General features: G+C 71.7%; 53 protein-coding genes, 1 pseudogene and 1 riboswitch (1 of these 55 cut by a window edge). Of the genes and pseudogenes, 33 read left to right on the forward strand and 21 right to left on the reverse strand.

Annotation, left to right across the window (positions count from 1 at the left end):
* The 3 genes from OG361_RS39165 to OG361_RS39175 form a co-directional block, all read left to right on the forward strand.
* Positions 1 to 479: the end of a tetratricopeptide repeat protein gene (locus OG361_RS39165; RefSeq protein ID WP_405861390.1), read on the forward strand. It extends 862 nt beyond the left edge of the window; only the last 479 of its 1341 coding nucleotides appear in the window; its start codon lies beyond the left edge, outside the window; it ends in the stop codon at positions 477 to 479.
* A 1199-nt stretch (positions 480 to 1678) separates the two neighbouring features.
* The gene (locus OG361_RS39170; protein WP_405861392.1) at positions 1679 to 1888 is read left to right on the forward strand and encodes a TIGR02391 family protein; all 210 of its coding nucleotides are present in this window, start codon (positions 1679 to 1681) and stop codon (positions 1886 to 1888) included.
* The gene (locus OG361_RS39175) at positions 1885 to 2772 is read left to right on the forward strand and encodes a PhzF family phenazine biosynthesis protein (RefSeq protein WP_405861394.1); all 888 of its coding nucleotides are present in this window, start codon (positions 1885 to 1887) and stop codon (positions 2770 to 2772) included. The genes OG361_RS39170 and OG361_RS39175 overlap by 4 nt, the downstream gene beginning before the upstream one ends.
* Before the next feature lie 147 nt (positions 2773 to 2919).
* On the opposite strand, the gene OG361_RS39180 is transcribed toward OG361_RS39175, so the two are convergent.
* Complete coding sequence (locus tag OG361_RS39180) at positions 2920 to 3132, reverse strand: hypothetical protein (RefSeq protein ID WP_405861396.1); 213 nt, start codon at positions 3130 to 3132, stop codon at positions 2920 to 2922.
* Between OG361_RS39180 and OG361_RS39185 the strand changes: the two genes are divergently transcribed.
* Positions 3122 to 3490, forward strand: a complete 369-nt coding sequence (locus OG361_RS39185) for a VOC family protein (RefSeq protein ID WP_356676951.1) — start codon at positions 3122 to 3124, stop codon at positions 3488 to 3490. The two genes, OG361_RS39180 and OG361_RS39185, sit on opposite strands and share 11 nt — an antisense overlap.
* 47 nt (positions 3491 to 3537) lie before the next feature.
* On the opposite strand, the gene OG361_RS39190 is transcribed toward OG361_RS39185, so the two are convergent.
* Positions 3538 to 3897, reverse strand: coding sequence for a transposase family protein (locus tag OG361_RS39190; protein ID WP_405862676.1), 360 nt, complete (start codon positions 3895 to 3897; stop codon positions 3538 to 3540).
* A 161-nt stretch (positions 3898 to 4058) separates the two neighbouring features.
* Here OG361_RS39190 and OG361_RS39195 point away from each other — a divergent pair, with 161 nt between their 5' ends.
* The 5 genes and pseudogenes from OG361_RS39195 (at position 4059) to OG361_RS39215 (ending at position 12581) form a co-directional block, all read left to right on the forward strand.
* Entirely contained in the window at positions 4059 to 4415 is a 357-nt protein-coding gene (locus OG361_RS39195; protein ID WP_405861399.1) for a hypothetical protein, read from the forward strand.
* Positions 4416 to 4884: 469 nt separating this feature from the next.
* The gene (locus OG361_RS39200; protein ID WP_405861401.1) at positions 4885 to 7581 is read left to right on the forward strand and encodes a LuxR C-terminal-related transcriptional regulator; all 2697 of its coding nucleotides are present in this window, start codon (positions 4885 to 4887) and stop codon (positions 7579 to 7581) included.
* Positions 7582 to 7813: 232 nt separating this feature from the next.
* Positions 7814 to 9640, forward strand: coding sequence for a S8 family peptidase (locus OG361_RS39205; protein ID WP_405861403.1), 1827 nt, complete (start codon positions 7814 to 7816; stop codon positions 9638 to 9640).
* Positions 9641 to 10060: 420 nt separating this feature from the next.
* Positions 10061 to 11413, forward strand: coding sequence for a collagenase (locus OG361_RS39210; protein WP_405861405.1), 1353 nt, complete (start codon positions 10061 to 10063; stop codon positions 11411 to 11413).
* 654 nt (positions 11414 to 12067) lie between these two features.
* A pseudogene (locus OG361_RS39215) lies at positions 12068 to 12581 on the forward strand (hypothetical protein).
* On the opposite strand, the gene OG361_RS39220 reads toward OG361_RS39215, so the two are convergent.
* The 4 genes from OG361_RS39220 to OG361_RS39235 form a co-directional block, all read right to left on the reverse strand.
* Complete coding sequence (locus OG361_RS39220) at positions 12529 to 13323, reverse strand: IS5 family transposase (RefSeq protein WP_405861407.1); 795 nt, start codon at positions 13321 to 13323, stop codon at positions 12529 to 12531. The pseudogene OG361_RS39215 and the gene OG361_RS39220 sit on opposite strands and share 53 nt — an antisense overlap.
* A 399-nt stretch (positions 13324 to 13722) precedes the next feature.
* The gene (locus OG361_RS39225; protein WP_405861409.1) at positions 13723 to 14121 is read right to left on the reverse strand and encodes a RidA family protein; all 399 of its coding nucleotides are present in this window, start codon (positions 14119 to 14121) and stop codon (positions 13723 to 13725) included.
* Positions 14122 to 14226: 105 nt separating this feature from the next.
* Positions 14227 to 15114, reverse strand: coding sequence for a 2-dehydropantoate 2-reductase (locus OG361_RS39230; RefSeq protein ID WP_356676945.1), 888 nt, complete (start codon positions 15112 to 15114; stop codon positions 14227 to 14229).
* A gap of 133 nt (positions 15115 to 15247) precedes the next feature.
* Positions 15248 to 16423 (reverse strand): MFS transporter, encoded by a 1176-nt coding sequence (locus OG361_RS39235; RefSeq protein ID WP_405862678.1) that lies wholly within the window; start codon positions 16421 to 16423, stop codon positions 15248 to 15250.
* 55 nt (positions 16424 to 16478) lie between these two features.
* On the opposite strand from OG361_RS39235, the gene OG361_RS39240 reads away from it, so the two are divergent.
* From OG361_RS39240 to OG361_RS39250, 3 genes are read left to right on the forward strand one after another with little or no spacing between them, the layout of a single operon-like run.
* A complete protein-coding gene (locus OG361_RS39240; RefSeq protein ID WP_405861411.1) occupies positions 16479 to 17957 on the forward strand; it encodes a PLP-dependent aminotransferase family protein in 1479 nt (492 codons plus the stop codon).
* The gene (locus OG361_RS39245; RefSeq protein WP_405861413.1) at positions 17945 to 18352 is read left to right on the forward strand and encodes a maleylpyruvate isomerase family mycothiol-dependent enzyme; all 408 of its coding nucleotides are present in this window, start codon (positions 17945 to 17947) and stop codon (positions 18350 to 18352) included. The genes OG361_RS39240 and OG361_RS39245 overlap by 13 nt, the downstream gene beginning before the upstream one ends.
* Positions 18234 to 19574, forward strand: coding sequence for a tyrosine-type recombinase/integrase (locus tag OG361_RS39250; RefSeq protein WP_405861415.1), 1341 nt, complete (start codon positions 18234 to 18236; stop codon positions 19572 to 19574). Before OG361_RS39245 ends, OG361_RS39250 begins: the two co-directional genes overlap by 119 nt.
* A gap of 172 nt (positions 19575 to 19746) precedes the next feature.
* Here the strand turns inward: OG361_RS39250 and OG361_RS39255 are convergent, their stop codons facing one another.
* Both OG361_RS39255 and OG361_RS39260 read right to left on the reverse strand, forming a co-directional pair.
* The gene (locus OG361_RS39255) at positions 19747 to 21270 is read right to left on the reverse strand and encodes an aldehyde dehydrogenase family protein (protein WP_405861417.1); all 1524 of its coding nucleotides are present in this window, start codon (positions 21268 to 21270) and stop codon (positions 19747 to 19749) included.
* Positions 21271 to 21314: 44 nt separating this feature from the next.
* Entirely contained in the window at positions 21315 to 22568 is a 1254-nt protein-coding gene (locus OG361_RS39260; protein WP_405862680.1) for a GAF domain-containing protein, read from the reverse strand.
* A gap of 134 nt (positions 22569 to 22702) precedes the next feature.
* Positions 22703 to 22811: riboswitch (ZMP/ZTP riboswitch) on the forward strand.
* A 28-nt stretch (positions 22812 to 22839) separates the two neighbouring features.
* Here OG361_RS39260 and OG361_RS39265 point away from each other — a divergent pair.
* Together OG361_RS39265 and OG361_RS39270 are read left to right on the forward strand one after the other, a co-directional pair.
* Positions 22840 to 23694 carry a bifunctional 5,10-methylenetetrahydrofolate dehydrogenase/5,10-methenyltetrahydrofolate cyclohydrolase gene (locus OG361_RS39265; RefSeq protein WP_405861419.1) on the forward strand — a complete coding sequence of 285 codons (855 nt, stop codon included), beginning with the start codon at positions 22840 to 22842 and terminating at the stop codon, positions 23692 to 23694.
* A 223-nt stretch (positions 23695 to 23917) separates the two neighbouring features.
* Complete coding sequence (locus OG361_RS39270) at positions 23918 to 24892, forward strand: hypothetical protein (RefSeq protein ID WP_405861421.1); 975 nt, start codon at positions 23918 to 23920, stop codon at positions 24890 to 24892.
* A 73-nt stretch (positions 24893 to 24965) separates the two neighbouring features.
* Here the strand turns inward: OG361_RS39270 and OG361_RS39275 are convergent, their stop codons facing one another.
* A complete protein-coding gene (locus OG361_RS39275) occupies positions 24966 to 26312 on the reverse strand; it encodes an SWF or SNF family helicase (protein WP_405861423.1) in 1347 nt (448 codons plus the stop codon).
* On the reverse strand, positions 26309 to 29494 hold the full coding sequence (locus OG361_RS39280; RefSeq protein ID WP_405861425.1) for a DEAD/DEAH box helicase: 3186 nt from the start codon (positions 29492 to 29494) through the stop codon (positions 26309 to 26311). The genes OG361_RS39275 and OG361_RS39280 overlap by 4 nt, the downstream gene beginning before the upstream one ends.
* Positions 29495 to 29774: 280 nt before the next feature.
* Here OG361_RS39280 and OG361_RS39285 point away from each other — a divergent pair, with 280 nt between their 5' ends.
* A complete protein-coding gene (locus OG361_RS39285) occupies positions 29775 to 30881 on the forward strand; it encodes an acyl-CoA desaturase (RefSeq protein ID WP_405861427.1) in 1107 nt (368 codons plus the stop codon).
* A gap of 108 nt (positions 30882 to 30989) precedes the next feature.
* The gene (locus tag OG361_RS39290) at positions 30990 to 31535 is read left to right on the forward strand and encodes an MOSC domain-containing protein (RefSeq protein WP_405861429.1); all 546 of its coding nucleotides are present in this window, start codon (positions 30990 to 30992) and stop codon (positions 31533 to 31535) included.
* Positions 31536 to 31548: 13 nt separating this feature from the next.
* On the opposite strand, the gene OG361_RS39295 is transcribed toward OG361_RS39290, so the two are convergent.
* The 4 genes from OG361_RS39295 to OG361_RS39310 form a co-directional block, all read right to left on the reverse strand.
* Positions 31549 to 32925: a tannase/feruloyl esterase family alpha/beta hydrolase gene (locus tag OG361_RS39295; RefSeq protein ID WP_405861431.1), complete on the reverse strand. Its 1377-nt coding sequence runs from the start codon at positions 32923 to 32925 to the stop codon at positions 31549 to 31551.
* A gap of 166 nt (positions 32926 to 33091) precedes the next feature.
* The gene (locus OG361_RS39300; protein ID WP_405861433.1) at positions 33092 to 33952 is read right to left on the reverse strand and encodes a hypothetical protein; all 861 of its coding nucleotides are present in this window, start codon (positions 33950 to 33952) and stop codon (positions 33092 to 33094) included.
* Between the two features lie 203 nt (positions 33953 to 34155).
* Positions 34156 to 34464 carry a hypothetical protein gene (locus OG361_RS39305; protein ID WP_405861435.1) on the reverse strand — a complete coding sequence of 103 codons (309 nt, stop codon included), beginning with the start codon at positions 34462 to 34464 and terminating at the stop codon, positions 34156 to 34158.
* Between the two features lie 366 nt (positions 34465 to 34830).
* On the reverse strand, positions 34831 to 35496 hold the full coding sequence (locus tag OG361_RS39310; RefSeq protein ID WP_405861437.1) for a class I SAM-dependent methyltransferase: 666 nt from the start codon (positions 35494 to 35496) through the stop codon (positions 34831 to 34833).
* Positions 35497 to 35647: 151 nt separating this feature from the next.
* Between OG361_RS39310 and OG361_RS39315 the strand changes: the two genes are divergently transcribed.
* From OG361_RS39315 to OG361_RS39335, 5 genes are all read left to right on the forward strand, one after another.
* Positions 35648 to 36481 (forward strand): MHYT domain-containing protein, encoded by an 834-nt coding sequence (locus tag OG361_RS39315; protein ID WP_405861439.1) that lies wholly within the window; start codon positions 35648 to 35650, stop codon positions 36479 to 36481.
* A gap of 106 nt (positions 36482 to 36587) precedes the next feature.
* Positions 36588 to 39764 (forward strand): nitrate- and nitrite sensing domain-containing protein, encoded by a 3177-nt coding sequence (locus OG361_RS39320; protein WP_405861441.1) that lies wholly within the window; start codon positions 36588 to 36590, stop codon positions 39762 to 39764.
* Positions 39761 to 40195: a roadblock/LC7 domain-containing protein gene (locus OG361_RS39325; protein ID WP_384575706.1), complete on the forward strand. Its 435-nt coding sequence runs from the start codon at positions 39761 to 39763 to the stop codon at positions 40193 to 40195. Before OG361_RS39320 ends, OG361_RS39325 begins: the two co-directional genes overlap by 4 nt.
* A 13-nt stretch (positions 40196 to 40208) precedes the next feature.
* Positions 40209 to 40625, forward strand: coding sequence for a DUF742 domain-containing protein (locus tag OG361_RS39330; RefSeq protein WP_405861443.1), 417 nt, complete (start codon positions 40209 to 40211; stop codon positions 40623 to 40625).
* Positions 40606 to 41229 (forward strand): GTP-binding protein, encoded by a 624-nt coding sequence (locus OG361_RS39335; protein ID WP_405861444.1) that lies wholly within the window; start codon positions 40606 to 40608, stop codon positions 41227 to 41229. The genes OG361_RS39330 and OG361_RS39335 overlap by 20 nt, the downstream gene beginning before the upstream one ends.
* 22 nt (positions 41230 to 41251) lie before the next feature.
* Here the strand turns inward: OG361_RS39335 and OG361_RS39340 are convergent, their stop codons facing one another.
* Positions 41252 to 41677 carry a PPOX class F420-dependent oxidoreductase gene (locus OG361_RS39340; RefSeq protein ID WP_405861446.1) on the reverse strand — a complete coding sequence of 142 codons (426 nt, stop codon included), beginning with the start codon at positions 41675 to 41677 and terminating at the stop codon, positions 41252 to 41254.
* Between the two features lie 155 nt (positions 41678 to 41832).
* Here OG361_RS39340 and OG361_RS39345 point away from each other — a divergent pair, with 155 nt between their 5' ends.
* The 7 genes from OG361_RS39345 (at position 41833) to OG361_RS39375 (ending at position 47971) form a co-directional block, all read left to right on the forward strand.
* On the forward strand, positions 41833 to 42246 hold the full coding sequence (locus OG361_RS39345) for a roadblock/LC7 domain-containing protein (RefSeq protein WP_405861448.1): 414 nt from the start codon (positions 41833 to 41835) through the stop codon (positions 42244 to 42246).
* 111 nt (positions 42247 to 42357) lie between these two features.
* Entirely contained in the window at positions 42358 to 43422 is a 1065-nt protein-coding gene (locus tag OG361_RS39350; RefSeq protein ID WP_405861450.1) for a DUF6397 family protein, read from the forward strand.
* A 57-nt stretch (positions 43423 to 43479) separates the two neighbouring features.
* Positions 43480 to 45027 (forward strand): ATP-dependent DNA ligase, encoded by a 1548-nt coding sequence (locus OG361_RS39355; RefSeq protein ID WP_405861452.1) that lies wholly within the window; start codon positions 43480 to 43482, stop codon positions 45025 to 45027.
* Positions 45028 to 45151: 124 nt separating this feature from the next.
* On the forward strand, positions 45152 to 45532 hold the full coding sequence (locus OG361_RS39360; protein WP_384575687.1) for a hypothetical protein: 381 nt from the start codon (positions 45152 to 45154) through the stop codon (positions 45530 to 45532).
* A gap of 195 nt (positions 45533 to 45727) precedes the next feature.
* Complete coding sequence (locus OG361_RS39365; protein WP_405861455.1) at positions 45728 to 46513, forward strand: polysaccharide deacetylase family protein; 786 nt, start codon at positions 45728 to 45730, stop codon at positions 46511 to 46513.
* Between the two features lie 376 nt (positions 46514 to 46889).
* A complete protein-coding gene (locus OG361_RS39370) occupies positions 46890 to 47603 on the forward strand; it encodes a hypothetical protein (RefSeq protein WP_405861457.1) in 714 nt (237 codons plus the stop codon).
* Entirely contained in the window at positions 47600 to 47971 is a 372-nt protein-coding gene (locus tag OG361_RS39375) for a peptidase inhibitor family I36 protein (RefSeq protein ID WP_384575679.1), read from the forward strand. Before OG361_RS39370 ends, OG361_RS39375 begins: the two co-directional genes overlap by 4 nt.
* A 52-nt stretch (positions 47972 to 48023) precedes the next feature.
* Here OG361_RS39375 and OG361_RS39380 read toward each other — a convergent pair whose 3' ends face one another.
* From OG361_RS39380 to OG361_RS39395, 4 genes are all read right to left on the reverse strand, one after another.
* The gene (locus OG361_RS39380) at positions 48024 to 48794 is read right to left on the reverse strand and encodes a rod shape-determining protein MreC (RefSeq protein WP_405861459.1); all 771 of its coding nucleotides are present in this window, start codon (positions 48792 to 48794) and stop codon (positions 48024 to 48026) included.
* 112 nt (positions 48795 to 48906) lie between these two features.
* Complete coding sequence (locus OG361_RS39385) at positions 48907 to 50097, reverse strand: globin domain-containing protein (protein WP_405861461.1); 1191 nt, start codon at positions 50095 to 50097, stop codon at positions 48907 to 48909.
* A 73-nt stretch (positions 50098 to 50170) separates the two neighbouring features.
* Positions 50171 to 50614 carry an RrF2 family transcriptional regulator gene (locus OG361_RS39390; protein WP_384575669.1) on the reverse strand — a complete coding sequence of 148 codons (444 nt, stop codon included), beginning with the start codon at positions 50612 to 50614 and terminating at the stop codon, positions 50171 to 50173.
* A gap of 111 nt (positions 50615 to 50725) precedes the next feature.
* Positions 50726 to 51124 (reverse strand): SHOCT domain-containing protein, encoded by a 399-nt coding sequence (locus tag OG361_RS39395; RefSeq protein WP_405861464.1) that lies wholly within the window; start codon positions 51122 to 51124, stop codon positions 50726 to 50728.
* Between the two features lie 156 nt (positions 51125 to 51280).
* On the opposite strand from OG361_RS39395, the gene OG361_RS39400 reads away from it, so the two are divergent.
* Together OG361_RS39400 and OG361_RS39405 are read left to right on the forward strand one after the other, a co-directional pair.
* Entirely contained in the window at positions 51281 to 51721 is a 441-nt protein-coding gene (locus tag OG361_RS39400) for a DUF6325 family protein (RefSeq protein WP_405861466.1), read from the forward strand.
* A gap of 9 nt (positions 51722 to 51730) precedes the next feature.
* Positions 51731 to 52090, forward strand: a complete 360-nt coding sequence (locus tag OG361_RS39405) for an SHOCT domain-containing protein (protein WP_405861468.1) — start codon at positions 51731 to 51733, stop codon at positions 52088 to 52090.
* Positions 52091 to 52113: 23 nt separating this feature from the next.
* Here the strand turns inward: OG361_RS39405 and OG361_RS39410 are convergent, their stop codons facing one another.
* A complete protein-coding gene (locus tag OG361_RS39410) occupies positions 52114 to 52563 on the reverse strand; it encodes a peroxiredoxin (protein WP_405861470.1) in 450 nt (149 codons plus the stop codon).
* A gap of 62 nt (positions 52564 to 52625) precedes the next feature.
* Positions 52626 to 53252 (reverse strand): PadR family transcriptional regulator, encoded by a 627-nt coding sequence (locus tag OG361_RS39415; RefSeq protein ID WP_405861472.1) that lies wholly within the window; start codon positions 53250 to 53252, stop codon positions 52626 to 52628.
* A 313-nt stretch (positions 53253 to 53565) separates the two neighbouring features.
* On the opposite strand from OG361_RS39415, the gene OG361_RS39420 reads away from it, so the two are divergent.
* The 3 genes from OG361_RS39420 (at position 53566) to OG361_RS39430 (ending at position 55990) form a co-directional block, all read left to right on the forward strand.
* Positions 53566 to 54051, forward strand: a complete 486-nt coding sequence (locus OG361_RS39420) for an SRPBCC family protein (protein WP_405861474.1) — start codon at positions 53566 to 53568, stop codon at positions 54049 to 54051.
* 158 nt (positions 54052 to 54209) lie between these two features.
* Positions 54210 to 55556, forward strand: a complete 1347-nt coding sequence (locus OG361_RS39425; RefSeq protein ID WP_405861476.1) for an Ig-like domain-containing protein — start codon at positions 54210 to 54212, stop codon at positions 55554 to 55556.
* Between the two features lie 125 nt (positions 55557 to 55681).
* The gene (locus OG361_RS39430; protein ID WP_405861478.1) at positions 55682 to 55990 is read left to right on the forward strand and encodes a CU044_2847 family protein; all 309 of its coding nucleotides are present in this window, start codon (positions 55682 to 55684) and stop codon (positions 55988 to 55990) included.
* Positions 55991 to 56116 lie beyond the last annotated feature (126 nt).

Below are 56116 nucleotides of genomic sequence, written 5' to 3' on the forward strand. Positions count from 1 at the left end.
CTCAGAACGGAGAACTAGCGGCAGCTGAACAGGAGTTGCGCGCCGCCCGGGACATGCTGAACATCAAACGCGCGGCGCTGTTCTCTGCGCACGTGGAGGTGGAGCTGGCCGATGTCCTCCGGCGGCTCGGACGGCACGGCGAGGCGTCGGATCTGCTCTCTGCATTTCTTGAGCTGAGTGACCGGCACGGCGCCGTGCACGCGGGGGGTGCGCACAGGCTGCTCGGGCTGATCGCCGAGGAGCGGGGGGACAGTGAGACCGCCGAGGAGCACTACGTCATGGCGCTGGGGCTGCTGGAGTGCAGCGGCGCGAGCGGCGACCTCGCCGATCTGTGCCGTCTGCTGGGCGACCTTCTGCGCCGCGGCGGCCGTACCGAGGCCGCGCTGGACGCGTACCGCACGGGGCTGGGCCACCGGTCGCCCCCTGGCACGACGACGCTGGGGCCGGCTCCGACGGCAGTGGCGTTCCCGCGGCACTGACGGCCCGTTCGACCTGACGAGGATGACGTCGCACACGGTCCGCGCAACGGACTGTCGGGTCTCCGTGAGAACAGGCGCCGGGGTAGTGCGCTTCCAGGCTCGGCGACCCGCGTGTCACGCCGCCGGCCCTGACCCCTCCTTGATCTCGCCTCTCTCCCCCCGTGGGGATGATGGCACTCACCATGAGGCGTTCGATCGGGATATCAGTCACTGCCCCGGTGCGCACGACCGCGTTTTGCCTGCGGTCGTGCGCACCGGGGCAGATTGCGTCGGACGTATGACACTTGCACTTGATCCGGCCATACTCTTCGGCTGGTCTCGTGGCCCTGCGGCAGGTGCCCCCGCAGCGGCGGGGGAGGTGGTGCGGCGGCGGCGACCTCCGTGCGCTCCTCGGCCGCGGCGAGCACACCGTCGCGGTCTAGGGCGTGTGTCGAAAGTAGCGCCGTCTGCCCGAAGGGCAGGCGGGACTTTCGACACACGCCCTAGGAGGCTGCTGATCCCGTGGCGTGCGCCGAGCGAGCAGCCGCCCCGATGCAGAATCGGCTGCCCTCGACGGCCCGGGACAGGATCAAGGAACGCGGCTCAGCGGTTGCTGCCGACGGGCGCGAGCAGGCTCGTGAGCTCGGCGATCGCCTCGGGGGACGGCGCTAGCGCAGCCACGCGAGGACGGTCCGCTTCTTCTCCAGACGCTCGGCTATCGGCAGTGGCATCTCGACCGCAGCATCAGGCCGCTTCGGTGACGTCTACGAGCGCCGCCAAGACGTCCTCGGGACTCGCGGGGATCTTCCGTCGGCGGCCGGGGTGAGCCCCGGTCCGCCGTCGGCGTAGGGCGGTCAGGCGTGGGCCGCGTCCTACCTCGGCTTCCCCGCGGCCACCTCCCTGGGACACGGCTGGGGTGCCCCGGCCGTCGCCGCAGTGTCCGTGAACTTCCGTGCTTTCGTCGACAGTGGCGGCGCTGCATGTCGCCGACGAGACGGACGAGCGGCTCCGCGCCGCCGTCTCCGGACCTTCCTGATCGCCTTGCTCTTCAGCCCGCACGCCATCCGGCGCACCTTCCTCGACAGCGACGGTGACCGGAAGCTTGGCGTCCACCCTCTACGAACGCGTCTCGGTCAGCCTCCGGCGCAAGAGGTGCGGGCCATCGTCCAAAGACGGTGGCCCTTCGTCACCGTTTTCCCTGGTGCTGAAGACGATCTGCGGTGCTGATCAAGGGGCTGGGCAGCATGTACCGCAACCCCGCGGCGCACGATCCTCGGCTTCACCGTCCCTTCAGCGACGAGGAGCTGTTGGAGCTACTGACGACCCTGTCGATGGTGCACCGCCGTAGGTCGTGTCCGGGCACGGAGCTCCGAGACGGTCCCCGTACCTGGGGAACTACCTCAGGGCTCGGCGCCGTTCTCCCGGCATGAACTCCGTACGGGAAACCCCCGACGTCCTGCGTTACACCGCCTTCTCCGACGACCCCGAGGGAGGCAATCCCGCTGGAATCGTTCTCGATGCCACGGGCCTCGGCGACGAGGAGATGCTGGCGATCGCCGCCGAAGTCGGCTACAGCGAGAGCGCGTTCCTGACAGCGCCGTCCGAGGGAGCGGGCTCCGGCGCGTCGGACGCCGGGCGCGCGTACACCATCCGCTACTTCAGCCCCAAGGCGGAGGTGCCCTTCTGCGGTCACGCCACCGTCGCGACGGCCGTGGCCCTCGCTGAGCGCATCGGCCCCGGCGACCTGGTGTTCACCACGCGTGCCGGGACCGTGCCGGTCACCGTGACGCGGGAGGGCGGGGCGCTGCGGGCCACGCTCACGAGCGTCGAGCCGCACATCGAGGACGTCGCGGCCGATGACCTGGCAGAGGCGCTCGCCGCGCTCGACTGGCCGGCCGGCGACCTCGATCCCGCCCTGCCTCCCCGCATCGCCTTTGCGGGCGCCCGCCATCTGATCCTTGCCGCCGCGAGCCGAGAGCGCCTGGCCCACCTGGCGTACGACTTCGCCCGCCTGGAGGCCCTGATGCACCGGCTCGACCTGACGACGCTGCAGTTGGTCTGGCGCGCCTCTGCGGAGGTCTTTCACGTCCGCGGCCCGTTCCCGGTGGGCGGTGTGGTGGAGGATCCGGCGACCGGGGCGGCGGCGGCCGCCTTCGGCGCGTACGCCCGTGAGCTCGGACTCGTGCCCGAGGCGACGGTCCTCACCCTCCACCAAGGGGAGGACATGGGGCGTCCCGGCGTCCTGACGGTGGAACTGCGGGCGGGCGACCGGCGGATCAGGGTCGGCGGCACAGGGACCCGCATCTCGGCCTGATCCAATCGAGAGGCCCTGGCCGATCAAGTTGGCTGGCGACCGGCCTCACATGCGAGCGCCTCGTCCCGGGCGGCTGCTATGCCGGGAACGAGGCGTGGTCGCCATGGTTGACGTCCCCTTCAGGGCAGCGGACTGGGGCCTTCCAGGTCAGCTGGGCTTGAGCGCGAACCCCTCCCGGGAGAGCACGACCTCTTCCGTGCCGGGCTTCATGCAGACGCCACCCAGGTAGCGGCACTGGTCGTGGGCGGCAGTCTGTGTTGTAGATCGTCCGGCGGGGGTGGTTTTGCCGATGAGTTCACCGTCCTCGAACGGTCTACCCAGCGACACGACCGTTCTCGACAGGAGTGCCATGTCCACCATCCAGCCCGTGATCCTGACTGCCGACCAGGACGTTCTGCTCAGCTTCTATACGAAATTGTTCGGCGCTGAGGAGATCTTCCGGGTACCGGAGGAAGGCCCCACCTTCTACCTCGGCCTGCGCATCGGCGACACCGACCTCGGGCTGGTGGCCAAGGAGAACCCGGGGACGGGGGCGGCACCGCGGATCCTGCTCAGCATCGGTGTCGACGACGTCGACGAGACGCTCGCCCGGGTGGAGGCGCTCGGCGGCTCGGTCAGCGGAGGCCCCAACGACATGCCGTGGGGACAGCGCGTCGCCCACATCAAGGACCCCGACGGCAACCCGGTGAACCTCACTCAGCCGATCCCGGCCCGTTGACGCGGTTCCGGGGGCCTGTGCTGCTCGTGGGCTACCTGCGGTAGAGGTCAATTGTCGGTAGTGGCGTCGACGTTCGTCAGGACGAGCAGCGCGCGAAACAGGTGGGTGGCGCGGGCGGGGTCAGTACGGAGCTTGGTGAGGATCCGCCAGTTCTTCAGGTGGGCAAAGCCGCGTTCGACGGGGACGCGTCCGGCGGCAAGTGCCCGGTTGCCATCCTTCTGGCCGGGGGTCAGCTTGCGGGCGCGGGTGGCCTTGAATCCGGTGACGACTACGGGATTGTCCGGATCGTCGTCCAGGCCGAGGAAGCCCAGGTCGGCCAGGGCGCCGAAGCCGGTGGCGCGCAGGTGGGCCAGCAGGTGGTCGCGGCGGGCGGCGGTGATGTCGTGGGTGCGGCCGGGGTCGGGCAGCGGATATCCAGATCAGCCGGCCTCTCTCGTCGTTCAGGGCGAGGACGTGCAGGCCGTGACGGTGGTGCTTGCCGGAGTAGTTCGGCCGGTTCGCCTTCCCGGTGCGGCGCTGGGTGGGCAGGCACGTTGCCGACACGAACGAGGTTGACCTGGTCAGCCGCGTGCTCACTGATCCGGACCAGACGATGGCCCAGTCCGCTGTGCTGCGGCACCTGGACCGTCGAGCCGCCGGCCTCTGCCCCGGTCCCGCCTACGAGGGGTGGGCGCAGGCGATGACCCAGGCCACCATCGACCACCCCTTCCTGGCTCAGCGCCTGCGGGAGTGGTCACTCTTCCGCGCCATCACGCTCAGGCTGCCCTGGCAGCCGGAGGACCTGCTCGCGTCATCCAACTGGCTCCAGCTCAAGACCGCCGCCGGGACGAACACCGAGGCCATCGAGATCCTCGCCGAAGCCGGCCGCACCAAGCGGATCCGCAACACCGCCAGAATCGGCCTCAACCACCGCAGCGAGAGCTGAAATCAGCTCACCCCCAACTCTTGACTATTGCTCGCAGCTGATCGATATGGTCACGCCCAGGCATCACGCCAACGCGCTGCGGGCAGATCAACTCGAGCACTCAAGTGTGCAGAAAGGCTTCGCCAAGTCATTCACGCAGGCAGGTGTTCACTGCTCTGCTCTCGCAGGCCGCTGACGAAGCGCGCATTACCTGGGTCTTCACGGTCGACTCTACTGGAGCCGTGCCTGTCGTCACGCTGCTGAGACCTGCCGAGAAGGGTTCCGGCTGCTGGCGAGCCGAACGAAGCAGACCACTGCTCCACCATCCAGTCTCGTGCCTGCGCTTCGAGCTTTGAAGAAGCGACACCTGCTGTATCGGGCCTACGGATCGCCCCGCGATAGGTGACATCGCTGACTACGGCTGGCCAGGATGTGCGCACGGTGTACGTGCCTGAGGGCGGGGAGATTTCAGCGAAAGGCCTGGAGAGCGATGGTCACGGTGAAGGAAGCGGCGTGGAAGCAGCGGCTGCGGCGGGCGCTGATGTGTGAGGGTGCCAGACCGTTGCTGGTCTTGGCCGAAGGCGCTGCCGGGACGGGTAAGAGCCATTTGCTGCGCGGACTTGCCGGGCTGCCGGAGGCTTGCGGTGCGCTGTGTGTGACATGGGCATGCGGGAGTGGTGGTCCGCCTTCTGGCATACCGGACGAGGGGCCGGTGTTGCTGCTGGTCGACGACCTGCACCAAGCCAGTGCAGCTGAGTCGGACCGGCTGCGGGAGGTACTGGAGAGACCGAGGTCCGGACTTGCCGCCGTCATGACGTATCGGCCGGAGGAATCGGCGCGGCCAGGGCTGCCGCTGGGAGGCACGCCGGCGCGCTATCCGGCGGAGCTAGCCGTGCTACGTCATCACATTGAGGCGTGGAACTTCGATCAGGTGGGTGAAGCCGTGACCGAAGCCATCGGCGAACGGGGTACACCGGAAGCAGTGGCAAGGCTGCTCGAACGGTCGGGCGGTGTGGCCCAGGTCGTCGTTGATCTTCTTACCGTCCTGCGGGACACCGAGGGGCGGTGCACGGCGACCGACGTGGACCACGCCGGTGTGCCGGTGCGGCTGGCGGAGCTGGTACTGAGCCGATTGGCGAAGCTGCCGGAAGAGCATCATGCGGTCGTGTGGGCGGCGGCAGTGCTTGACGAGCCGGTGCCTGGTCCGGAACTGCTCACGGTAGCCGGTCTGTCCGGGAAAGCGTCCCGTGCGGCTCTGACCAGTGCCCTGACCGGCGGCACACTGGTCGTGGACAGTGAGGGCAGGTATGTCCTGCCTGTCCCGTTGGCCGCCGTCGCAGTACGAGACCATCTGCCCTGGTCGGAGCTGCAGGAGCTGCACGCCAGGGCCGCGCGGGTGATCGCCCAGCGTCAGCCGGTCGACTGGACGGCACTGGTCCGGCATCGTAGGGCCGCCGGGCAGGTCAAGGGATGGGTGCGTGCTGTCGGGGAGGCTGCCCGGGAGGCGACCGCGACCGGGCGGCATCAAGAGGTCATTGTCCTGTTGGAGCAGGCTCTTGCCTCACCGTTGGTTCCGCAAGGAGCGAGGGATCGTCTCGCGCCGGTACTGGCTCGCAGCGCGGTGGTGGGCCTGCGGTCCGACCAGACAGTGAGGGTGTTGTCGCAACTAGTTGAGGACGAGACGCTGCCCGTCGCGATACGCGGAGAGCTGCGCTTGGACCTGGGATTGCTGCTCAACAACCAGGTCGGCCGGACCGATCTTGGCTGGCGGGTGCTGGAGCGTGCGGCGGAGGAGCTGAAGGATGATCGGGCGGATCTTGCCGCCCGTGCGATGGCGGCTCTCGCCATGCCGCAGTGGCCCACAGGCTCGCTCGATCAGCATCTGAGCTGGCTGCGGCGTGCGGAGGAAGCAGCCGAGGCCAGCGGTATCGAGGCGGCACGTGTGGCCGTTGCCGGAAACCGGGCGAGTCTGGCGATGTGCTGTGGGGACCCCCAGGCGTGGCGGATGGTCAAACAGCTGCCGACGGACAGCTCCGACCGGGTCGTGGTCCAGCACGCGGCCAGGGGGCTGTGCAACGCCGCGGATGCCGCAGTATGGCTCGGCTACTACGAGCGGGCAGAGGACCTGCTCGCAGAGGGGATCGAGCTGTCGGCGCGCAGCGGGGGTGAGTATGTCGCTCGCATCGGGCTGAGTACCCGGTTGCTTCTGGAGTGGAATACCGGTCGCTGGTCGGGACTGGTGGCCCGATGTGAGGCGTTTGTCGACGAGACTTCCGACATGCCGGTCGTCAGTGCTGATGCCCGCATGGTGCTGGGGCTGCACGCTTTGGCGCAGAGCGCCTGGGGGCGGGCTGCCGAGTGGTTCGAAGCGGGCGCTGCGGCGGTGACCGAGTGTACGGCCGCCCCGCTGGCGGCCGCCGCGTCCGGCGGGCTGATCCGGCTCGCCCTGGCCCGGCAGGATGTAGTGACGGCCGTCGCAGAAGCGGAGCGGGCCTGGGAGCGGCTCACGGCCAAGGGGGTGTGGGTGTGGGCGGCGGACTTGGCGCCCTGGGCAGTGGAGGCAATGGTCCGCGCCGGCAAAGCTGCCGGGGCCGAGGCGATGGCGGCGGCTTACGCGACCGGGATTGAAGGCCGGGACTCTCCTGCGGCATCGGCAGGACTGGAATGGACCCGCGCTGTGCTCGCCGAGACGCAAGGCAGCTGGGGAGAGGCTGTGCTCCACTACCGTCGGGCCGCGGCCGCCTTCGAGCAGATGCGGCGCCCCTACAGTCGAGCGATCACCGCCGAGGCTGCCGCTCGCTGCGAGCTGACCACCGGGAACGACGGCCTCAAGGCGCAAGGACTGGCCGAACTGGCTGCTTGCGTACAGGCGTATACAGACCTCGGGGCTGCCTGGGACGCCGCCCGCGCCCGGGCCGAGCTGCGCATCCGGCAACCCTCCGGCAAGCGGCCACGAGGCCGCCCGTCGTACGGAGACCATCTCTCCCCGCGCGAGCGCGAGGTCGGCGAACTGGCGACAAGAGGGCTCACCAACCGGGAGATCGCCGAGATCCTGCATCTGTCACCGCGGACGGTCGAGCAGCACATCGCCCGCGCCATGCAGAAGACCGGCACAGCATCCCGTACCGCCCTGGTCGAAGCCGATGACGAGGCCCGCAGCGAGAGCCCCCACCCAGCGGGTGAATAAATCGAGTGGGACGACCGAACTCCCGGAATTAATTGCGTGTCCGTACATGAGGCCACCCGGATAGGTCCGCCGGAATCCGGCACCTAGATTCCTGCCACCAGCCCGTCGGCGGTTGCGGCACACCGCGTTCCACCATCCCGCCGGCCACACCCTGATCGGCACGACCCAGAACCTGACACGAGCCGCGTTGTCATGCCCTGGTCGGCTGAGATCGTTGGAAAGGCACCCCCTCGTGAACGGTTCCAGATCCCTGCGCATATCCCTGCTGGCGGTGACGACCGGCGCCCTCATCTCCTCGGGCATCGCCGTCTCCGCCGCAGCCCCCGCGCCCGCTACCGCGACGCAGAGCACCACTGCTGCGAGCAGCGGCATTGCCGACGCGCCTGTGGAGCGCCTGATCGTCGGGTACAAGACCGGCGCGGCCGAAGCGAAGTCCAACGACGCCGCCTCCAAAGACGCGAAGACCAAGGGCGCGAAGGCAGGCGAGTCGCTCGGCTTCGACCGCCGCCTGGGCACCGGGGCCGCCCTGGTCGACCTCGGCGGTGAGCTGAGCAAGGAATCCCTCAGCGAGGTCATCGACACCTTCCGCGCCGACTCCGACGTCGCCTATGTCGTTCCGGACCGGCGCATGTACGCGATGGCCGACCCGAACGACTCCTCCTACGACCGTCAGTGGGACCTGTTCGAGGCGGCCGCCGGAATGAGGGTCCCCGGCGCCTGGGCCAAGGCGACCGGCAAGGACGTCAAGGTCTCCGTCATCGACACCGGCTACGTCGCCCACTCCGACCTGGCCGCCAACGTGATCGCAGGCTACGACTTCATCTCCGACCCGTGGATGGCCCAGGACGGCGGCGGCCGCGACAGCAACCCGGCCGACCCCGGCGACTGGATGAACCGCGGCGAGTGCGGCAGTGACAGCAACGGCCAGCCCGTGCCGTCCCGCGACACCAACAACTCCTGGCACGGCACCCACGTCGCCGGCACCATCGCCGCCGTGACGGGCAACGGCAAGGGCGTCGCCGGCATCGCGTACAACGCGACCGTCCAGCCCGTCCGCGTGCTCGGCAAGTGCGGCGGCACGACCGCCGACATCATCGACGCCATCACCTGGGCGTCCGGCGGCTCCGTCTCGGGCGTGCCAGCCAACCCGAACCCGGCCCATGTCATCAACATGAGCCTCGGCGGCGGCGGCTCCTGCGACTCCGGCACCCAGAGCGCCATCAACGGCGCCGTGAGCCGCGGCACCACCGTCGTCGTCGCGGCCGGCAACGACAACACCAACGCGGCCAACTTCAACCCGGCCAGCTGCAACAACGTCATCACCGTCGCCGCCTCCGACCGCCAGGGCAACCGGGCCGAGTACTCCAACTACGGCAGCGTCGTCGAGATCACCGCCCCCGGCGGCGAGACGACGGCGAGCTCCGCCAACGGCATCTGGTCCACGCTGAACACCGGCACCCGCAGCATCGGCAGCGAGACCTACAGCGCCTACCAGGGCACCAGCATGGCCACGCCGCACATCGCCGGCCTCGTCGCGCTGATGAAGGAAGCCAAGCCCGCGCTCACCCCCGCTCAGATCTCCACCGCGATCCGCGAGAACGCCCGTACCCTGCCCGGCTCCTGCTCGGGTGGCTGCGGAGCAGGCCTCGCCGACGCGACCGCGACGCTCACCGCGATCACCGGCGGCACCGACCCCGAACCCGAGCCGGGCGAGAACGTGTTCACCAACACCAACAACGTCGACATCTCGGACAACGGCGACTGGGTCGCCTCGGACATCGAGGTCACCGGCAGGACCGGTAACGGCCCGACCCAGCTGAAGGTCCCCGTGGACATCAAGCACACCTTCCGGGGTGACCTGGTCGTCGTCCTCGAAGCACCGGACGGCACCGACTTCACCCTGAAGAACCTCAGCCAGACCGACAGCGCCGACAACATCACCCAGACCTTCACCGTGAACGCCTCCGGCGTCGCAGCCAACGGCACCTGGCAGCTGTGGGTACGCGACGCCTACCCCAACGACACCGGCTACATCGACTCCTGGAGCCTGACCTTCTGAACTTCCCCGGCCTGCCCACCGCTCCGTAAGGCGGCCCACACGGAGCCGCAACACACCTTGGGCTGCGGCCCTCCGGCCTTCAAGCAACACAGCGCTCGCGTGCGTGAAGGCTTCAGCACCATCCGACCCAGCTGCCTCCCACCTTGAACCAGGCAGCTGCACCCATAGGACGCAGTCCGAGTCCCCTGGGCACAGGACTGCTCGACGGCTTGGGGCCGACCACCAACCGGCCCCAAGCCGCTCGAAGAACGCAGCATGCCCCCAGGTTCCACTGCTCGACGGTCCCTATGGCCAAAAGCCGCATCAGCCCTGGCAGAACGCCTGAGCATGCCATGCCGCATGGAACGACACTCCCTGCTCCCCCATCCGCGCGGGTACCGGCTTGCCCTGCCCGAACGTCTGATTCTCCCGAGGAGAAGCATGTCCGCAAACCCGGCTCGCCGACGTCTCATAGAGGCCACAGCCTCGCTGCTCACGGTGTCTGCCGCGACGGTCTCCGCGATTGTCCCGGCCTCTGCGAGCACCCCGGCGCCTGTCAACGCCCCGATCCTCGCATCCGCCGCGCCCAGCCCCGCGCAGCCCGCCCCTTCCTCGCTCGCCGTCCGCTCCAGCGCGCCCAGCCGCGTCGCAACGCAGGCCGCTGATTCCACCCTGCCTGTCGACCACACCTGCAGCAGCAGCCTGCGCATCAAGGCGCAGCGCATGAGCGCCCAGCAGCTCATGACGACCTGTGACAGCCTCGCCGGCCAGGACGCCTACTTCCACAGCGTGGTCAAGGACAACGGACAGCCGGTCGTCGGCGACAAGAACACCACACTGGAAGTCGTGGTATTCGACTCCAGCTCCGAGTACCGGCGGCTGGCCGGCAACCTGTACGGGGTCCCCACCAACAACGGAGGGGTGTACCTGGAGGGCAACCCCTCCGCGACCGGGAACCAGGCCCGGTTCATCGCCTACCGCGACGAGACCGCATCGGCCTTCACGATCAAGAACCTCAACCACGAGTACACGCACTACCTCGACGGCCGCTACAACATGTACGGCGACTGGAACGCCAACATCTCCACCCCCACCCTGTGGTGGATCGAGGGCCTGGCCGAGTACGTCTCCTACGGCTACCTCAACAAGCCCAACACCTGGGCCGCCGGCGAGGCCCCCAAGCAGACTTACAACCTCAGCACCCTGTTCGACACCACGCAGCAGCACGACCAGAACCGGATCTACGCCTGGGGCTACCTGGCCGTCCAATACCTCCTGAAGAACCACCAGGACGACGTGACGAAGATCCTCGGGTACTACCGCGCCGGCTCCTGGCAGGCAGCACGCACCTACGTCAAGCAGAACATCGGAACCCGCTACGACGCCGATTTCAAGCGCTGGCTGTTCACCGGCAGCAGCGATGACGACCCCACCACCCCGCCGCCCACCGGCAGCAGGTTCGAGAACACCGACGACGTCCAGATCGGTGACGAGACCACCGTGGAATCGCCGATCACCGTCACCGACGTCACCGGCAACGCCCCCGCCAAGCTGGCCGTCACCGTCGACATCCGCCACACCTTCCGCGGCGACCTGAGGATCGAGCTGGTCGCCCCCGACGGCGGCACATTCGTGCTGAAGGACTACAGCACCTACGACAGCGCCGACAACGTCCAGGGCACCTTCACGGTCGACGCCTCCACCAAGGCCGCCAACGGCACCTGGAAGCTCCGCGCCACCGACCGCTGGGTCAACGACACCGGCTACATCAACGCCTGGTCCCTCCAGTTCTGACGACCCACCGTCCGGCCTGACTGCCTCCCACCCCGAACCAGGCAGCTGCACATAACGGCTGCGGCACCCGGAGATCATCCGGGTGCCCGTATGTACGGGCACCATTTACGAGCTGGTGCGTGATAGTGCTGGCGACGTGTTTGCCTGATATGGGTCGTGGTCAGGCGACGGTGTTGCGGTCGGAGACGAGGCCGGCGATGGCCCGGTAGGTGCCGGGCAGGGCTTCGCGTCGGTAGGTCCAGCGGGTCAGTTGCTTCCAGCGTTTATGGTCGGCAAGTGCGTGCTCGACGGTGATGCGTTTCGATGAGTGTTGGTGTCAGGCTTCTTCTCCGGCGGCGTGCACGTACAAGAGCGCGATCTTGTTCGGCTTCCTGGGTGGGGTGATGGCCCGGCCGGGGTGGTCGCGTCTCAGGCCCAGATATCCGTCGTCCAGGAGGACCTCACATCGGGGAAGTGCTGGAAGCAGGCACTGATGCCTTCGTTGCGCGTGGCGGTCGCATCGTGCATCCGCCCTGGTCGCAGGGCATCAGAAGCCGTTGCTCAACCGAACGTGGTCGCTTGATTGGTACTGGTCAGGCATGGCTTCGGTCGGGGTGAGGGAGGGATGAGGCGTCCTGTTTCCGTTTGATCGTTGAGGGGTGCGCGGTGGCGTCGATGCTGGGATTGCTGGAGGCGCGGGAGGCGGCTGCCCGTGAGCGGGTCGAGGATCTGCGGGAGGAGGCGGACCGGGCGGCTCAGGCGCTGGAGGCCGCCGAGATCGAGCTGGACCGGCGGGTGATCGCGCGGGAGGAGCTCGCCGAGGCCCTGGCTGTGTCCGCTGCCGAGACCACCGCCGTGACGGAGGCCGAGGGGGAATCGGCGCCCGCGCCAGTGTCGGGGACGACGGTGCCGCCCTGGCGGGAAGGGCTGCCTGCGACCCTTCTCTCGCCGGACTACCAGCGGATCCTGGGCGTGCTGGAAGACCGGCCGGGGCGGGGGCAGGGGCCGGTGCGGGCCAAGGACATCGCGGTGGTGCTGGGGGCTGGAAACGTCGCCGGCGAAGGTCGAGGGGGTGCGGTCGAAGGCGAAACGCCTGGCGGAGCGCGGGTGGTTGGTCCAGGAAGCGTCGGGGATGTTCAGCGTCGGCCGCCGGCCCGTGGCCGGGCCGGTCGGCGGCCCATCCGCGTGATCATCGACCACCGGATCATCGCCTCGCTGGCGGCGGGCAGGGTTTCGTAGTCGCGGGCCAGGCGGCGCGAATGCATCAACCACGCGAACGTGCGCTCCACCACCCAGCGTCTCGGCAGCACCACGAACCCCTCCATGTCGTCGGTGCGCTTGACGATCTGCAGGGTGAGGTCGAGTTTCTCCTTCGCCCAGTCGACAAGGCCGCCGGTATAGCTGCCGTCGGCCCAGACCAAGGTGATCTCGTGGTGCAGCGACCGCAGCCGCCCCAGCAGTCCGATGCCGGCATCCCGGTCGGGGATGTTCGCGGCGGTCACCGCGACGACCAGGAGCAGGCCTAGGCAGTCGGTGACGATGTGTCGCTTGCGGCCCGGTACTTTCTTGCCGCCGTCGTATCCGCGTGAGGCGGCCGGCACCGACGCGGCAGCCCGTACCGACTGAGCGTCGATGATCCCCGCCGTCGGTTCCGTCTCGCGTCCTTCGCGTTCGCGGACCATCCCGCGCAGACGGTCGTGGAACTCCGCGATCAGTCCTGCCTGCCGCCAGCGGCGGAAGAAGGCGTAAACCCGGTTCCAAACGGGGAAGTCCGCGGGCATCGCCCGCCAGGAGATACCTCCCGCGACCAGATAGCGGATCGCGTCCAGCATCTGACGGTGGCAGTAGCCCTCGGGCTGCCCGCCCCGGCCCTCCAGCCAGGCCGGCACCGGCAAGAGGGGCTTCACCTGCGCCCACTCCGCGTCCGTCATGTCCGACGGATACCGGCGTACCCGGTCCGGATGATCGGCCGCGTTCCCGTACACGTGCGCGAGGCAAGCACATGACACGACGGTCGAGTTGAAGTCAACGTGCGCGGGCGCGTACAACAACAAAGGGGCCTCCCGACATCGCTTGGTTCGATTTACATCCCCGAGCTGCCGAGAGGCCCTGTCTTCATGCGCGTACAACCGGAAGATCACCCGACCAGGAACTCTGTTTGACCCGCAGCTTCCAAGATCGGCTGAGATGCGGCTTCTCATGCCAGCTCCGGAGGCCGGGCGCCCCGTTGCGCGGCCACAAACACGCAATGGGGGAGGGGCTCCGAGTCGGGCTCGGGCAGGAGACGCCGGACAACGGCGTCCGGTGATCGACTCGTGTCTTCCCTGAGCTCACGCCCCAGCGGGTAGCACTGCGAGTGCGTCGATCTCGACCCGGAACGCGGGATGGACCAGCCCGGCGACCTTGACGAGTGAGCAGGCTGGCGGGCGGGCCGTGTCCAGGTACTCGTCGCGCACCTGGCGGAAGGTGTCCAGATCGGCCAGGTTGGTCAGAAATACCGTCAGTTTGACCACGTAATCCATGGCGGCACCCGCCGCCTCCAACGCGGTGACCAGGTTCGCGAAGACCTGGCGTACCTGGGCCGCGCTATCCCCCGCGCCCACCACCCGCCCGTGGGCGTCCACCGGGACCTGTCCGGAGACGGCGACCATCGGCCCCGTGAACGCCACGGCATGGCTGTAGCCGTTGACCGGAGGGGTGCCGTCGGGTCGGACGAAGTGCTGCATCATGTCTCCTGAAAGCGGGCGGTGAACACGCCGGGGTGTTGTGTATGGCTTTGGACTGTCGGCACTTGACGAGGTGCCCCCCGCCGCCGTGGGTACGGGCCGGTGTTGCTACTGACTTGCTGTGGGAACCAGCTCTGCGACGAGACGTGCGGTAATCGGGGTCTCGATCCTGTGAGTGGCCGCGGCCCGTAGGACAGCCCCGCCGATGGCGTCGAGCTCGATCGGGTGGCCGTTCTCCGCGTCGCGCTGCATCGAGGACTTCATCATCTCGGGGGCCCGGTCGAAGAAGGAGAGCACGGCCTCGGCGGTCACCGGTGTGCCCGCGGCGCGGGCCACGGCAGTGATTTCGTCGAGTACGGCAAGCAGTTCGGACCGCCGCTCGTCGCGGATGGCGCCCACAGCGGACTGGTAGCGCGTGGTCAGCAGGGCGAACGGGGCGAGGAAGGAGAGTTTGTCCCAGAGCATCGTGCTCTCGTCGGTGCGCAGGGCCACGTCGAGGCCGGCGTGCCGAAGGTGGGATGCGAGGTCGGCGAGCGGGGCGGCCAGTTCGAGGGCGGTGAAGGGGCTGGTGTGCGCGATGCGTCCGGGCGAGGTGCGGGTGGCCTCGACCCTGATGGTTCCGGCCACGACCTGGCCGGCCGGATAGTGTCGGCGCAGTGCTGCGAGGTGGTCGAGTCCGTTGAGCAGCGGTACGACGATACCGTCGCCGAGGACCTGCGGCGGAACACGGTCGAGGGCGGCGGGCAGGGCGGTCTGCTTGACGGTCACGAAGGTGACGTCGACCGGTTCGCGCAGCAAGGTGTCAGCTTCGACCGGAGTGGTGAAGTCGCCGTACTGCGTGCTCTGCACTCGCAGGCCCTCGCGGCGCAGCACGGCGGTGGTCTCCTCGCCGGCCAGGCAGACGACGCGGTGTCCGTCGCGGGCGAGCAGCGCGCCGATCAGGCCACCGACACCGCCCGGCCCGAGGATGGCCACCGTCACGGTGTTCGTGGTCATGTGCGCTCCTGTTCTTGGGAGACCAGTGCCCGTTGGGCGGTCTCGTTGCTGAATGCGGTCAGTTCGTCCACGGGATCGCGTCGGCAAGTGCTGGTGGTGGAGCCTTGGCCCCGGCCGTGTGTGGTTGCGCCGGTCATCGACGGGAGCCGTTGGCCAGGCGGTCGCGCCAGGCCGGGGCAAGGGCGGTGAGCATCAGCGCGGCGGTGAGGGTGAGAGCCAATGGGTAGCCGGTCTGGCCTGCGAGCACCCCGAACCCGACGGCGCCGACGCCCATGCCCGCGTCGTAGGCGAAGTTCCACAGGGCGCTGACGGTGCCGTAGCCAGACGCGGGGACACGCGCGTACATCAGCGTCAGCGTGGCGTTCTGGGTGACTCCGAAACCGACCCCGAACAGGGCCACGCCGACGACAACGGCGACCGGGCTGTGGGTCAGAGAGGTGAGCAGCGTCCCTGCGGCGGAGACAACAAGGCCGGGCAGGACGAGTGAGGCCGGTCCGTGCCGGTCGCCGTGTCGGCCCGCGACCCAGCGGGCCGCGGTTGATGCCGCGGACTGGACGAACAGGGCCATGGCGACGACTCCGGTAGAAGCCGACGGGACGGCAAGGGGGAGGAAGGTGACGGTGATTCCGGCAGCGAGCGCAGTAGCCGAGAAGACGACGGCGGGCCGCAGAAGAGCGGCCGTCCGGAACCCGGCCAGCACCCCGATCGACCGTCCCGAGGTCGGCTCGTGGTCCGGCAGGCCCGGCACCGAGACGATAGCGGCCAGCGCGGCCACTGCGCCAGCAATGCAGACCGGTACGTACCCCACGTGCCCTACCAGCCACACCCCCAGCGGCAGGGCCACCAGCGACGGAACCCCGGACACGATGCCAACCAGTGCCAGCCCCTCACCACGGCGCTCGGGCGGGATCAGCGACGCCGTCAAAGCGCCACCCGCGACGACCGTGAACGCGAAGCCCAGACCCCGCACGACACAGACCGCCGTGATCCAAACCGTGCTCCCGGAAGCGGTCAGCACCAGCGTGGGCGTGCCGAGGAGGACCAGCCCTGCCACCAGCGCCAGGCGGTAACCGAAGCGGGCAACGAACCGGGGAGTGGCCAGCCCGCCTCCGACCGTCGCCAGCATCAGCGCACCCGTGGCCAGTCCCGCGGCATAACCGCCTCCGCACACCTCGGCATAGAGGGGGACGACCGACAACAGCAGGTAGAAGCTCGTCGAGGCACCGATGACCGAGACGAAACGCAGCAGCAGGGGCCGCGTCACCAGCGGCGGCCGCGAACCGGCGCCCTCAGCTCGAGAGTTGATCATCCTGGTCACACGACGAAGCTAAAGGCCAAGCGGATCGCCAGTAAGATCCAATTCCATGCCTCTGGAGTGGTCCGGTCTGTCACCCGATCTGCTGCTGGTCATCGACCGGGACAGCGGCGAGCCGCTGCGATCCCAGCTGGAACTCCGGCTGCGGGACGCGATCCGGACCGGGCGGCTGCAGATCGGCGAACGGCTGCCGTCCTCCCGTGAACTCGCTCGGATGCTCGGGCTGTCGCGCGGGCTGGTGCAGGACTGCTACGCCCAGCTCCAAGCCGAGGGGTACCTCGTGACACGCGTCGGCTCAGCCACCCGGGTCGCCGCCGGCGCGGGCGCACCGCCAGCGCCCACGTCACCGCCCTCGGCACCTCCAGGCCTGGTGGCCGACTTCAAGTGGGGCGTCCCGGACTTGAGCAGCTTCCCGCTCGCCGACTGGCTGTGGGCCACGCGCGAGGCGGCACGCACCATGCCGACGGCGGCGCTTGATTACGGAGACCCGCGCGGCAATGTGGCTCTGCGCGAGGTCATGGCCGGATATCTGCGGCGGGTGCGCGCCGCCGCAGCGGATCCGGAACGGATCGTGATCTGCTCCGGCTACGCGCAGGGCCTCGGTCTGGCCCTGCACGCCCTGGCCCGGACAGGTGTCCGTACGGTGGCGTACGAGGACCCCGGCTCACCGGCCACGATCTCCTCTGCCGCGTCCTGGGCGGGCCTGTCGGCGATCCCGGTACCGGTCGACGAGCGCGGCATCGACGTGCAGGCACTCGCCGCGACCGACGCCCGCGCCGTCGTCATGACCCCTGCGCACCAGTGGCCCACCGGTGTCGCTCTGGCACCCGAGCGGCGGCTCGCCCTGATCGAGTGGGCCAGGAGCCGGGACGCCGTCGTCATCGAGGACGACTACGACGCCGAATTCCGCTACGACCGGGAGCCGGTGGGCGCCCTGCAAGGACTCGCCGCCGACCGCGTGATCTCCATAGGCACCGTCAGCAAGTCCCTCGCGCCCGCGCTGCGCATCGGGTGGATGCTCTGCCCGCCCGCGCTCACCGAGCTGATCATCGAGCACAAGCAGCTGAACGACCGCGGGTCGCCCACACTCGATCAGCTCGCCCTCGCGAGAATGATCGAGTCCGGCCGCTTCGACCGGCACCTGCGCCGGATGCGGACAACCTACGCGGCACGGCGCACGACCCTGGTGGCGGCGCTCGCCGAACATGCCCCCGAGGTCAGGGTGACCGGCCTCGCGGCGGGCTTCCACGCGGTAGCGCACCTCCACGGACCGGCCGACGAGCAAGACCTCATCGCCGCCGCCCACGCCCGATCCGTGGGCCTCTACGGAATGAGCACCTGCCGTTCTTCGCATGCGACAGAGCCAGTGCAGCTGATCCTGGGGTTCGGCAACGTCGGTGAACGCGCCATCACGGCAGGCATCACGGCGGTCGGAGGCCTGCTGAGGGGCCGATATCCCGCGTCGCAGGTCCGTCCGACGCTCGGCGACGACTACCCCGCCACTACGGTACGAACATGCTCGACATAATCGAGGAAGTCACCCGCTCCGGTGCCAGGATCACCGCCACCCTCGACGCGCTGACCGACCTGGAGATGCGTGCACCCTCGACGCTGGCCGGCTGGACCCGCGGCCACGTCATCACCCACCTGGCCCGCAGCATCGACGCCTATGGGTGGTTGCTCGCCGTGGCCCGAACCGGCATCGAACCCGTCCCGAGGACGGACGCCAAGTCGCTCGCCCGTACTGTCCGTGAAGGCGCCGACCACCCCGCGGCCGAACTCGCCACCGACCTGCGCAGCCGCCTTGAAGCCGTTCGAGGTGCGATGGACGGTCAACGGCCGCGAGCGGTCGGAGTCCTTCATTACCAAGGGGCTGGCCGAGAGCCGGCGCGCGAAGCTCATGACGGCCGCGCGCGACGGTGAGGCGTTCGACGAGCAGACTGGTCTGCCTGCTTCCGAGATCCGTGCCATTAGGCAGCGGACCACTTGGTACGACCTGGCTCATGCCTACATCGATGAGCGATGGGACCGAACGCCTGGAAACACCCGTCGTGCCCTCGCTGATGCACTTGCCACCATCACCCCCGCGCTGGTGCGACGCGAAGCGCGCTACTCGGAGCCGAGGGTTCTGCGGCGCGCGCTGTATTCATGGGCGTTCAACAAGCGCGCCTGGGAGAGTGAGCCGTCCGCCGAATGGCAGCATGCCCTCGACTGGATGGAGCGGCACTCCCTGCCCGTCAGTGAGCTGATGGAACCAGACGTCGTGCGCAGGGCGTTGGACGCGCTCGGTCGGAAGATCGACGGAGAGTCCGCCGCGGCGAAGACCGCGCTGCGGAAACGATCGGCCTTCAGTGAGGTCCTCGGAACTGCCGTCGACAAGGGATACTTCGCGGAGAGTCCACTCGCCAGGGTCAAGTGGCAAGCTTCTGGGGTGAGTGAGGAAGTGGACCCGGCCTGCGTGCCGAACCCGACCCAGGTTGCTCGCCTGCTGACCGCTGTTGGCAAACAACAGGGCCGCGGCCCGCGCCTTGAGGCGTTCTTCGGCTGCATGTACTACGCGGCCATGCGTCCGGCGGAGGTCATCCACCTGCAGATCTCACAGTGCCATCTGCCGAAGAGCGGCTGGGGCATGCTCAACCTGAGCGGAGGTGTCGTCACGGCCGGCAAGGAGTGGACGGACGATGGCTCGGTCCACCAAGTGCACTCCTTGAAGCGGCGAGCCGTCAAGGCCACACGTCCCGTGCCGATACCGCCGTCGTTCGTGCACACACTGCGAAAACACGTCGATCGCTTCGGCGTGGCGCCCGATGGCCGAGTGTTTCGCAATGCGGCCGGCGGCTACGTTGATGCAGCGGCCTACGGCAAGACGTGGGAGCGGGCCCGTAAGAAGGTCCTGGCTCCCAATGAGCAGCCGACGCTCCTCGCCAAGAGGCCCCATGGCCTCCGGCACGCCGGGATCTCGTTCTGGCTGCACTCCGGCGTGGATCCTGCCGAATGCGCGCGCCGGGCTGGCCAGAGCATCCAAGTGCTCTTCCAGTACTACGCCAAGTTCCTGGACGGTCTTCAGGAGCATTCCAACCGGCTCATCGAGGAGTCGATGCAGGAGTGGAGCCGGCGCAGCGAGGACAGCAGCGCCAAGGGCTGAGCCGCAATCTGGCCCGTGTATGGCCCGGAACTGCTGGTCAGGACTGGGATACGGGTGGGATGAACTGGAAGAAGAGGAGTATTTCGACGCCTCCCCCATGGAAAGGCTCGAGCGCTCCAAGAAGGCACCTGACCCGGGGAAAACCCCAGGTCAGGCGCCTTCTTTCGTGCCCCTAGAAGAAGCCGAGCTTCTTCGGCGAGTAGGACACCAGCAGATTCTTCGTCTGCTGGTAGTGGTCCAGCATCATGCGGTGGGTCTCGCGGCCGATGCCCGACTGCTTGTAGCCGCCGAAGGCCGCGTGGGCCGGGTACGCGTGGTAGCAGTTCGTCCAGACGCGGCCCGCCTGGATCGCGCGGCCCGCGCGGTAGGCGGTGTTCGTGTCGCGGGTCCAGACGCCGGCGCCGAGGCCGTAGAGCGTGTCGTTGGCCGTGCGGATCGCGTCGTCGAAGTCGGTGAACGAGGTCACCGCCACCACCGGGCCGAAGATCTCCTCCTGGAAGACCCGCATGCGGTTGTCGCCCTCGAAGATCGTGGGCTGGACGTAGTAGCCGCCGGCCAGGTCCCCGTCGTACTCGATCTGCTGACCACCCGTCAGGATCTTCGCGCCCTCCTGCTGGCCGATCTCCAGGTAGGAGAGGATCTTCCGGAGCTGCTCGGAGGAGGCCTGTGCGCCGATCATCGTCGCCGTGTCCAGGGGGTGGCCCGGGACGATCCGTTCCGTGCGGGCGATCGCCGCCTCCAGGAACTCGCTGTAGTGGCCTCGCTGGACGAGGGCACGCGACGGGCAGGTGCAGACCTCGCCCTGGTTGAGGGCGAACATCGTGAAGCCTTCGAGGGCTTTGTCCCGGAAGTCGTCGTCCGCCGCCCACACGTCGTCGAAGAAGATGTTCGGGGACTTGCCGCCGAGTTCGAGGGTGACCGGCTTGAGGTTCTCGGCGGCGTACCCCATGATCAGGCGGCCCGTCGACGTCTCGCCGGTGAAGGCGATCTTCGCCACCCGCGGTGAGGAGGCGAGCGGCTTGCCGGCCTCCTCGCCGAAGCCGTTGACGATGTTCAGGACGCCCGGCGGCAGCAGGTCCGCGACCAGGCTGAGCCAGAAGTGCACCGAGGCCGGGGTCTGTTCGGCGGGCTTGAGGATCACCGCGTTGCCCGCGGCAAGCGCCGGGGCCAGTTTCCAGACCGCCATGAGGATCGGGAAGTTCCACGGGATGATCTGAGCGACCACGCCCAGCGGCTCGTGGAAGTGGTACGCGACGGTGTCGTCGTCGATCTCGCTCAGCGCGCCCTCCTGGGCCCGCAGCGCCCCCGCGAAGTAGCGGAAGTGGTCGATCGCCAGCGGGATGTCGGCGGCGAGGGTCTCCCGGACGGGCTTGCCGTTGTCCCAGCTCTCCGCGACGGCGAGCGCCTCCAGGTTGCTCTCCATCCGGTCCGCGATCCTCAGCAGGACGGTCGCGCGCTCCGCCGGCGCCGTCCGGCCCCACCCCGGTGCCGCGGCGTGCGCCGCGTCGAGGGCGCGATCCACGTCCTCGGCGGTGCCTCGGGCGACCTCGGTGAAGGCGCGGCCGTCGACGGGGCTCGGGTTCTCGAAGTAGCGGCCGCGCGCCGGGGCGACGTACTCGCCTCCGATCCAGTGGTCGTAGCGGGCCTCGTACGACATGATCGCGCCCTCGGTACCGGGTGCGGCGTAACGGGTCATGGGCATGGCCTCCCTGGGACGCGCCGGCCGTCCCTGGCCGGCGCTCATGGCCGAGTCTGCGGACCCGTACGTTGCAATCCCGTTGCACCGGAGGACAGTTCCGTCTCCAGGGAGTCGAGCCGTGCCCGTACGGGCGGGAGTTGAGGAGCGGGCACCGCCGAGCACAGTGCCCGCCAGACCACCACGTCCTCCTCGCCCCAGGAGCTGTACGCCCAGTCCGCGAGCAGCCCCGGATCGCCCCGGTCCACCAGCGCGGCCCGCAGCCGGTCCGCGAGCCGCTCCCGCAGCCGTACGACCCCGGGCGCGAGCGACGCCGGAAGCAGCGGGCCCGCGTACTCGCCGGCCGCCGCCGAGACGGCCCCCGAGGCGAGCCGCCGGTCGACGGTGGCGAAGTCCGCGTCCACCGGCCCCGCCAGCCGGTACGGGCGCGAACGCAGCACGTCGGGACCGAGCAGCGAGCGGAGCCGGGACAGCTCCGCCCGCAGTGTCACCGGAGTCACCGACTCGTCCTCGTACAGCAGTGTCAGGAGTTCGTCGCCGCCCACGCCCTCGGGGCGGTGCGCGAGGACCACCAGGATCTCGCTGTGGCGGCGGCTCAGGCGCAGCCGCCGCCCGCCCACCGAGAGCACGGCCTCGTCGCGGCCGAGCGCCGAGAGCCTGAGCCGGTCGGCCCGGGGGGCCGGCCCGACCAGCGCCAGTTGGGACTCGGCCGCCCGTGCCACCGCCTGGACGAAGCCGAGGCTGTGCGGATGCGCGAGCCCGTCGCCACCCGTGATGTCGACCGCGCCGATCACCCGCCCGGTGTGCGGATCGTGCAGGGGTGCGGCGGCGCACGTCCAGGCCCGCACCGGTCGCCGGAAGTGCTCGGCGGCGACGACCTGCACCGGACGGTCGACGGCGATCGCGGTCCCGGGCGCGTTCGTCCCGGCCGCCGACTCCGACCAGCGGGCTCCGGCCACGAAGTTCATCGCGCGGGCCTTGCGCAGGGTGCCCGGATGGCCCTCCACCCAGAGCATCCGCCCGGCGGCGTCGCAGACCGCGAGGAGATGCTCGCCGTCCGTCGCGTAGGCCCCCATCAGCTCACGGATCACCGGCATCGCCGCCGACAGCGGATGGCCGTCACGGTGCTCGGCGAGTTCGTCCTCGTCCAGCTCGACCCGCGCCGCGCCCTCCTGGCTTACCCGGGCCCGTACGGAGCGCCGCCACGAGGCGGCGACCAGCGGCCGCGCCGGGCCGGAGCCGGCGGCCGTCCGTGTGTGCGTCTGAGCCGTCGTCCCGGCCACCCACGCATCGCTCAACTCGGCCTCCCCGTCGAGGTCGTCCCGGTAGTCGGGCCCATCGTCGTGCGCGCGCGGGGCCGTCGGCAAGCGCCCCGGCACCTCGGCATATGCACCCTGTCCGGGACCGGTCCCCGACCCCTCACGTAGAGTGGGCCCCGGGCCGTGACTGGCGCTTGAGGTGGATCACCACCGGGGAGCGGCCCGGGCGGTCGGCACCCGATCGGTGCTGCCGTGCCGATGCCGTGCGCCTGGGCGAACCACCGGTCAGAGACGACGCCCAGGAGTTGCCATGTCCACCAGCACCGCCACCCTCATGGACGGCACGGCCCTCGCCCGCCGTACGGTCGAGGAGACCGCCGCCCGCGCCGCCGAGGTCACCCGCCGCACCGGCGTCACGCCGTGTCTCGCGACCGTCCTGGTCGGCGCGGACCCGGCCTCCGTGACGTACGTGAAGATGAAGCAGAACCGCTGCGCGAAGGCCGGAATCCGCTCCAAGCACGTCGAGCTGCCCGCCGCCACGACGACCGAGGAGCTCGTCGCCGCGATCACCGCGCTCTCCGAGGACCCCGAGGTGCACGGCATCCTGCTCCAGCACCCGGTCGGCCCGCACATCGACGAGCGCGCCGCCTTCGAGGCCATCGCCCCCGAGAAGGACGTCGACGGCGTCACCATGGCCTCCTTCGCCGCCATGGGCTTCGGGCTGCCCGGTTTCGTCTCCTGCACGCCCGGCGGCATCATGCGCCTCCTCGACGCGTACGACGTCGAACTCAGCGGCAAGCGGGCCGTCGTCGTGGGCCGCAGTGCGATCCTCGGCAAGCCGGCCGGGCTGCTGCTCCTCGGCCGCGACGCCACCGTCACCTACTGCCACTCCCGCACCAAGGAGCTCTCCTCCGTCATACGAGAGGCCGACATCCTCGTCGCCGCCGTCGGCAAGGCCGACTTCATCAAGGGCGAGGACATCAAGCCGGGCGCGGTCGTCGTCGACGCCGGCTACAACCCGGGCAACATCGGCGACGTCCACTTCGCGTCGGCCGCCGAGCGCGCCTCGCTCATCACCCCGGTCCCCGGCGGCGTCGGCCCCATGACCATCGCCGTGCTCCTCGCCCAGACGGTCGAGGGCGCGGAGCGCCAGTTGGGTCTGTAGGACTCCCGTGGTGGGACGGCGGGATGTCGGGGTAGGGCCGGGTGCGGGGGAGCGGCGAGGTGGCGGGGTCGGGCGTCGGCGTTCCGACGGCCGGGGCGAGAGGGGCGTTTTCCGGCGATGGCCGGACAACGTATGGCCGATGATGGTCACCATTCCGTACAGGCCGCGCTCGACGGCCCCGGATCCCTCGCCACACGGCCGCCGACAGGCAACCCTGGTGTCCGTGCCACACCCGCCGACCGTCTCTCCGCCGCCGGACCGCCGGCCGGACGTGCCGGACGCGCCCGGTCCGGACGGTGTCTCGGCCGTGTCCTCGTCCCACCCCGCCGAGCGGCCAACCACAGCGGCCTGGTCGCGTGTCGTACGCCTCGGGGTGCCCCGGCCGGGTCCGGCCGCGCGGCGCGCCCGCCGGTTCGGCGTGCCGCTCGTGCCGGTGCTCGTGGCCGCCCTCGTCGTGGGCGCGTTCACGTTCGCCGGCGGATGGGACGGGCACGAGGGCGCGGTCCAGGGCCGGGCGGGTGGCGATCCGGTGGCCGTACCGTCCCCGGTCGTCGCCGAGGGGGACGCGCTGAGGGCGCGTACTCCCATGGCCGACACGCCGTCGACCGGTGTGCCGGCCACCGGCACCCCGGCCACCGGCAATCCCGCGGCCGACACGCCGGAGGCCGAGGCGTCCGAGGCCGGCACGTCCGAGGCCGGCACGTCCGAGGCCGGCACGCCGACGCGGTCGGTACCCGGGAAGAGCTCCGCGCGCGAGGAGAGCGCTTCTCCGCTGCCATCCCGCACCGCGAGCGCCGCTCCCGCGGCGCCCTCGACAGCGCCTTCCACCGCTCCGCCGCGCACGCCGTCCCCCGCCCGGCCCGTCTCGTTCGAGGCGCTCCGGGTCGGCGAGTGTTTCGACATCGACCGCGCCACGCCGGGCACGGCTCTCCGGCGTGCCTGCGACACGCCGCACCACGCCGAACTCGTCGCCCGGCCACGCCTGACCGGCACCTACGCCGACGACCAGAAGGTGCGGGAGGCGGCCACGGAGCTCTGCCGTGCGCCGCTCCGCCGCAAGGCCGCGCGGCAGCCGCTCGGCACCCGCTGGACCACCTTCGTCCAGTACCCCTTCCGCACCAGCTACCTCCTCGGTTCGGACACCGTGGCCTGCAGCCTCGCCGCAACCGGCGGCAGGCTCACGGACCGACTCCGGTAGCTCCGGAGGGTCCACCGGGTCCACCGGGTCAGGTGGGTCAGGTGGGTCCCGTGGGTCGGGTGTGGCCCGCAGGTCAGGGGCTGCCGGCCCCGGCAGTCTGAGTGGCTCCGGCGGTGTCGGCCGTGAGAGCCGTGGCCAGCGCCGACGCCGGATCGCGGTCCGCCGGGCCCGCCGGGGACCAGCGGGCACCGGCTTTGCGGTACGGCCACCAACGGCCGTCCGTACCGAGCCGCAACTGCGCCTCCGCGCCGACCACGGTCCAGCGCGCGCCCGTCGCCCGCCGCAGCACCGGCCGTTCGCCGTCCTCCCAGGCCTCCGCGAGCAGCGCCGCCGCACGGGCGAGAGTGTCGGCGTCCGGCGCCCACTCCTCCTCCAGTACGGCGAGGGCGGCCGCACCCCCGAACCGCCACGCGCGCGTGGCCGCGTCCAGATCCGCCCGTGTCCTGCCCGAACCGGCGGCGAGCCGCGTCGCGACCCACGGCGCGGGGGAGCCGACGGCGAGCCGCACCGCGTCCTGAGCGACCGTCAGCGACGGCTCCACGAGTCCCGGACCGTCGCCGAGCGCCGTGACGAGCATCCGCCGCGCGCGGGTCGCCGCGTCCTTCGCGAGGAACTCCAGGGCCGCCGGATCGACCCCCGGCTCCGGATCCGTCTCCGTGTCCAGGGAGGGCGGTTCGCCCGGCTCCGACGGGGCCGCCGGAGGGGCGGGCAGCGGCGGCAGGATGTCCCGCGCCGCGTACGCCTCCGCCGCCGACACGCCCGGCATGCCGCCGGCGCCGTCCGTACCGGCAACGTCCCCGGAGCCGTCCTGCCCGTCGCGTACCGCAGGCGCCGAGGCCCGCCGTGCGCTGCGCGTCTGGAGCTGGTCGAGGAGGGTCCGCTCGCCGCGCCCCCGCATCAGCAGCAGCACGAACGGGTCCTCGTCGAGCAGCCGCGCCACCTGGTAGCAGAGCGCCGAGGTGTGCGGGCAGTGGTCCCAGGCCTCGCAGCCGCACTCCGGGTCGAGATCGCCGATCCCCGGCAGCAGGTCCAGCCCGGCCACCGCCGCGTCCTCCACGAGGTGCGGCGGCATCTCGCGGTCGAGGAGCGCCGCGATGTGCCCCGCGCTGTCCACCGCCAGGTCGAGCAGCCGCTCCCACTCCTCCTCCGAGAACTCCCGCACCAGCACGTCGCTGCGGTGCGCCGTGCCGTCGCGGTCCTTGACGATCGCCGTGATCCGGCCGGGGCGCACCGACACCGCGCCCACCGCCCCCGCGCGCGCGTGCCGGCGCCCGGCCTTGAGCTGCTGGCCGTCGAGCGCGGTGTCCTCCAGCGCCTTCAGCCACGCCAGGCCCCACCAGGTCCTGGCGAACGCCGCGCCCTTCGCGGGCGGCAGCGCCTCGAACGTCCGCTCGTCGCCCCCGTGTCCGTACACGCTCATCGTCCGTCCCCTCGCAGCCGTACCAGCTCCGCCAGTTCCGCATCGGTCATTTCGGTCAGTTCCGGCGGAGCGTCCCCGCCCGTCCCGAGGACGGAGTCGGCCAGCTCCCGCTTGCGGTCGAGCATGGCGGCGATCCGGTCCTCGATCGTGCCTTCGGCGATCAGCCGGTGCACCTGCACCGGACGGTCCTGCCCGATCCGGTACGCGCGGTCGGTGGCCTGCGCCTCCACGGCCGGGTTCCACCAGCGGTCGTAGTGGACGACGTGCTCGGCGCGGGTGAGGTTGAGACCGGTCCCGGCGGCCTTGAGCGAGAGGAGGAAGACGGGCACGTCCCCGTTCTGGAAACGGGCGACCATCGCCTCGCGCTCGGCGACCGGAGTGCCGCCGTGGAGGAACTGCGTCCGCACGCCCCGCGCCGCGAGATGGCTTTCCAGGAGCCGGGCCATCCCCACGTACTGGGTGAAGACCAGGGTGCTCGCACCCTCGGCGAGGATCGTGTCGAGGAGTTCGTCGAGCAGCTCCAGCTTGCCCGAGCGGCCCTCGATCCTCGGTCGCTCCTCCTTGAGGTACTGGGCGGGGTGGTTGCAGATCTGCTTCAGACCGGTCAGCAGCTTCACGACGAGGCCGCGGCGCGCCATGCCGTCGGCCGCCGCGATCGCCTCCAGCGTCTCGCGCACCACCGCCTCGTAGAGACCGGCCTGCTCCGGCGTCAGGGAGACGGCCCGGTCGGTCTCCGTCTTCGGCGGCAGCTCGGGCGCGATGCCCGGGTCCGACTTGCGGCGGCGCAGCAGGAACGGGCGGACCAGCGCGCCGAGTCGATCGGCGGCGGCAGGGTCCCCGCCGCCCTCGACGGCGGCGGCGAAGCGCGTACGGAAGGCCCCGAGCGTGCCGAGCAGCCCCGGCGTCGTCCAGTCGAGGATCGCCCACAGCTCGGAGAGGTTGTTCTCCACCGGAGTGCCGGACAGCGCCACGCGCGCGCGTGCCCCGATCGTCCGCAGCGCACGCGCGGTCGCCGAGTACGGGTTCTTGACGTGCTGTGCCTCGTCCGCGACGAGGAGTCCCCAGTTCCGCGCGGCGAGCCGCTCGGTGTCGAGCCGCATGGTGCCGTACGTGGTCAGGACGAAGCCGCCGTCGGCGAGGCCGTCCAGATCACGGGTGGCGCCGTGGAAGCGGCGTACGGGAGTGCCGGGCGCGAACTTCTCGATCTCCCGCTGCCAGTTGCCCATGAGCGAGGTCGGACAGACGACCAGCGTGGGTCCGGACGCGGCGGTGTCGGTCTGCCGGTGCAGATGGAGCGCGATGACCGTGATCGTCTTGCCGAGGCCCATGTCGTCCGCGAGACAGCCCCCGAGGCCGAGGGAAGTCATCCGGTGGAGCCAGTCGAGACCGCGCAGCTGGTAGTCGCGCAGGGTCGCGGCGAGCGCGGCGGGCTGCGCGACCTCGGGGCGGCCGCCCTCTGGATCGGCGAGCCGCTCCCGCAGCCGCTCCAGCCAGCCGGAGGCCGCCACCTCGACGGGACGGCCGTCGATCTCGGTCGTGCCGGTGAGGACGGCCGACAGCGCGTCGACCGGCGTGAACTTGCGGTCCTGCTGGGCCCGGGCCCGCAGCACCTCGGCCGGATCGACGAGGACCCAGCGGTCGCGCAGCCGGACGAGGGGCCGTCCGGCCTCGGCCAGCCGGTCGAGCTCGGCCCGGGTCAGCTCCTGGTCGCCTACCGCGAAGCGCCAGTTGAAGGCGAGCAGGGCGTCGGCGGAGAGGAAGGAGGGGAGCGAGCCGCTCCCGGGGCCACCGCCTTCGCCCGGCGGGCCGCCGCTCTCGTCCGGCGGGTTGCCGCCGTCGAGGGGCGTGGTGCTGTCCGCGAGGTGCGCGGCGCCGTTCGCGAGCATCGGGTTGCCGTCCCCGTACCGGGTGTCGCTCCGGCCGTCCTCCGGTGCCGCGGCCGAAGGGCCGATCACCGCGCGGGCGGTGAGCCGGTCGGTGAGCTCGCGCGGCCAGTGGACCTGGACGCCCGTCGCGGCGAGGGCCCGGGTCGCCGGGCCCAGGAGCTCCGCGACCTCCTCGTCGGCGAGCTCGACGGTGTCGGGCACGGCCGCCGAGAGGAGGGGAGCCAGCGGGGGCCAGGCGCGGGCGGCGCGCCGCAGGGCGAGCAGCGCGTCCATCCGGGCCCGGGGGCCGAACGCGCCCGCCGTCCTGCCGGATCCCGCCCACACCTCCGCCGCGTCCGCGACGAGCGTCGGGTCGGCGACGCCGTGCAGCTGGAGGACCGCGCGGAAGGCGGGCGCCTCCCGCGCCTCGGAGGTGAAGCCCGGGAGTTCGAGCCGGAGCGACAGCCGGACGCCCGCGTCGTGACCCGCCGCCACGTCGGCGGCCCAGGCACGCTGTTCGGGAATCGTCTGCGGCGCGTCGGCCGCGAAGGCCGACCCGCCGGCCGCGAGGGGGGCCGCCGGCGTCCGGGGCAGGGTGTCCGCGACCGCGTCCGCGAACGCACGCAGCAGCGCCTCCGGTTCGGGGAGGAGCAGTGGTCCGTCCGGGGAGGGGGACGACGAGGGGGAAGAGGCCGAGCGGGACGAGGGGGCGAGAGGGAGGGGAAGGGAGAGGGGGAGGGGGAGGGGTACGGCGTGCGCACTCGGCGGCATTGAGGCGGCGAGGGTACGCAGCCGCGCCAGCTCCTCGGGACCGAGCGGCCCCACCCGCCACGCGTCGTGGTCGCCGGGGGTCAGGCCGGGCAGCAACAGGCCCCGCGCGACGAGGTCCAGGGCGAGGAGCGAGGCAGCGCCCCAGAAGGCGGCCGCGGGCGAGGCGGCATCCGAGAACCGGGCTCGGGCGAGCAGCGGCAGGGCATCCCGAACGGAGAGGACCTGTGCGGGGACGGTCACGGGGCGGAGGCTGTCGGCGTCCACGACTGTGAGGTCGACGGGTGACGGGACGCCGTCCGGCAGCGCCTCGCCCTCCGGTGACCAGAAGGCGAACCTCCCCGCGCGAGGCGGATCGGCGGGGAGGAAGACGGCGGAGTGAAGGACGAGCTCGGGGGAGAGTGCCCGGGCTGCCTCGTCGGCGGCTTCGCCGGCAGGTTCGCGGGAGGCTTCGCGGACAGGCTCGCGGGCGGCTTCGTCGGCGGGTTCCTGCGTGGGTTCGAGGGCGGGTTCGAGGGCGGATTCATCGGGTCCGTGCGACAGCGACAACGCATTCCTCAAATTTGACTACCTGGGGACCGAGCCGCCGAGAGTACCTCACCCGACCACCCCGGCGCGTGCAGGACGGAGGTGATCCGCGCCACAGGCGAGTCGTCCTCGCGGAGGGGTGGGGTTCACCCCACCCCCGCACCCCGGCGCGCCCCCTGCCGTGGACGGGTGGTGACGCCATGGCCCCGGGTGATCACGGATCCGTAGTTTCAGTGGAGGCGCCCACCGCTCGCAACCCGCCCAACCCGCCCGCCCCGCCCGACAGAAACCGGAGCCCGCCATGTCCCAGGCCACCGTCCTGCCCCCGGCAGTCGTCCCCGCCGCGGCGCCCACCCGTCCCAGGGGTGGCAGCGAGTTCACCCCGCTCCTGCGGACGGTCAGGGAGCAGGGCCTCCTGGAACATCGCCCCGGCTGGTACGCCCGCGGCATCGCCGTCAACCTCCTCGGCATCGCCGCCGTCGTGGCCGGGCTAGCCCTGATCGGCCCCTCCTGGTGGGCGCTCGTGCTCGCCGTTCCCCTCGCGCTGCTCTCCGCCCGAGCCGCCTTCGTCGGCCACGACGCGGGCCACGCCCAGATCACCGCCAACCGCAAGGCGAGCCGCGCCATCCAGCTCGTCCACGCCAATCTCCTCCTCGGCATGAGCCGGGAGTGGTGGAACGACAAGCACAACCGCCACCACGCGAACCCCAACCACCTCGACAAGGATCCGGACGTCGCGGCCGACATCCTCGTCTTCGCCGAGCACCAGACCGCGGGCCGCAAGGGGCTGCACGGCTTCCTCACCCGTCACCAGGCGTGGCTGTTCTTCCCGCTGACGACCCTTGAGGGCATCGCCCTCAAGGTGTACGGAGTCCGGTCCCTGCTCGCGAAGGACGGCCCCTTCCGCACCGGACGGGAGCGGCTCGTCGAAGGCGGCCTGCTCCTGGCCCACTTCGTCGGTTACACGGCCCTGCTCCTCACGCTCCTCACTCCCACCCAGGCCCTGGTCTTCGCCCTCGTCCACCAGATGCTGCTCGGCCTCCACCTGGGCATGGCCTTCGCGCCCAACCACAAGGGCATGGAGCGGCCGGACGAGCACGCCGACGGCGACAGCTGGGGCCATCTGCGCCGCCAGGTCCTCACCTCGCGCAACATCCGGGGCGGCGCGCTGACCGACTGGTTCCTGGGCGGGCTGAACTACCAGGTCGAGCACCATCTCTTCCCGAGCATGCCGCGCCCCCACCTCCGGCTGGCCCAGCCCGCCGTACGCGCCCACTGCGCCGCGCTCGGCGTGCCGTACACGGAGACCGGCTTCGTGGAGTCGTACCGCCAGGCCCTCGGGCACCTGCACGAGGTGGGCGAGCTCCTGCGGGTGGAGCGCGCTGAGCGCTCGGAGGGCGCGGAGTAGGGTCGGAGGCGGTCGCACGCGGTGTGATCATCGGTTCGGGTGGGGCGGGTGAGGTGTATCCGCAGCCCGGAGCCACCGAGCAGCAGCGGAGAAGGGGAGCTCCTCAGCATGAGCAGCGGCACCGTCCAGACGGTCAGCAGCAACGGCACGTACTCGTTCACCAAGCCCAACCGGGAGGGCATCACCCTCCTCACCGGCCTCGGTGTGGAGGGTGACGTCCACGCGGGAGTGACGGTCAAGCACCGGTCGCGCGTCGCCCAGGACCCGACCCAGCCGAACCTGCGTCAGGTCCACCTCATCCACGCCGAGCTGTTCGAGGACGTGGCGGGCGCCGGCTTCGAGGTCGCCCCCGGCGACCTCGGCGAGAACGTCACGACCCGCGGGATCGACCTCCTCGGCCTGCCCACCGGCACCCTTCTCCACCTGGGCGCCGAGGCCGTCGTCGAGGTCACCGGACTGCGCAACCCGTGCGCGCAGATCGACAACTTCCAGCACGGCCTGCTCAAGCAGGTCCTCGGCCGCGACGAGAACGGCGAGATCGTCCGCAAGGCGGGCATCATGGGCATCGTGCTGACCGGCGGGGAGGTGCGGCCCGGCGACACGATCCGTGCCGAACTGCCGGAGGGGCCGCACCGCCCCCTGGAGCGGGTCTGACCGCGTTCCTCAGTCACTCCTCCAGAGCGCAGGAGTTGACCACGTCACCGTCCGCCGGCCGCGCGATCGTGCGGTCCGCGGGCGGCGGCGTACCCTCCTCGACCCAGCGCGTCAGCGCGTCGAACGCGGAGCGGTAGCACGGCAGGATCGGACGCAGCCGGTCCGGATGGATGTCGTACAGGCCGTCCGTGTGCGTCCCGTCCTGCACCGTGTAGTACCGGTGCAGGCCGCCCCGGCCCCGGGCGTCGATCATCCCCGCGTACACGTCGGAGTCCGTCGCGATGGGCAGCAGGGTGTCCAGATCGCCGTGGAGCGTGATGAGCGGCCTGCCGATGCGGCCGGTGAGCGCGACCTTCGCGACCGCGCGGTGGACGGACGCGGGCCGGGAGGCGTAGTCGTACGAGGCGTCCGAGGCACAGGCGGCGAAGATCTCCTCCACGGTCCGCCCGGCCGTGTCGCCCGGACAGGCCGGGTCGTACGAGGGGTCGAACTCGGCCCGGAAGATCTTCTGGGTGAGACCCCAGTACGCCTTCTCGTGGTACGGCCACAGGAAGCGCGATTCCGGCGCGAAGCCCGCCTCGACCAGATCGTCGTCGGAGGCCCGGCCGAGGGACCGGGCGACCGTCACCGGGAGGCTCGTCAGGAGGTTGGGGCCGCCTGCCGTCCACAGCACGCCCTCCCAGTCGACCCCGCCGTCGTACAGCTCGGGCCTGTTCTCCAGCTGCCAGCGCGTCAGGTAGCCGGCGTTGGAGATGCCGGTCATGTACGTACGCTCCGGGGCGCTGCCGTAGCGCTGGCGCACTGCTCTCTTGGCGGCCCGCGTCAGCTCGGTCACCCGGCGGTTCCACTCGGCCACCGCGTCGCCCGGGGCCCTTCCGTCGGTGAAGAAGTCCGGGCCGGTGTTGCCCTTGTCGGTGGCCGCGTAGGCGAAGCCCTGGGCGAGAACCCGGTCGGAGATGAGGGCGTCCGTGGAGTACTGGCGCCGGGTACCCGGTGCGCCGGTGACGACGAGCCCGCCGTTCCAGCGGTCGGGCAGGCGGATGACGAACTGGGCGTCGTGGGCCCAGCCGTGCGTGGCGTTGAGGCGTGAGCTGTCGGGGAAGTAGCCGTCGATCTGCACGCCCGGCACCCCCGAGGGGTTCCGGGTCGCCTTCGCCGTGAGACCGGCCTGGTCGGCCATGTCGGTGTACGGCGTACCGGCGAGCCCGGCGGTCGTCAGATCGGCCAGGCACGCGGACTCCTGGTGCTCGGCGCCGGGCACGTGGATCCGCTCCTGACGCGCGCAGTGCGCGGAGGCCGGCGCCTCGGCTCCGGCGGGGCCGGCCGGGGCGAGGACGGTGACCCCGGTCAGGAGCGCGGCGAGCAGGGGGACGCCTGGGAACAGGCGCATGGTGAGCCTCCGTAGGACGACGGGAAGGGGGTGCGGCGCCATATCGTGCGGCGCACCACCACCGCCGGACCATGGTCCGGGACCACACCTCGCGCTGTTGCCCCATGTGGGAGTGGGAGTGGGAGTGAGAGCGGAGGGGCCAGGAGGAGGAGCTCGGGAGACGCGTTCAGGAAGCGCGTACGGCCATGGCGTCGAGCGCGTCGAGCAGCCTGGGCAGCCTCGGCCCCCGGGCCACCGGCAGCACTTCGCGCGGCAGCTCGTCGAGGAGGACGAAGGCCATGTCGTCGGTCCTGGCCACGAGAGACCAGCCGGGGCCGTCCGCGCGCAGCGTGCGTGCACCGTTCCCCGCAGCGGGGTCGGACCGCACCCGCCCCACCGGCGGCGGTTCCTCCAGGTAGCCGCGGAGCTCGGCCAGAGCCTTCCGCACCCCGTCGTACGGGTCGGGCACGGAGGGGGAGACGGCTTCGCCCGGGGTCGGGGCCGGGGCCGGGGTGTCGGTGACCTGCGCGGCGTCGCCCATCCGGGCCCGCCAGGCCTCCCACTGGAGTGCCACCTCGTCCGCGCCGAGCCGACGCTGGGCCGGTCCCCACTCATCGCCGGAGGGCGGGGTCAGCGGGGCGGGGTCGCCCTCCTCGGGCTCCGGGTCGTGCGGGGCCGGAATGCCGGGGGCGACGGCGGCCAGGGCGAGCGGCCAGCCCGGCAGCCCGGCCACCACGGAGTTCTCGTCGGGAGAGAGGTCGTAGGCCATGCCGCAGTCCCAGGAGGAGATGGCCACCGCGACCAGCGACACGTCGTCGACGACGACCGTCCACCGCGCGCCGAGCCCGTCCTGGCCGAACACGAGCCCGTACCCCTCGGCGAAGGGCTGGAGCCCGAGCGCGGCACAGGCCGCCGGATAGTCGTCACCGAGCACGCTCGGGAAGCGCGCGGGCGTCAGCAGCGCCGCGGTCAGCACAAACAGCGCGTCGGCGTCGCCCGCGCCGCTTCCGTCGGCGCCCGCCTCGGCGATCGGGTCCGTCCCACCCACGGCAGCCTCCCCATCTGGTCGTCGGCGCACCTTAACCAGTGAGTAACCCGCACGTCGAGGGTGTCCGGGAGGGGGATCTCACCGGGGCCGGGTCCCTGGGGTGCGTGGTTCCGGCCCCGACGGTCATGGGCCCGGGGCCTCATGGGGCCCGACGGTTATGGGGCCCGGGCCTCATCGGTCCCGGGCCCGATTGGTTCCGGGCCTCACTGGTCCCGGAGGCCGAGCAGGGAGCGGGCCACGGTGCTCGGTGACTCGTTCCGTTCCCTGGCGAGGGCGATGAGCGCCCGGCAGGCCAGTTCGTTCACGCCGAAGGAGAGCGCGCCGGGGGAGACCCGGCTCGCCGCCTCGTCCGCCCGGCCCTGGTCGTCCTCGGCGCACGCGGCCACGTACTCCGCCGCCGCTTCGAAGAGGTTGTGCCCCTGCCGGGGTCGCGGTGCCGCGGGCGCCGCGGCCTCGGGCGCTCGCCGGGTGGAGGGGAGGAGTCTGCGCAGTCTTTCCGATACCCGTGCCATGGCCCGCCGCCTTTCCCGGGCACGACTGCCCGGCACGTCCACCGTAGACAGCGAAGTGCCGTGACAGAAGGGCGCGTTGGGGCCGAATCGATCAGAGTGCCGGAGAGCAGGCTACGCGCGGGCGAGGACAGCGGTCAGGGTGTGCCCCTTCAAGGCGTGGCGCCGCTGCTCGAAGAGCGCGGTGAGTTCCATGTCCTCGGTGCCGACGTCGATCGCGTCCCGTTCGTGCCCCGCCGTCCCGGCCGTCCCGGCCCGGGGCGAAGCCGGTCACGGTGGTGACCCGCAGCACGTGGCCGTGCGCCCCCGCCTGTCGATAGGGCGGTGTCCGCACGGCGTGTCGGCCCGTGCGTCGGCGCGGCCGGCGGCTCAGCCCTCGCGGACGGCCAGGGCCAGGTAGCGCGCGTCCTCGTCCACGTAGCTGACGAGCCGCCAGCCGGCCTCGGCGAGCACGGGCCGCAGTCGGGGCTCGGCGCGCAGGTCGTCCGGCGTGATCTGCCGGCCGTGGCGGGCCGCGAGGGCGGCCCGGCCGATCGGGTGGAACAGCGCGAGGCGGCCCCCGGACCGTACGACCCGGGCGAGTTCTCGCAGGTCGGACACGGGGTCGGCGAGATGCGAGATGAGCCCCGCACCGAAGACGGCGTCCAGTGCGTCGTCGCGCACCGGCAGCCGGCCGACATCGGTGAGGAGGAGCGTCCCGCCGTCCTGGCCGGCCGGTGGGGCCTGCGCGCCCTGGCCGGCCCGGTCTCCCCGAGTGCCCTGACCGGGACCGCCGCGCCCCGCTCGTGCGGCCTCGTCCAGCATCTCGGGGGTGAGGTCGGCGCCGAGTACGGTGCCCGACGGACCGACGGCCGCGCGGAGCGGCGGCAGGGCGCGGCCGGTACCGCAGCCGGCGTCGAGCACCGAGTCGCCGGGGCGCAGGCCGAGCTCGGTCACGGCGGCGGCGTACGCGGGGCCGTCGTCGGGGAACCGGCTGTCCCACTCGGAGGCGCGGGCGCCGAAGAACTCTCGGACGTGTGTGGGGTCATCGCTCATGTGCTCATGATTCCGCACCCGGAGGTGTGAACGTTCTGTGCGCTCGTTCGAACTCGGCGTGATCGTTCGGGACCATCTCTCTGTCATATTCCATCAGCTTTCGAAATGCGCCCCTGGTGCGCCCCCTTGTGCGCACTAGCGTCCCTGAGCCATGGGACACCTGGACCACGCCACCTTCGGCTGGCTGACACCCGCGCTGTCGTACGCGATGGCCTGCATCGGCGCCGCCCTCGGGCTGCGCTGCACCGTACGGGCGCTCGACGCGACCGGCCGATCACGGCGGAACTGGCTGCTCACCGCCGCCTCCGCGATCGGCACCGGTATCTGGACGATGCACTTCGTCGCGATGCTCGGTTTCGGCGTGACCGGAACCGACATCCGCTACAACGTTCCGCTCACCATCCTCAGCCTGATCATCGCCATGGCGGTCGTCGGCGTCGGGGTCTTCGCCGTCGGCTACGGCCGTGACCGGGTCCGTTCGCTCCTGATCGGCGGACTGACCACGGGCGTCGGCGTGGCGAGCATGCACTACATGGGCATGGCGGCCCTCCGGCTGCACGGACAGGTCCGGTACGACCCCCTGCTCGTCGCCCTGTCGGTGGTGATCGCGGTCGTCGCCGCCACCGCGGCGCTGTGGGCGGCCCTCAACATCCACGCACCGGCGGCCGTGGCCGTCGCCTCCCTCGTGATGGGCGCGGCCGTCAGCAGCATGCACTACACGGGCATGCTCGCGGTCCGGGTCGACGTCGTCCCGTCCGCCGCCACCCTCCCCGGCGCCACCGTCATGCAGTTCATCTTCCCGCTCGCCGTCGGACTCGGCTCGTACCTCTTCATCACCTCCGCCTTCGTGGCCCTCTCCCCGACGGCCGGGGAACGGGCCGCGTACGCCTCCGCCGAGCGCCTCACCGAACCGGACGAGCGTGCGGTGGACGTCGCACCTCCCGGCTTCCGTACCACCGAACCTGCCCGTACGCGCACGACCTGACCTGACGTGACCATCCCCTGATCCGCCCCCCCTCACTCCTTCACCCCTCACTCCCTCACGTACGACCCACCGCACCAGAGACAGACGCAGCCGGAACGAGGAGGCCATGCGAACTCCCCGCAAGACCAAGGGCGCCGAGGCGGCGACTCCGCCGCCGGCGGCCGCGCGCGGGCGGCGCGCACACGCCGGTCCGCCCGCCGAAGAACCGGGGGCGCCCACCCCCGAGGCCTTCCCGGCGGCCGGCCGCACGAACGCCCCGCACACGCCGGGCGCCCACGCCTCCGACCCGGCCTCGGGCTCCGCAGCACGCAGGGAGCGCGACACGCGACTCGGCCTGCGCCCCCGCACCGTCCGAGCCAAGATCGTCTCGCTGCTGATGGTCCCCGTCGTCTCGCTCCTCGCCCTGTGGGGTTTCGCCACCGTCACCACCGCCCAGGACGTCGCGCGGCTCCGTCAGCTCCAGCGCGTCGACGCCGAGATCCGCGAGCCCGTGACGGCCGCGATCGCCGCGCTCCAGGCCGAACGGCGGGCCGCCGTACGCCAGGTAGCGGCGCCCGGCACCGCCCGGGCCGCCGAGCTCAAGGACCGGATACGCGGCACGGACGCGGCCCTCGCCCGCCTCCGCCTCGGCGGCGACCACACCGTCGGCGACACCGGGGACCTGCCCGGCGACGTCCCCGACCGGGTGGGCGGCTTCGTCGGCAGGGTCGAGGGCCTCGCCCGGCTCCGCACCGCCGCCGTCGACGGGCGCGCCGACTGGGACCAGGTGTACGAGGAGTACACCGCCGCCGTCTCGGCGGGCTTCGCCGTCGGTGGCGCCCTCACCGGTATCCAGGACACCCAGCAGGGCTCCGACGCGCGCGTGCTCCTCGAATTCGGCCGCGCCGGCGAGATGCTGTCCCGCGAGGACGCTCTCCTCGGCTCCGCCCACCTCACCGGACGTCTCACCGCGGACCGGCTCCGCGCCTTCTCCGGAGCCGTCGAGACCCGGCGTACCCTCACCGCTTCGGCCACCACCGACCTGCCGGCCGAAGCGCGCGCGGCATGGGCCAAGCTCGCGGCGGGCCGCGACCACAGCCGCCTCACACGTGCCGAGGACAGCGTCCTCGCCGCCGTGTCCGGACGTCCCGCCGCCCAGGCGGTCACCTCCGCGGACTGGGACGACACCCTGGCCTCCGTACGGAGCGGCCTCACCGCGATCGAGACCGATGCGCGCACCGCCGCGGCCGACCGGGCCGATCCCTTCGCGGGCGGTGCCCTCAGCGTCGGCGGCGCCGCGGTGCTGCTCGGACTCGCCGCCGTCGCCGCGTCCCTCGTCATCTCCGTCCGCATCGGCCGCGGCCTCGTCGTCGAGCTCGTCAGCCTGCGCAACACCGCCCTCGGCATCGCGCGCCGGAAGCTCCCCGCCGCCATGCGCCGGCTGCGCGCGGGCGAGGAGATCGACGTGCGGGCGGAGGCACCGCCCGGCCCCGTCTCCCAGGACGAGATCGGCCAGGTGAGCGAGGCCCTCACCACCGTGCACCGCGCGGCCCTCTCCGCGGCCGTCGAACGCGCCGAACTGGCCAGTGGCATCTCGGGGGTCTTCGTCAACCTGGCCCGCCGCAGTCAGGTCCTCGTCCACCGTCAGCTGAACCTCCTGGACAGCATGGAGCGGCGCGCCGACGACCCGAACGAGCTAGGCGACCTCTTCCGGCTCGACCACCTCACCACCCGCATGCGGCGCCACGCCGAGAGCCTGATCATCCTCTCCGGTGCCGCCCCCGGCCGTGCCTGGCGCATGCCCGTCCCCCTCACCAACGTCGTCCGCGCCGCCGTCTCCGAAATCGAGGACTACGCGCGCGTGGAGGTGCGCCGACTGCCCGAGACCGCCGTTGTCGGCGGCGCCGTCGCCGACCTCACCCACCTCCTCGCCGAACTCATCGAGAACGCCGCCCAGTTCTCCCCGCCGCACACCAAGGTGCGCGTCAGCGGTGAACCCGTCGGCAACGGGTACGCCCTGGAGATCGAGGACCGGGGGCTCGGCATGGGCAGGGAAACCCTCGCCGAGGCCAACGCCCGCATCGCCCAGTCCGAAGCCCTCGACCTCTTCGACAGCGACCGGCTCGGCCTCTTCGTCGTCAGCCGGCTCTCCTCCCGCCACGACATCAAGGTCCATCTGCGCACCTCCCCGTACGGCGGTACGACGGCCGTCGTGCTGCTCCCGACGGACCTCCTCCAGGGCGCGCTGCCGCCCGGGCGCGGCACCTCCGCGACCGGTCCGGGACCCGAGGCCGCACAGGCCGGAGCCCCTGCGGGGAACCCCGGGCCGCAGCGGACCCCGACCGATCCGGCCCGCGGCCGTGACCCACGGGCGGGCGATCCCCGGGCGGGCCGGCCGCGTTCGGGCGACCCGCGTTCGGGCGACCCGCGTTCGACCGACCCCCGTTCGGGCGACCCGCGTTCTGGCGGCTCCGCCACGGACGCCGCGCGCATCGCGCGGGAGCACGAGGAGGCGCAGCGCGCGGAGGCCCGCCGCTTCGGCCGTCCCCAAGGGCCCCGTACGCAGGGACCGAACGTCCCGCCCGGCCCCGGCGGGACGCCCCGAGGCACAAATGCGCAGCCGCCTGCCGGGCCGCAGCCCCTGAACCGGCCCCAACCGACGGACATTCCCCGCCCTCAGTTCCGCCCGCAGCCCCTGCCGCGCCCGACGGCGGTCCCCGCTCTGGCGGCACCGCCGGAACCGGGCCCCCCGCCGGCCGGAGTCACCGCGCTGCGACAGCGCGGCCCCGCCGCACCGACGTCACCGAGCTCGGCCTCACCACTGTCGCCGCCGTCATCGGCACCGACGGTGTCCCCGACGTCAGCGACGCCGCCCCCACGGACACCCACCCCCTCCCAGCTGCCAGCGGCCGCGGACGGCCCCGGCGTGTACGGAGATCACGGAGATCAGGGGGGCCACGGAAGGCACCGGGACCACAGGGAGCACCAGGACCACGGGGACCACGGTGATCCCGAGGGCGAACTGCCGCGCCGTGTGAGGCAGGCGAACCTCGTCCCGCAGCTCCGCGAAGCACCCGCCCCCGCCCCGGTCTCCGTACCGACGCCACCCGGCGCGGACCGACGTACCCCGGAAGTGGTGAGGGACCGGATGGCGGCCTACCAGGACGGCTGGCAGCGGGGCGGAGGCCTCGCCCCCGGGACCAGGCGCCCCCTCGGCACCGGCCCCGACGGCGAGTCGCCCCGCGAGCCCCACCACGACCTCATCGACCCCAACACCCCCCGCTTCGAAGGAGACGACGCATGATCGACCACGAGAGGATCTCCCCTCACCGCTCCGGTGAGCTCGACTGGCTCCTCGACGACCTCGCCATGCGGGTCCGCGAGGTCCGCCACACCGTGGTGCTCTCCAACGACGGACTCGCCGTCGGCGCCTCCAGCGGACTCAGCCGGGAGGACGCCGAACACCTCGCCGCCATCGCCTCCGGCTTCAACAGCCTCGCCAAGGGCGCGGGACGGCAGTTCCACACCGGAGGCGTCCGTCAGACCATGGTCGAGATGGACGACGGCTTCCTCTTCGTCGCGGCGGCGGGGGACGGCTCCTGCCTCGCCGTCCTCAGCTCGGTCAGCGCCGACATCGGCCTCATCGCCTACGAGATGGCCCGTCTCGTCAAGCGCGTGGGCGAGCACCTGCACACCCCGCCCCGGCTCACGGTGACCCCGCCGGCCGCAGGCTGACCCGGAGACCCCCATGAGCCAGGACAGCACCGGCGGCGGCCCGTCCGCGCCGGGCAGTCAGTGGTACGACGCCGACGCCGGGCCGCTCGTACGTCCGTACGCGATGACCGGCGGGCGGACCCGGCCGGGCCCCAGCAACGTACGGTTCGACCTCATCGCCCTCGTCGTCGTCGACGACGACCCGCCCGGAGCGGCCGAGGAAGGCCTGCTGGGCCCCGAACACCGCTCCCTGCTCGCCCTGTGCCGGGCCGAGACGCAGTCGGTGGCCGAGCTCGCCGCCGATGCCGACCTGCCCGTCGGCGTCGTCCGGGTCCTCCTCGGCGACCTCCTCGAATCGGGCTTCGTACGTGTCAGCAGGCCCGTCCCACCCGCACAGCTCCCCGACGAAAGAATCCTGAGGGAAGTCATCGATGGCCTACGAGCGCTCTGAGAGCACGGGTAGCGGCGCCGGCGACGGCGCGGACACCACCGCCCTCGCCCTGAAGATCCTGGTCGCCGGAGGGTTCGGCGTGGGAAAGACCACCCTGGTCGGCGCCGTCAGCGAGATCCGGCCCCTGCGCACCGAGGAACGGCTCAGCCGCGCCGGGGAGCTGGTCGACGACACCGGGGGCGTCGACCAGAAGACCACCACGACCGTCGCCATGGACTTCGGCCGCATCACGATCCGCTCCGGGCTCTCCCTCTACCTCTTCGGCACCCCCGGCCAGGACCGCTTCTGGTTCCTCTGGGACGAACTGTCCCAGGGCGCCCTGGGCGCCGTCGTGCTCGCCGACACCCGGCGGCTGGAGGACTGCTTCCCTGCCGTCGACTACTTCGAGCACCGGAAGATCCCCTTCGTCGTCGCGGTCAACTGTTTCACCGGCGCCCGCACCTACGGGGCGCACGAGGTGTCCCGCGCGCTCGACCTGGACCGCGGCACGCCCGTGGTGCTGTGCGACGCGCGCGACCGGGACTCGGGAAAGGAGGTGCTCATCCGCCTCGTCGAGCACGCCGGGCGGATGCACACCGCCAGGCTCCTCGACAGCGTCGGCTGAGGGCGCCGTCCCTGCCCAGCCCTCAGTCGGAGACGCCGCCCTGGGCGATCGCCTTGTCGATCCTCACCCGGACGAGGAGTTCGCCGGGGACCCCGTTGCGGTCTCCGAACTCCTCCGCCCGATCCTCACCCATGTACCGGGCACCGAGACGGGCGGCCCAGTGGCGCACTTCGATCGGGTCCTCGCTGAGTTCGGCGCGACCGGTCAGGGTCACGAAGGCGAACGGCGGGGTGTCGTCGTCCACGCACAGGGACACCCGTCCGTCCCGGGCGAGGTTGCGGCCCTTCACGGTGTCCTTGCCCGTGTTGAACACGACGTCGTCGCCGTCGAGCAGGAACCAGATCGGCACGACGTGCGGACTGCCGTCGTCGCGGACGGTCGCCAGCTTGCCCGTGCGGGTCCCCGCGGACACGAAGGTCCGCCATTGATCCTCGGTCATCCTCGTCATGTCCCCATCCTGCACCGCACGTCGGACATCGTGCGGCACGCGCGGGCGCGGTGCGGTGCTTGCCCTGTCCACGACAGTGCGTAAGGCTTGCGGCGACACGCGGACCGAAGACTTGCGGGTCGACGGGGACGCAACACCAAGGGGGAGGAACACGCATGGCGCTGGACAAGGGACTGGACTGGCTTCTCGACGACCTGACCCAGAGGGTCGGGTTCATACGGCACGCGCTGGTGCTGTCGAACGACGGTCTGGTGACGGGCGCGAGCAGCGGACTCGAGCGCGAGGACGCCGAGCATCTGGCCGCCGTCTCCTCGGGGCTCCACAGCCTCGCCAGGGGCTCGGGCCGGCACTTCGGGGCCGGTAGGCCGCGGCAGACGATGGTGGAGTTCGACGAGGCGTTGCTCTTCGTGACTGCGGCGGGCGAGGGCAGCTGCCTGTGCGTCCTGAGCGCGGCCGAGGCGGACGTCGGCCAGGTGGCCTACGAGATGACGCTGCTGGTCAACCGCGTCGGAGAGCATCTCGGAGTGGCCGCGCGCCAGCCGGGCCTGCCGGGCGGCACCGCGCTCTGAGGGTTAGCTGTCCACAGGGGTTTTCCACAGCCCGCACGTGTGTCATCACTCTGCGTTACCGTTCTCTTGTCTGGCGCGAGAGACCACGGACGTACGGGGGAGGACCACGAGATGAAGGTGGATGCAGGCGGGCGCACGGTGACCACCGTGACACCGGCGCAGGCGGCGCGGGAACTGGAACTGAGGCGCGATGAGTTCCGGCTCGCGACGCAGCTGGGCCTGGTGAGGACGGTGCCGGTGGGCGAAGGGGAGCGACGGCGCGTGGAGCGGGGTGAGATCGACCGCCTCAAGGCCGCCCCGGACTTTCCCCAGGGCCTTCGTGACCGGGTGCGAGCAGTGGGCACCCGGGAGGCCGCCGGACTGCTCTCGGTGCCCCCGGACCGGTTCACGCGGCTGGTGCGGACGGGGCACCTCAGTCCGGTGCGGTTCTATCTGAACCGCTACCGGGCCGTGGTGTGGCTCTATCTGGCGGCGGAGGTGACCGAGTTCGCCCGCACGAACCCCGCCCTGCTCACCGGGCGGCTTCCCCTGGACGTGCGTGAACGTCTCGACGCGTACGAGGACTCGCGGCCGCGGAACTGGCGGGCGCGCCGGCTCGCCCTGCTGCTCCGGGCCACGGACGATCCCTGGGCGCGCGCTGCCGCCATCGCCTCGATACTCGACCCCGTCCATCTGGCCGAGGTCGTCGGAGATCCGTACGAGCGAGCCCATCTCGACCGGCTGCGCCCGCCACCGCCGCCCGGCCACCCGGTGTCGGCGGCCGCACGAGAGGTCGCCGACCGGCTCGCGCGGGCCGACGAGCCCGACGAGATCCTCTGGCACCGGATGAGCCTCGCCCTGGCCCTGGACGAGGCGCGCGGGGACCGTCCCGCCCCGCACCCCGCCGAGGCCCCGCTGCTCGCACCGCTGCCACTGAAGGCCCCGCCGCCCCCGATGTCCCGGGAACTGTCGGAGCCCCCGGAGCTGTCGGACTCCCTGGAGTCGGTAGCCGCTCCGGAGTCCCCGTCGATCCTGGCTTTGCCCGATGTGCGGGTGCTGTCGGCGCGGAGCACGGCGGAGGTCGTCCGAGGGGGAGGTGTTCCCGCCCGCTCCCGGCTGCTCGACCGGATCCTGCGGCGGAAGGCGCGGGCGACCCCGCGGGGGAGGAGAGGGAAGCGCCCGGTGTCCTGGCCCTGACGCGGGATCCGGCGGGGTCGGCGTGCGGCGGGGGCGGGGTGTGGGGAGGATGGGCCCATGCTGCTCGCCCGTGTCGCGGAGGTGTCCCGGGAGGTCGCCGCGGTCTCCGCGCGCTCGCGCAAGATCGGCCTGCTGGCCGAGCTCTTCGCGGAGGCCGTGCCCGAGGAGAGCCCGCTCGTCATCGCCTATCTCTCGGGCCGCCTTCCGCAGGGGCGGATCGGCGTCGGGTGGAGCGTCCTCAAGAACGTCGTGCCGCCCGCCGTCCCGTCCGTCGACGTGCCCGGCCTCACGCTCGCCGGCGTCGACGCCGCGCTCTCGGAGCTCGCCGCCGTCTCGGGAGCGGGCGCCCGGGCGGAACGGGACCGGCTCGTCCGCGGCCTGTTCGGCGCCGCGACCCGCGAGGAGCAGGAGCTCCTGCTGCGGCTCCTCTCCGGAGAGGTGCGGCAGGGGGCCCTCGACGCCGTCGCCCTGGAAGGCGTCGCCAAGGCCGCGACCGTGCCGGCCGCCGAACTGCGGCGCGCCGTCATGCTCGAAGGCTCGCTGCCTCCGGTCGCCCAGGCCGTGCTGGCCCAGGGGCGTACCGGGCTCGACAGGTTCACGCTGCGGGTCGGCAGCCCGGTCCAGCCCATGCTCGCGCACACCGCCGCCACCGTCACCGAGGCGATCACCGCACTGGGGCCCTGTGTCGTGGAGGAGAAGCTCGACGGCTTCCGTATCCAGGTGCACCGCCTCGGTGACGACGTCCGTGTCCACACCCGTTCTCTCGACGACATCACCGGCCGCCTTCCCGAGGTGGTCGCTGTCGCCCGCGCCGTGCCCTCCGACGCCTTCATCCTCGACGGTGAGGTCATCGCCCTCGATCCCGCTACCGGGCGCCCCGCGGCCTTCCAGTCCATCGCCGCCCGGGTCGGCTCCCGTACCGACGTGGCCGGCGCCCGGGCGGCCCTGCCGCTGACGCCCGTCTTCTTCGACGTCCTCGCCGCCGACGGCGAGAGCCTCATCGACCGGCCGGGACGGGACCGTCACACAGTCCTCACCCGGCTGCTGCCCGAACCTCAGTGTGTCCGTAGCCTGGTCGTCACGGACCCGGCCGATCCCGCGGAGATCGAGGCCGCCGAGCGGTTCTTCACCGAGACGCTGGAGCGCGGACACGAAGGCGTCCTCGTCAAGGCCCTGGACGCGCCCTACGTGGCCGGCCGCCGGGGCCGCACCTGGTTGAAGGTGAAGCCCGTCCACACCGTCGACCTCGTCGTCCTCGCCGTCGAGCGGGGCCACGGACGCAGGACCGGGCTGCTCTCCAACCTCCACCTCGGCGCGCGCGCCGACGACGGCGACTTCGTCATGCTCGGCAAGACGTTCAAGGGGCTCACCGACGAGATGCTCCGCTGGCAGACCGAGCGCCTCGGCGAACTCGCCGTGGCGGACGACGGGTTCACCGTACGGGTACGACCCGAGCTCGTCGTCGAGATCGCCTACGACGGACTCCAGCGCTCGACCCGCTACCCGGCGGGCGTCACCCTCCGCTTCGCCCGCGTCGTACGCCACCGCCCCGACAAGCCGGCCTCGGAGGCCGACACCGTCGAGGGGATCACCGGCCGCGGCTGAGCCGGGGGCGGCCGGACCTCGCGGGAGTCCGTACCGAGAGGGATCCTGGAGACGTGGCACGACGGGCGCGTGGCGCGAGGAGCGAGCCGCGGGCCGCAAGGAGCGAGCTGCGGGCCGCAAGGAGATGAGCGACGTGTACGACTTGCACATCGACACCGACGTCACCGTGCAGCTGAGCGACTGCTGCCGGGAGGACGCCCAGGCCGTCTTCGACGTCCTCGACCGTGTCTACCAGCTGGAGGACTTGGAGACACCGAGCGCGCAGGCGGCGGCTGAGGGACCCGCCCCCACCGTCTGGGTCGCCACCTTCGACACGGCCGCCGGACGGGGCGAGGACGTGCCTCCCACCCACCTGACCGCGCCGGTCGGCGCCACGCTCACCGGCGGGTACCACGCCGTCGACGAGGTGGAGCGCGTGCTCGCCACCGGCTTCGACATCCAGTCCCTGCAGTCGGTCTCGGGCGACCAGGAGACCGAGGCCCGCCTGCTGCTCGCCTCCCGCTGAGCGACGCGGCACGGACACCCCGGGCGGAGCGGACGGGCGCCGCCCGGGGCCGACGCATGCCCTTCGAACGCATGGAGCACCCCCCTGTGATCACCGGTATACACCGTGTGTAGAGTCCTTGACGTCGCGTGATCCGTCCTGACCAGGCGGTGGCGACCGCATCGAAGGCCATCACAGGGGAAAGCGGGTTCCACCATGTTCGGATTCAGGCCGGGTCGCCGCAGGGGGACGGCCGCCGCTCTGCTCGTCGCCACGTCACTGATGCTGACGCTCGGCGGCTGCGGGGTCGACCGGGTCACTCCACAGGACGCCCGGGACGAGGCCGGGACGGACGACAAGGCGGGCCAGGGTGCCCGGGGCGTCGACTGCGCCAAGGCGAAGTGCATAGCCCTCACCTTCGACGCGGGGCCGGGCAAGGACACCCCCCGACTCCTCGACGTCCTCAAGGAGGAGCAGGTCCCCGCCACCTTCTTCCTGCTCGGCAGGAAGCACGTCGACCGCTACCCCGAGGTCGTCAAGCGCATCGCGGACGAGGGGCACGAGGTCGCCAACCACACCTGGAGCCACCGGATCCTCACCGACCTCGACGAGGCCGAGGTGCGCGAGGAGCTCTCCCTCACCCAGACCGCGGTCGAGAGGATAACCGGGCGCAAGCCGACCCTCATGCGCCCGCCGCAGGGCCGCACCGACGACAAGGTGTCCAAGGTCAGCGAGGAGCTCGGGCTCGCTCAGATCCTGTGGAGCATCACCGCCAAGGACTACTCCACCACCGACTCCGCGCTCATACGCCAGCGCGTGCTCGACCAGGCGCACGGTGACGGGATCATCCTGCTCCACGACATCTACGACGGCACGGTCCCGGCCGTTCCCTCGATCATCGAAGAGCTCAAGCGCCGTGGCTTCACCTTCGTGACGGTGTCCGAGCTCCTCGCCCCCGGCAAGGCCGAGCCGGGTGTCGTCTACGCGCCCGAGAAGGACTGACGAGAACCGTCGAAACCGGGTGAGGCGACTCACATCGCCCACTCCGGAACGCACGGAACATTCGGGAAACATTAAGCGTTCATCTGTATGTGACTGCGAAGGGGTCCGGTCCCCAAGGTCCCCCCCCCGGAGGTGACCGCCCTTCGGTGTCACGGCTATCGGCCCCGGTTGGAATCCCCCGTCCAACCGGGGCTCTGTCGTTCCCGGGTTCCGTGCGCGGCGGCGATACGGCGCTCGGACGGCGCGCAACCCGGCGCGTTCGACTCGTTCGAGTGAGCCTCGGCATGGCCGGTTCCCTCCCGGGCAGTGATCTTCCCGGGCCCTCCGAACGATCACCCGGAGCCCCGCCGACCTGGGACGTTCGAAGGGGGACCCCATGCTTCGCAGGACATCGCGCGCCCGCCGTGCGCTCGTCACCGCCGCCGCCTCGCTGCTCGTCTCCGGCTGCGCCGTCGTCGGACCGGACGATCCCGGGACCCCGGGTGTCCCGGTGGACCGGGCGGGACAGGACTCCTTGCTGAAGGCCGCCGAGCACCGTCTTGTCGTGGACTGTCTGGCGGACCGGGGCCTCGCCCTCACGGCACGGCCCCGCGCCCCGGACGAGGACCGCACCTTGCAGGCCGCGCTCTTCGGAGCGGGGCCCCGAGAGCTCTCCGTCACCCTCGCCACCGGCGCGACCGTCACCGCACACGAGGACGGCTGCCTCGCCACCGCGCGCGGCAGGCTCTACGGCGACACGCGCCGCTGGTTCCGGGCCCAGGTAACCGTCGACAACCTCCGCACCGAGGCCCAGGCCCGCGTCCGCGACGACCCCGCCCACCAGGAGGCGCTCGCCCGCTGGACCCGATGCGCGAGCCCGCCCGGCCTGCCCCGTCCCGACCGCCCCGATCCGGCCGTCGCCGCCCGCTGCGCACGCGAGAGCGGACTCGACGACGTGCGTGCACGGCTGGAGGCCGTCGAGCTGGTGGTGGTGCGCGCCTTGCACCGCGACGAGCTCACCGCATACCGGCAGCTGCGTGACCGCGCGCTGCTGCGGGCAGCCGAACTGCCCGCGTCCACCCACCCGCAGAAAGGCCACGACCACTCGTGAAGCGCATCCTCGCCCTCTCCGCGGCGGCCCTGCTCGCCGTCACCGCCGGCCTCGCCCTCTCCACCTCCGCCGGGGCCGCCGAATGCCCCAGCGGAGAGTTCTGCGTCTGGCAGGACTCGAACTTCGGCGGCCAGCGCGCCAACTGGAGCGGGGACGACGGCTGGTGGGAGAGCTGGATCTCCGACACCGACTCCTCCTGGGCCAATCACGGCATCTCAGGCCCCGGGATCAAGGACCATGTCCGGGTCTACGAGAGCGCCTGGCAGGGCGGCAGCATGACCGTCTGTCTCGCCCCGGGGCAGGAGGTCGGCTACAACGGCGCCGCCAACGACCGGGGTGACTCCCACATCTGGTCGACCGGCTGCTGACCCGCCCCACCCGAGCTGATCCGGTCCCGGCCGTGCCCCTCGCCGGACCGGGTCAGTCGCGGCCGAGCGGGTCGCCCGGGTGGCGGAGGGCGGAGGTGAGCATCAGTCCGGCGCCGCGGACCACGCTGGTCGACGGGTCGTTCGCCAGACGCAGCCGGGCCCGGAGGAGATGAGCCAGACGGCCGGTCACATCGAGTCGGAGCGCGCCGCCGCCGGTCACCAGGACGCCGCGGCGCAGCGCGCCGCGGACAGCCCCGGTGCTGTCGTGCCGCCACAGGTCGCTGACCATGTCGGCGGCCGTCCCGGCGATCGCGTCCGGTACCCGGCCCGACTCCGGTACGTCGTCGACGCCCACCTCGGCCAGGCGCGCGTCCTCGACGAGCCCGTCGACGACGAGCGTCACCTCGGTCAGCTGCGCGCCGAGATCGACCACGAGCAGGGGGCCGCCGCCGGGCGGCGCGGCATAGGCCGCGGCGGCGCGGGCGCTGTCCACGGCGATGACCCGCGCCGGGCCGAGACCGTCCACCACCCGGCGCGCCGCCTCCCGCTCCGCCGGAGCGGCGAGCACCGGATGGGTCAGCATCACGACGGTGTCGTGACCGCCGTCGCCGGGAGCCGCGGCGGTCAGCCGCCGCAGCAGCCGGAGCTGGAGGTCCGCGTCGGTCACGCGCCCGCGCCGTACGGGACCGCTCGGCACGTCGGCGAAGACACCCGCCCCCGGAGCCCAGGCCCGGGTCCGCGAGCTGCCGATGTCGAGGGCGATCCCGCGCACCGGCCGTCGCGCCGTGCCCCGACCGCCACCGACTGATCCGAACGATCCCATCGCTTCCGTCCATTCGCTCCGTACCCGCTGATTGCGAGGCCGATACGGGCTCTCACTATGCAGTATCCGCAACAGGAACGCCATGCTGCTTGGGTATCGAAGGCGGAGGGCGTCAGCTCTCGGCGCCGAGCCACAGATCGGGACCGAACACCTCGTAGTGGATGTCGGCCGCCGCGGTGCCACGGGTGAGGAGATCGCCGCGTACCGCGCGCAGGAAGGGCAGCGGCCCGCAGAGGTACGCCGTCGTGCCCTCCGGCAGGTCGAGCGCGGTGACGTCGGCGAGGCCCTGGCGGGCCGCGGAGTCCTCGCCCGGCTCCTCGTACCAGAGGTGGAGCGAGCCCTGCGGGAGCGCCTCGACGAGGCGGAGCAGCTCGGCGGCGTGCGCGTGCGCCGCGGGGGAGCGGTCGGCGTGCACGACCGCGACGGGACGGGTCGACCCGGTGGCCGCGAGGTGGTCGAGCATGGCCAGCATCGGGGTGCTGCCGATGCCGGCGGAGGCGAGCAGCAGCGGTCCGTCGCCCTCGGGCAGGACCAGGTCGCCGAAGGGTGCGGACACCTCCACGGTGTCTCCCTCCCGGGCGTGGGCGTGCAGCCAGGAGGAGACCTCGCCGGCCGGGTCGCCGTCGACCCGCTTCACCGTGATCCGCCACTGCGGGTGCCCGGGGGCCGCGGAGAGGCTGTACTGGCGGATCTGCCGGGCGCCGTCGGGCAGGGTGACCTGGACGCTCACGTACTGGCCGGGCCGGAAGGCGGTCGTCGGGGTCCCGTCGGTGTGGCGCAGGACGAAGGAGACCGTGTCGGCCGTCTCCTCGCGTCGCTCGGCGATCTCCATGGGCCGCCAGACCTCGCCCTCGGGGACGCCGGCCTCCTGGTAGAGCCGGGCCTCCACGGCGATGAGCGCGTTGGCCATCAGCCAGTACACCTCGTCCCAGGCCTGGGCGACCTCGGGAGTCACCGCGTCGCCGAGGACCTCGACGATCGCGGCGAAGAGGTGCTCGTGCACGGTCTTGTACTGCTCGGCGGTGACGCCGAGCGAGGCGTGCTTGTGCGCGATCCGGGACAGCATGAGGTCGGGCCGGCTGCCCGGGTTCTCGAGCAGCGCGACCGCGAAGGTGGCTATGGAGCCGGCCAGCGCCTTCCGCTGCTCGCCGTTGGCCTGGTTGCCCCGGTTGAACAGATCGCGCAGCAGCTCGGGATGGGCGGCGAAGAGCCGGGCGTAGAAGCGCTCGGTGATCTCGTCGAGCGCGCCGCCGACGGCGGGCAGGGTGGCGCGGACGACCGGGGCGGACTGCTCGGACAGCATGAGAACTCGCAATCTGGTAGATGATCTGCGTATTTAAAGGCGGACGTGTGCTGTTGGTGAGAGGTGTACGTGGTCAGGAGGTGGGGCGGCGGGTGAGGGAGAGGAGCAGCGGACCGGTCGGCGAGGCCACGAGCTCCGCCACGGTCAGCGGGTCGAGCACGCGGTAGAACGCCTCCTGCGCCTCCCGCAGCGCGCCCCGCAGCCGACACGCGGTGCGCAGCGGGCACGGGGGATCGCCCTCGCAGCCGACGACCTCCTCCTCACCCTCCAGGGTGCGGGTCAGCCAGCCGACCGAGGAGCGCCGGCCCAGCTCCGTGAGGGCGAGACCGCCGCCACGGCCGCGTCGCGCCTCGACCACGCCGAGGTGCTGGAGCCGGGTGACGACCTTCGCCATGTGGGCGTAGGGCACGTCCATCGACTCCGCCACCTCGCGCGTGGTGACGGACTCCTCCTGCGCGATGACCGCCAGGCGCATCACGGCACGGAGCGCCAGGTCGGTGAACTTCGTCAGCCTCACGGTCCGACCGTATCAAAGCGGTATTTCATGTGCGCATTAAGGGGGTGGCTGTGGGCCGCGCGGAGCCGTTCGACGGCCGGCGCGACCCCGGGCCGAGATGCTTCTCTACCCTCAGGCCAGAACCTTGGCCTTCGCCTTCTGGAATTCCTCGTCCGAGATGGCGCCCTTCTCCTTCAGGTCCGCGAGCCGCGCCAGCTCGTCGCCGGCACCGCCGCCCGCCGGCGCCGTACCGGCCGTCTTGCGGATGTAGTCCTGGAACGCTGCCTCGGAGTCCTTCGCCTGCTTGACGTCACGCTGCCCCATGCTCTTGCCGCGAGCGATGACGTACACCAGCACCCCCAGGTACGGCAGAAGAATGCAGAAGATCAACCAGCCCGCCTTGGCCCAGCCGTTGAGGGAGTGGTCACGGAAGATGTCGGTGATCACCTTGAAGAGCAGGAAGAGCCACATGATCCAGATGAAGAACCACAGCATCGTCCAGAAGACGTCGAGGAGAGGGTAGTCGTCCATTCCTGCACACTCCGTTCCCGCGCGGGCCGGGAGGCCTGGCGTATGAGTGAGTCTCGTGCAGGCGCCGTGCCCCCGCATTTCGTGGTGCTCCGGAGTGCGACCCGCCGCCCGCCGTGTTCGGATGGTCGCCGAGGACCGCACGAGGAACGGAGCGCCATGGGGCCGGTGGAATGTGTCGTACTCGCCTTCCCGGGGGAGCGGCTGAAAGTGGCGGCGGTGACGGCCGTCGCCGAACTGCGCAGAGCCGGCCAGGTGCGGCTCGTCGACTCGCTCGTCATCGTCAAGTCCCTCACGGGGGAGGTGTCGACCTCCGAGCTCGTCGAGTACGAGGAGTACGACGAGGCCACCGCCGAGATCGGGCCGGAGGCGAACCTGCTCGGCCCGGAGGACGCGGCCGAGGCTGCCGGGACCCTCGAACCGGGCTCCTGCGCGCTGATGCTGCTCGTCGAACACGTCTGGGCCGCGCGCGCGGCGGAGGCGATCCGTGAGGTCGGCGGCCGTATCGCCGGGAACGTGCGCATCCCGCCCGACCACGTGGAACAGGCCCGGGACGCCTACCGCGAGGCCGTGGTCGCCGCCACGGCCGGAAGGAACTGACCGATGTTCATGCGACGCCGTCCCCTCCTCCGCCCGGTCGTCCGGCCCGCCGGAGCGCCGCTGCTGCGCGGCGCCCTCGTCGGCGGCGCGGCCTATGCCGCGGGCCGCAGCTCGGCGCGCTCCGCGCGCCGTGAACAGGACCAGGAGGCGGCCATCGCCGACCGCCAGGCGCAACAGCAACAGCAAAAGCAACAGCCACCGCCGGCCGCCCTGCCGGCGCCGAGCCCGCTCTCGCCCGCCGCGGCACCGGCCTCAGGAGCGGCGCCCACGGTGACCGATCAGCTGATCCGGCTCGGCGAGCTCGCCCAGCAGGGCCTGCTCACCCCCGAGGAGTTCGCGGCGGCCAAGGCGAGACTCCTCGGCGTCTGAGGGAATCGCGTCCGAGGGAATCCTCAGAGGCGGCGCAGGGCGGCCAGTGCCCGGTCCGCGTGCGCGCTCATGCGGAGCTCGCTCCGCACGACCTCCCGTACGCGCAGGTCCTGGCCGATCACGAACGTGATCCGCTTCGTCGGCGCGAGCGAGAAGCCGCGCTTCACGCCGAACCGGTCCCGTATGGCGCCGTCCGGATCCGACAGCAGCGGGTAGCCCAGCGAATGCCGCTCGGCGAACTCCAGCTGACGTTCCACCCCGTCGGTGCTGATGCCCACGGGCATGGCGCCGACGGCGCTGAACTCGGCCGCCAGATCACGGAAGTGGCAGGCCTCGGCGGTGCAGCCCGGAGTGAGCGCCGCCGGGTAGAAGAAGAGGACGACCGGCCCTTCGGCGAGCAGCCCCGTGAGCGAGCGCGGGGTGCCTGTTTCGTCCGGAAGGGTGAAGTCCTCGACAAGGTCACCGACGTTCATTGCGGCCGTCCCCGATCCGTCCCTGCTCCGCCACCGGCGCCTCCGGTGACCGGCCGGTGACGTTACCGCAGAGTAGGAGAGTGCGTCACCCCTCCGGGCGCGACCTCGTGGGCGGGCTCCGGCGCGCCGCCGCGCAGCGCGGCGCGCCGGTCGAGCAGGACGAGGGCCCGCTCGCCCCAACGAAGGTTCTCCTCCTCGAAGAACCGGCCGCGCATCAGCGTGAGGTAGGGGCCGACCCGCTCCGCCTCGCGCAGATACGTCTCTTCGTCCCGGCCGTCGAGCATCCGCTCCCGCATGCGCTCGTAGCGGGCGAGCTTGGTCCGGGCCGTCTCCATCCGTTGCGCCACGAAGCCGCGGACCGCTTCCGTGTCGCCCTCGTCGCAGGCCTGCACCTGGACCATCAGCTCGTCACGGACGGCGCTCGGACGCGGCGGAGTCGACGTGTAGGCGTACAGATCCTGCCGTCCGGGCTCCGTGAGGCTGAACATCCGCTTGTTGGGGCGCCGTTCCTGCTCGACCACGCGCGCCGCGATCAGACCGGCCTCCGCGAGCCGGTCGAGCTCGCGGTAGAGCTGCTGCGGGGTGGCCGCCCAGAAGTTGGCGACGGACACGTCGAAGATCTTGGCCAGGTCGTATCCGGAGGCCTCGCCCTCCAGGAGAGCTGCGAGGACGGCGTGCTTGAGCGACATCCGGACACGCTAGCAGCACGTTGAATAGTTTCCTCCGCACCTATTCAACGGGCGGAGGATCGACGTCCGGGGTGCGATTTCACGGCGAGGAAGCGGGGTCCACGGCCAGGGCGCGCTTTCGCGGCCGAGCTGCGCTTCCACGGCCGAGCCGCGCTTCGACGGCTGAGCCGCGGTTCCACGGCTGAGCCGCGCTTTCACGGCCGAGACGCGGTTCCGCGGGCCGGACGGAGCCGCTTCGCTGGCAGGTCGCTCCGGCGCCTGCCTAGGGTGGAGGGAGGAAGGCCGTGGGGGAGCAGACCCGAGGGGCAGCGCGATGGACAGCGACAGCTTCGTCTACACCACCTACATCCGGACCACCCCCGACGAGGTCTGGAAGGCCCTCACCGACCCGGCGCTCACCCGCCGCTACTGGGGCGTGGCCTTCGAGACGGAGTGGACCCCCGGCGCCTCCATGGTCTGGGACGAGGGCGGTCGCAGGACGGTCGACCCCGAGCAGGTCGTCCTCGCCGCCGAGCCCGGCCGCCTCCTCTCGTACACCTGGCACACCTTCACCCCGGCCTGGGCGGCAGCGGTCCGCCTCGACCGGGAGGTGTACGCGCGCCTTGCCCGGGAACGCCGCTCCCGCGTGACCTTCGCCATCGAGCCCTCGGGTGACACCGTCAAACTCACCGTCACCCACGGCGACCTGGAGCCCGACGGCACCATCAAGGGATTGATCGGCGAGGGGTGGCCCGCGCTGGTCTCCAGTTTGAAGTCTCTGTTGGAGACCGGTGAGGAGCTTCCGGAGCCGCCCCGCTGACCTGGCACGGAACCGCCGCTGGACCATTCGAGTCGTCTCCTCGTGCACTCCGCCGCCACGCCCGGTGTAATGATCATCCTTTCCTCCTCTCATCCGTTTTGATGCTGCGGTCGGCGACGCCCGCCGACGCCGCCGCGAGGATGGGGAGGGTGTCCGACGTGTCGTCACGCAGATACGTACGAGGGTGGGGAGCGTTGTCCCTGGCGGTCGGAACCGTCCTCGTCGGCACGGCTGCCCAGCCGCCCGGGAGCTCTGACCCGCTTCCGGTCGGGGCGCCGGAGTCCACCGCGATCGTCTCGGTGGACAGCTGCTCCACGAGCGGCCTCTGCTCCGCGCCCCGCCATACGATCACCCTGAGCGGCGGACACACCCTCACCGGGCACCCCCTCACGCTCGACGCGCGGGCCACCGGCCCCGTCGAGCTCGCTCTGCGCACTCCCGGTCTGCTCGCCGACGTCGCCGTGACCGACGGGCGGGGCCGCCGGGTCGCCGGAACGCCGAGCGCGGACGGCACCCGCTGGACCAGCGTCGCCGCCCTGCCCGCCGGACGCCGCTACACCGCCCGCCTCGTCGTCGAACGGCGCGGCGGCGCCTCCGGACCGCACCGCCGCCTCGCCCGCCTGGAGTTCCGTACCCCCGCCGCACCCGCCGGTGAGCGGCTCACCGTCACCTTCGGGCCGAAGGACGGCGCCACCTACGGCGTGGGTCAGCCGATCACCGCCGAACTCAGCCACCCCGTGCCGGCGGACGCCCCCGCCTCCCGTAGCGTCGTCGAGCGCGCCCTCCAGGTCCGTGCCGAACGGCGCGTCGTAGGCGCCTGGCACTGGGTCGACTCCACCACCCTCCACTACCGGCCCCGTGACTACTGGCCCGCCCGCACGACCGTCCGCGTACGCAGCGGACTCGAGGGCCTGCACGTCGCGGGCGGGCTCCACGGCGGCCCCTCGCGGCCCCTCACCTTCACCACCGGCGACCGCGTCGAGGCCGTCACCGACATCTCCACCCTGAGGATGACCGTCTTCCGCGACGGCACTGCGGTCCGCACGATCCCGGTCACCACGGGGAAGGCCGGGTACCGCACCCGGGGCGGCACCAAGGTGGTCCTCGCCAAGGAGCCCGTCGTCCGCATGCGGGGCGACTCGATCGGGATCGCGCGAGGCAGCAGCGACTCCTACGACCTCGAGGTCCGTTGGGCCACCCGGGTGACCTGGAGCGGTGAGTACCTGCACGCCGCGCCCTGGTCGGTCGACGTCCAGGGCAGGGAGAACGTCAGCCACGGCTGTATCGGGATGAGCACCGAGGACGCCGCCTGGTTCTTCCGCGCCGTGCGCGAGGGCGATCTGGTGCGGGTGGTCAACGGTTACGGGCAGCCGATGACCCCCTTCGGCAACGGCTTCGGGGACTGGAACCTCAGCTGGGCGGAATGGCGGCGCGGCAGCGCCCTCACCGGGACGGCCGCCGCCGGCTCCGCCGCCCCCGCGAACTCGCTGCGCCCCGCGCTCTGAGCGGTCCCGCGTCGCGCCACGCCGAGCACCCGCGGGGCGCCCCGGGCCCGTACCCCTCGGTGATACTGACGTCCTGCCCGCCCAGCCTTCCCACCTGCCCCGTTCCGCCGCCCCAGGGAGCTTCGATGCCGGACGTCACCAAGGTCGAGGTCGGGGACGCGACCCTCTTCGTGGAGGCGCGGCGGCTCGGGCCCGACACCGAACTCGAAGGCTTCGGCGACCGGCTGCCGGACCTCTCGGCGGTCACCGGAGCGCTCGCCTCCTTCGCCGGGCAGATCGGCGATGCGCTCGACCGGGCGGCCCCGGACCGGGCGACCGTCGAGTTCGGCTGCCAGCTCGGTCTGGACGCGGGCAGGCTCACCGCCCTCGTCGTCCAGGGCAGCGCCAACGCCAGCCTGCGCGTGACCCTCGAATGGACGAAGTCCGCCCACTGAGGCGCGCTGCCGCCCTGCGGGCGAGAGCACGCAGATCGAGACGGAGTAAAAGGTGCATTCGTGCACGTCAGCAGCGCACTCGCACCCTCACATCCGCCCACCGCGTGCTCCGCGCCCGGCCGCAAA

Origin of the sequence: Streptomyces sp. NBC_00090 (assembly GCF_045160815.1) — a bacterium.
GTDB lineage: Bacteria > Actinomycetota > Actinomycetes > Streptomycetales > Streptomycetaceae > Streptomyces.

Bases quoted from the DNA above. Each gene is read 5' to 3' on its own strand.
- OG361_RS39175 (WP_405861394.1), top strand. From the start codon at position 1,885: ATGAACTCCGTACGGGAAACCCCCGACGTCCTGCGTTACACCGCCTTC.
- OG361_RS39185 (WP_356676951.1), top strand. From the start codon at position 3,122: ATGTCCACCATCCAGCCCGTGATCCTGACTGCCGACCAGGACGTTCTG.
- OG361_RS39180 (WP_405861396.1), bottom strand. From the start codon at position 3,132: ATGGTGGACATGGCACTCCTGTCGAGAACGGTCGTGTCGCTGGGTAGA.
- OG361_RS39200 (WP_405861401.1), top strand. From the start codon at position 4,885: ATGGTCACGGTGAAGGAAGCGGCGTGGAAGCAGCGGCTGCGGCGGGCG.
- OG361_RS39210 (WP_405861405.1), top strand. From the start codon at position 10,061: ATGTCCGCAAACCCGGCTCGCCGACGTCTCATAGAGGCCACAGCCTCG.
- OG361_RS39220 (WP_405861407.1), bottom strand. From the start codon at position 13,323: ATGACGGACGCGGAGTGGGCGCAGGTGAAGCCCCTCTTGCCGGTGCCG.
- OG361_RS39225 (WP_405861409.1), bottom strand. From the start codon at position 14,121: ATGATGCAGCACTTCGTCCGACCCGACGGCACCCCTCCGGTCAACGGC.
- OG361_RS39230 (WP_356676945.1), bottom strand. From the start codon at position 15,114: ATGACCACGAACACCGTGACGGTGGCCATCCTCGGGCCGGGCGGTGTC.
- OG361_RS39235 (WP_405862678.1), bottom strand. From the start codon at position 16,423: ATGATCAACTCTCGAGCTGAGGGCGCCGGTTCGCGGCCGCCGCTGGTG.
- OG361_RS39240 (WP_405861411.1), top strand. From the start codon at position 16,479: ATGCCTCTGGAGTGGTCCGGTCTGTCACCCGATCTGCTGCTGGTCATC.
- OG361_RS39245 (WP_405861413.1), top strand. From the start codon at position 17,945: ATGCTCGACATAATCGAGGAAGTCACCCGCTCCGGTGCCAGGATCACC.
- OG361_RS39255 (WP_405861417.1), bottom strand. From the start codon at position 21,270: ATGACCCGTTACGCCGCACCCGGTACCGAGGGCGCGATCATGTCGTAC.
- OG361_RS39265 (WP_405861419.1), top strand. From the start codon at position 22,840: ATGTCCACCAGCACCGCCACCCTCATGGACGGCACGGCCCTCGCCCGC.
- OG361_RS39275 (WP_405861423.1), bottom strand. From the start codon at position 26,312: ATGAGCGTGTACGGACACGGGGGCGACGAGCGGACGTTCGAGGCGCTG.
- OG361_RS39285 (WP_405861427.1), top strand. From the start codon at position 29,775: ATGTCCCAGGCCACCGTCCTGCCCCCGGCAGTCGTCCCCGCCGCGGCG.
- OG361_RS39290 (WP_405861429.1), top strand. From the start codon at position 30,990: ATGAGCAGCGGCACCGTCCAGACGGTCAGCAGCAACGGCACGTACTCG.
- OG361_RS39295 (WP_405861431.1), bottom strand. From the start codon at position 32,925: ATGCGCCTGTTCCCAGGCGTCCCCCTGCTCGCCGCGCTCCTGACCGGG.
- OG361_RS39305 (WP_405861435.1), bottom strand. From the start codon at position 34,464: ATGGCACGGGTATCGGAAAGACTGCGCAGACTCCTCCCCTCCACCCGG.
- OG361_RS39310 (WP_405861437.1), bottom strand. From the start codon at position 35,496: ATGAGCGATGACCCCACACACGTCCGAGAGTTCTTCGGCGCCCGCGCC.
- OG361_RS39315 (WP_405861439.1), top strand. From the start codon at position 35,648: ATGGGACACCTGGACCACGCCACCTTCGGCTGGCTGACACCCGCGCTG.
- OG361_RS39320 (WP_405861441.1), top strand. From the start codon at position 36,588: ATGCGAACTCCCCGCAAGACCAAGGGCGCCGAGGCGGCGACTCCGCCG.
- OG361_RS39325 (WP_384575706.1), top strand. From the start codon at position 39,761: ATGATCGACCACGAGAGGATCTCCCCTCACCGCTCCGGTGAGCTCGAC.
- OG361_RS39330 (WP_405861443.1), top strand. From the start codon at position 40,209: ATGAGCCAGGACAGCACCGGCGGCGGCCCGTCCGCGCCGGGCAGTCAG.
- OG361_RS39335 (WP_405861444.1), top strand. From the start codon at position 40,606: ATGGCCTACGAGCGCTCTGAGAGCACGGGTAGCGGCGCCGGCGACGGC.
- OG361_RS39340 (WP_405861446.1), bottom strand. From the start codon at position 41,677: ATGACGAGGATGACCGAGGATCAATGGCGGACCTTCGTGTCCGCGGGG.
- OG361_RS39345 (WP_405861448.1), top strand. From the start codon at position 41,833: ATGGCGCTGGACAAGGGACTGGACTGGCTTCTCGACGACCTGACCCAG.
- OG361_RS39350 (WP_405861450.1), top strand. From the start codon at position 42,358: ATGAAGGTGGATGCAGGCGGGCGCACGGTGACCACCGTGACACCGGCG.
- OG361_RS39355 (WP_405861452.1), top strand. From the start codon at position 43,480: ATGCTGCTCGCCCGTGTCGCGGAGGTGTCCCGGGAGGTCGCCGCGGTC.
- OG361_RS39360 (WP_384575687.1), top strand. From the start codon at position 45,152: ATGAGCGACGTGTACGACTTGCACATCGACACCGACGTCACCGTGCAG.
- OG361_RS39365 (WP_405861455.1), top strand. From the start codon at position 45,728: ATGTTCGGATTCAGGCCGGGTCGCCGCAGGGGGACGGCCGCCGCTCTG.
- OG361_RS39370 (WP_405861457.1), top strand. From the start codon at position 46,890: ATGCTTCGCAGGACATCGCGCGCCCGCCGTGCGCTCGTCACCGCCGCC.
- OG361_RS39380 (WP_405861459.1), bottom strand. From the start codon at position 48,794: ATGGGATCGTTCGGATCAGTCGGTGGCGGTCGGGGCACGGCGCGACGG.
- OG361_RS39385 (WP_405861461.1), bottom strand. From the start codon at position 50,097: ATGCTGTCCGAGCAGTCCGCCCCGGTCGTCCGCGCCACCCTGCCCGCC.
- OG361_RS39395 (WP_405861464.1), bottom strand. From the start codon at position 51,124: ATGGACGACTACCCTCTCCTCGACGTCTTCTGGACGATGCTGTGGTTC.
- OG361_RS39400 (WP_405861466.1), top strand. From the start codon at position 51,281: ATGGGGCCGGTGGAATGTGTCGTACTCGCCTTCCCGGGGGAGCGGCTG.
- OG361_RS39405 (WP_405861468.1), top strand. From the start codon at position 51,731: ATGCGACGCCGTCCCCTCCTCCGCCCGGTCGTCCGGCCCGCCGGAGCG.
- OG361_RS39410 (WP_405861470.1), bottom strand. From the start codon at position 52,563: ATGAACGTCGGTGACCTTGTCGAGGACTTCACCCTTCCGGACGAAACA.
- OG361_RS39415 (WP_405861472.1), bottom strand. From the start codon at position 53,252: ATGTCGCTCAAGCACGCCGTCCTCGCAGCTCTCCTGGAGGGCGAGGCC.
- OG361_RS39420 (WP_405861474.1), top strand. From the start codon at position 53,566: ATGGACAGCGACAGCTTCGTCTACACCACCTACATCCGGACCACCCCC.
- OG361_RS39430 (WP_405861478.1), top strand. From the start codon at position 55,682: ATGCCGGACGTCACCAAGGTCGAGGTCGGGGACGCGACCCTCTTCGTG.